This window comes from Modicisalibacter sp. (assembly GCF_055145905.1).
Genome location: NZ_JBSREH010000018.1, coordinates 1 through 55,669, shown reverse-complemented (window position 1 = coordinate 55,669; position 55,669 = coordinate 1). Strand labels below are relative to the sequence as shown.

Here is a 55,669-nt window from a genome sequence, read left to right as displayed (position 1 = left end):
GGCGGCGGGAATCAGCCAGACCATGGTGGCGATCATCCAGCCGGCGACCACGCCCTTGGCGAACATCTCGCCGAGCCCGTTTTCCAGCACATGATGCCCGAGCCCGAGAAAGATCTGGTGCGTCTCGCCGTCGAACAGCGGCATGGTGACGATGGCGTAGGCCGAGATCGCGGTGCCCACCAGATTGCCGATCAGCACCACGCTCCATAGCCGCAGCAGACAAAACAGCTTGGTCGTTCCCGGCTGGCTCATCAGCGGCAGTACGGCGGTGACAGTGTTTTCGGTGAACAGCTGCTGCCGGGCGAGAATCACCACCAGAAAGCCGACCGTGTAGCCCAGCGAGGCCACCAGGTAGGCGATGTCACTGTCCGGCAAGTGGGCGGCGAGCAGCCCCTTGGCCAGCATGGAGAAACTCATCGACAGGCCGGCGGCCAGCGCCGACCAGAACAGCGCCGAGGCGGTGCGGGTCAGCTCCTTCTCGCCATCGGCGCGAATGGTTTCGTGAACGGCGGCGGCCTGAGAGGGCAGATGCCGGTCGTCGAGTTCCTGGGTATTGCCGGGTGGTGTCGTGGATCCTGATGGAGTCACGCGAGCCTCCTTGTCGCGATGAGCGTAACGTCCTGACTCTGGGCGATTGTCCGGCCGGCTGCAAGCCGGCGGGTCGGGCATTTCAGCTATTCTTGAAAACAATGGCAGGCAGAAGAAGGAGGCGACGATGCAGGACGGTGTGCTGGTCATTCTCGTCAATCTGGGCTCGGCCTGGCTGGCCGGCAGCCTGATCGGGCTGGAGCGCAGCTTTCACGGCCGTCCGGCGGGCTTTCGCACGCATGCCCTGGTCTGCGTGGCCTCGGCATTGCTGATGCTGGTGACCACCCACCAGTGGCAGTGGCTGGATGCCAGTCTTCCTGAAGACACCGTTCGGACGGACCCGACCCGTATGGCCCAGGGCATCATGACCGGGATCGGCTTTCTCGGCGCGGGGGTGATCTTCAAGGAGGGGCTCAATGTTCACGGTCTGACCACGGCAGCCTCGATCTGGATGACCTCGGCGCTGGGCATCCTGTTCGGAGTGGGCTTCATGATGCCGGCGGTGCTGGTCACGGTGGGCACGTTGCTGACCCTGTCACTGTTCCGCTGGGTCGAGCAGCATCTGCCGGCCGAGTACTACGCCGACCATGTCCAGAGCTATCCGATCAGCCACGTGCCCGACGAGGCGACGATTCGTCGCCAGATCGGCGACTTCGACTGCACGATCCAGACCATGAGCTACCGACTGAGTGAACACGGTACGCTGTTTCACTACCACATGGTGTTGCAGACCCACGACAAGCGCAATCTCGAGCGTCTGGCGGCCCATCTGCGTCATTCCGAGGAGAAGGTGCTCGAATTCCAGCTGTCGCCCGCCGGGCAGTGAGTCCTTGCGCCGGCCGGGACGAACGTTACAGTAGGCGCCTGCCGACACCTGGAGCCTGCATGTCCCGAGACGTCCCCGTTCCGACCTCCACCGTACGGCTGGCGCTGCTGGTCGCCGCCGTCATGCTGACCCCGCTGGCAATCGACATCTACCTGCCCTCGCTGCCGGTCATGGCCCGTGATCTGGGGCAGCCATCCTCGGCGCTGCAGATCACCATCACGCTGCTGTTGTTCAGCGTGGGCCTCGGGCAGGTTCTGGTCGGCCCCCTGACCGACCGCTTCGGCCGCCGACCCGCGCTGCTGCTGGGCGCGCTGCTCTATGGCCTGGGCGCGCTGCTGGCCATGAGCGCGACCTCACTGGCGCCGTTGTACGTCTCGCGAGTGCTGCAGGGGCTGGGAGCCTGCGCTGCCACCACGGTGGCCTTTGCCGCGGTGCGCGACCTGTACACGCCCGCCGAAGGTGCCCGGCTCTACAGCTATCTGAACGGTTCGTTGTGCCTGATTCCGGCGCTGGCGCCGGTGGTCGGTGGCGTACTGGCCGTGCAGCTCGGCTGGCGCAGCAACTTTGCCTTCATGGCCCTGTTCGCGCTGCTGCTGCTGGTGACGGCGTTCGCGACATTCGGGGAAACCCGCCCGCGAGATGCCGAGGTTCCGCGCCCCCTGTACCGGCTCGCGCGCTATCGTCGCGTGCTCGGCGAGCGGCGCTTCCTGCGCTACGCCGGTACGGCCGGGGTGTGCATGGCGGCGATCCTGATCTATGTCTCGGCGGCCCCGGTGCTGCTGGTCGAGCGCCTGGGGCTGAGCGAGCTGGCCTTCGCTGCCTGCTTCGGTGGCAATGCGCTGGTCAATATCGCGACCTTTTTCCTGGCCCCGCGGGTCATTCATTGCCTGGGGCGGCGGCACACCGTGCGGCTCGGTTTGAGGGTGGTGCTGCTGGCCGGCGGGTTGCAGGGGCTGGCCGCATGGGCTCTGCCGTTGTCGGTGGTGGCGTTCATGGGGCCGGTGGCCATTCTGTCGGTGGGCTTTTCGCTGACCCTCGGGGCGGCCTCCAGCCTGGCGCTGGAAGCGTTTCGTGACCTGGCCGGCACGGCGGCGGCGCTGCTGGGGGCGCTGCAGCTGGGCGGCGGCGCGGTGCTGGCCAGCCTGGTGCTGGCCACATCACTGCCCCTTCAGGTGGCGCTGGCCTTCATGGCGAGCCTGCCGGTAGCCCTGTTGCTGGTGACCGACAGGGGCTCCCGCCCGACGTGAGTGGCTCGAGACTTGCGAGGGGCGCGTGGAGGGGCGATGGTATAGCGGTCAATGGAATGCACAAGGAAGACCAAGCATGGTTCAGCCCGAGGCGCCGCAGGCCCGCTTGATCCTCAACGGCAAGGCGGCGCAGCTTCCCGATGTCCGCGACGCCGTTCAGGCCATGCGCGATCAGGGTCACTCCCTGGACGTGCGTGTGACCTGGGAGGCCGGCGATGCGATTCGCCTGGTCCGCGAGGCGGCCGAGACCGGCGTGTCGAGGCTCATCGCCGGCGGCGGTGACGGTACCGTCAACGAGGTGGTCGCAGGGCTGATGGCATTGGATGTGCCACGGCGCCCGACGCTGGGGATCCTGCCGCTGGGCAGTGCCAATGATTTCGCCAATGGCCTCGGCCTGCCTCTTGATGCGGAGCCGGCGCTGTCGCTCGCCCTGACCGCGAATGGCCATGGAGTCGATGTGGCCCGCCTGGGCGAGGACTGTTTCATCAACATGGCCACCGGCGGCTTCGGGGCGGAGATCACCACGTCGACCCCGGTGGCGCTCAAGCGCCTGCTCGGCGGTGGCGCCTATTCGCTGATGGGCATGCTCAAGGCCTGGCACTATCAGCCTTATCAGGGGCGTCTCGAGTGGGCGGGCGAGTCCCTGGAGACGCCACTGTTCCTGCTGGCGATCGGCAATGGTCGGCAGGCCGGGGGCGGCCAGTGCCTGGCCCCCGGCGCCAAGCTCGACGACGGGCTGCTGGACGTGCTGGTGGTTCGGCATTTCGCCTCGCTGAGCGAGATGCGTCAGCTGCTGCATGAAATCGAGCAGCTGCCTCGCGACGGCGAGTTCGTGCGCACGATCCGCACGCCCGACCTGACCTTCACCAGCCGCGACGCCTTCCCGCTCAACCTGGATGGCGAGCCGCGCCATCTGCGCCGCTTCGAGGTGACGCTCGAATCCCGGGCGGTGAAGCTGGCGATGCCCGACGGCAGCGATCTGCTCGCCGGGGCCGGCTGACGTCGCGACAGGCATTCCCGCAACGGAGAGAATCATGGACAGCTTCATGCAGGCGGCGATCGACGAGGCTCGCCAGGGACTCGCGGAAGGGGGCGTCCCCATCGGCTCGGTGCTGGTGCACGACGACCGCATCATCGGCCGCGGCCACAATCGCCGCCAGCAGCGGGGCAGCGTGGTCCTGCACGGCGAGATGGATGCACTGGAAAATGCCGGTCGTCTACCCGGCGCCGTCTATCGCCGGTCGGTGCTCTACACCACGCTGTCGCCGTGCCCGATGTGCAGTGGGGCCATCCTGCTCTACGGTATCCCGCGGGTGGTGATCGGCGAGAACCGCACCTTCCTCGGCGACGAGACGCATCTGCGGGAGTGTGGCGTCACGCTCGAGGTGCTCGACGATCCGACCTGCCGGGAACTGATGGCGACTTTCATCGCCCGTCATCCGGAAGTCTGGAACGAGGACGTGGGGCGATGAACGCCTTGCGCCGTCAGGGGGTGTTTGCTGCAATAGCGCGAACCTGAATCCCGTCAATGCAAGGAGATCGGAATGCCCAAGACGCCCTGGAGGACCCTGGCCGTCACGGTACTGGCGCTGGGCCTGGTGGCCTGTAACGGTGACGACGACGCCTCGCAAGCGTCGGGGCAGCAGGGCGACGCCACGTCCACCACACAGTCGTCGTCCATGCAGTCGGGTGGCGACAGTGCCACGAGCGACGGCGTATCACGCACGGCGCGTGACGATACGGCCGCGGCCTCGGCAACGACGACCCGGGACGCCCGGGACGGCAAGACGCCGTCGACCGGCAGCAACGCCGAGCCATCGGCCAAGCAGTCCGGCGGCGCAGGGGAAACGGCGACTCCCGCCGCGGGCGATGGCAGCGCGGCCGCCGTCGATACCCCGGCCGCTACCGGGACGGATCAAGTCACGGCGACCAGTGGCTGGGACAACACCCAGAACGAGGTCGATCAGGCGCTCAAGGAAACCGAACGGCGCTTCAAGGAAGCCGAGCGCGAGATCAACCAGCAGTTCGAGCAGGCCCAGCACCAGGACGTCAAGTCTCAGCAGGCGCTCGACGTGCCCGATACGGGCACGGACGGTGGCGCCACGAAGGACGGCAGCGGCGACACGCCCTGACGCCGCCCCTCAGCGCGACGGGGCGCTGGCGCGAAACGCCGCCAGTGCCGTCTCGTCCCCCGCCAGGGCCCGGCTCAGGGCCCAGGCCGAGCCCGGCGCCAGGGTCCAGCCCAGCGCCCCTTGCCCGGCGTTCACCCACAGCCCGTCGACCTCGGTCGGCCCCAGCCGCGGGCGGGATCGACCACGCGCACGTCGTGGCCGTCCTCGTGCAGGGCCAGGGCGGTGCTCAGACCGGTGACACCGGCACCGACGACGCTGATGCGCGATGACGCCATGCTCACGGACTCCAACGACGAACGCCCGGTGGGGCCGGGCGTTCGAGGACTTCAGGCGGTGCCTGCTTCACGTCACGACTGTCACTTCACGACGTCGGCGATGGCCTTGGCGACGTAGGGCAGGTTGTCGTTGACCAGGCCGGCGACGTTGGCGCGACCGGAACGCACCATGTAGATGCTGTACTCGTCGCGCAGGCGATCCACCTGCTCGCCGGACAGGCCGGTGTAGGAGAACATGCCGCGCTGCTCGGCGATGAAGGCGAAGCGCTCGTCCAGGCCGTGAGGCTTGAGGGCCTCGACGAAGTCGCGGCGCAGGCCGTTGATGCGGTTGCGCATCTCGGCGACTTCCTCGCGCCACTGGGCGGCCAGTTCGGCGGATTCGAGGATCTCGATCACCACCGAACCACCATGGGCGGGCGGATTGGAGTAGTTCTCGCGGGCGACGATGGCGAACTGCGAGCGGACGTTTTCCATCTGCTCGCTGTCCCTGGCGATGGCGATCAGGCAGCCGGTGCGCTCGCGGTAGATGCCGAAGTTCTTCGAGCAGGAGCTGGTGATCAGCAGCTCGTCGAGGTTCTCGGCGAACAGGCGCACGCCGTAGGCATCCTCGTCGAGGCCGTCGCCGAAGCCCTGGTAGGCGAAGTCGATCAGCGGCAGCAGCCGGCGCGCCTTGACCACCTCGAGGACCTGCTTCCACTGATCCTGGGTCAGGTCGAAGCCGGACGGGTTGTGGCAGCAGGCGTGCAGCAGTACCACGTCGCCCTCGGGGATCTCCTGGAGGGCGGCGAGCATGCCGTCGAAATCCAGGCGATTGTCGGCATCGACGTAGGGATACTTGTGCAGCTCGACGTCGGCGGCATGGAAGATGCCCAAGTGGTTGGGCCAGGTGGGGTCGGAGACCCAGATGCGCTTGCCGGGCAGCTGGGTCTTGATGAAGTCCGCCGCCAGGCGCAGCGCGCCGGTTCCGCCGGGAGACTGGGTGGCGCTGGCCCGGTTGGCGGCCAGTACCGGCGAGTCCTCGCCCAGCACCAGCGACAGGATGGCCTTGCCGTAGCGCGGGTCGCCGTGGGAGCCGATGTAGCTCTTGGTGGTCTCGTTCTTCAGCAGCCGCGCCTCGGCCTCCTTGACGGAACGCAGGATCGGGGTGTTGCCTTGCTCGTCCCGATACACGCCGACCCCCAGGTCGACCTTCTGCGGATTGGAGTCCTTCTTGAAGGCATCGATCAGCCCGAGGATGGCATCCCCGGGGACCCGCTCAATCTGCTCGAACATTGGACTTTGCTACCTCGTCGGTTCTGGCGGCTAGGATGAAGTCGTTCCTGTGCAGACCCTTGATCGCGTGGGACCACCAGGTCACCGTGACCTTGCCCCACTCGGTCAGCAGCGCCGGATGATGACCGGCCTGTTCTGCCAGTTCACCGATCTGGTTGGTGAACGCCAGGGCCTGCTTGAAGTTGCGAAACGTGAAGACGCGCTCCAGTTGCATGATGCCATCGCGCTCGAGGATCTGCCAGTCGGGGAGCGACGGCTTGAGCTGCTCGATCTCGCTGTCGGTCACCAGGGGGGCATCCCAGCTGCAGGCTTCACAGGCTTGTTCGGAAAGCTGGCTCATCTTCAACTCCGTGGCTTGTTGTCTTCAGGGTAGTCATGGCAGGTGGCGCCTGTCAGGCGCCCGCGGCCTGCCTGGGTTCGAAGGTGGGCGCATACAGCCCCAGTGTCATGGCCTCGCGGACCAGCGCCATGATGTCGCGGCCGGCCAGGTCGTGCAGGGTCTCGAGGCCGTCGATGACGTAGTAGAGCGGCTGCAGGATGTCGATCCGATAGGGGGTGCGCAGGGCGTCGAGCGGGTCGAAGGGATGATGGGCCGGCACGTCGGAGAGCGCGTGGAAGGTCTCCCTGGGCGAGGAGATGATGCCCCCGCCGTAGATGCGCCGTCCCCGGGGCGTGTCGACCAGGCCGAACTCGACGGTCATCCAGTACAGGCGCGCCAGGTAGACGCGTTCCTCCTTGCTCGCGGCCAGCCCCAGCTTGCCGTAGGTCTCGGTGAACTCGGCAAACGCCGGGTTGGTGAGCATCGGGCAGTGGCCGAAGATCTCGTGGAAGATGTCCGGTTCCTGGAGGTAGTCGAGCTCCTCGGGCGTGCGAATGAAGGTGGCCACCGGGAAGCGCCGGTTCGCGAGCAGTTCGAAGAAGGTGTTGAAGGGGATCAGCGCCGGGACCGGTGCGGTGCGCCAGCCGGTCGTCGCCTGCAGCACCCGGTCGACGTCGGCCAGTTGCGGAATGCGCTCCATGGGCAGGGCCAGGCGTTCCAGGCCGTCCAGGTATTCCTGACAGACGCGTCCTTCGATGATCGCCATCTGACGCTCCATCAGGGTCTGCCAGGTGGCGTTCTCGGTATCGCTGTAGTGGATGATGCCGTCGGTATCGGGATGATGGGCCTGATATTTTGTCTGCTTTGCCATCGTGGGCTCCCGGTTGCAGGTTGTCATTGTCGGGGAGAATGACTCCTAGCTTAGGCGGCCCCGATGAGCGGCGGCAGGGGGCGATGCGCGGCGCCGACGCAGGGCGCGCCGGTTCTCTGTCAAGAAAGTGTGACAAGGGATGGCCGCGGGGGGCGGCCGGACGGTAAAAACCCGGATTGCATCGATCGACGGCGAGCCGGGTGTCAGTTTATCGTTACACATGAGTCACGCCGTCGTGACGCGTATTTCCCCATCGTCGCCGTCTTTCGAGGTTCCCGGGTCCATGCGCCTGAAGTTTCACTGCCAGAATCGCATCGGCATCCTGCGCGATGTCGTCTCTCCCTTTGCCGACTATGGCCTCAACGTGGCGCGCGGCGAGGTCGGCGGAGACCAGGGCAACGCCATCTACCTGCTGGTGCCGCAGCTGCTCAACGCGCAGCTGGCCACGCTCAAGCCGGTTCTCGAGGCCCTGCCCGGCGTGTTCAGCGTCAAGCGGGTCAGCCTGATGCCCAGCGAGCGTCGCCATCTGGAACTGGATGCGCTGCTCTCGTCGCTGTCCGATCCGGTGATGTCGATCGACATGGACGGCCGGATCGTCGCCGCCAACCGTGCCGCCGGTCAGATGCTGGGCGTGCGGGTCGACGAGGTGCCGGGGCTGTCGCTCGACCGCTACCTGCACGACCTGGACCTGCCCGAGCTCATCCGGCGCAACAACGCCCGGGTCAACGGCCTGCGGCTCAAGCTCAAGGACGAGGTCTATCTGGCCGACATCGCGCCGCTGCACACCGAGAGCGACGACGTGGCCTCGCTGGCCGGGGCGGTGGTCACCCTGCACCGGGCCGACCGGGTCGGCGAACGCATCTATCACGTCCAGCGCCAGGAACTGCGCGGCTTCGAGGCGATCTTCCAGGCCAGCCCGCGGCTGGCGGCGGTGGTGCGCGAGGCGCGACGCATGGCACCGCTGGATGCACCGCTGCTGATCGAGGGCGAGACCGGCACCGGCAAGGAGCTGCTGGCCCGCGCCTGCCACCTGGCCAGCCCGCGCGGCCAGGCGCCGTTCATGGCGCTCAACTGTGCCGGGCTGCCGGAGTCGATGGCCGAGACCGAACTGTTCGGCTATGCGCCGGGGGCCTTCGAGGGCGCCCGGCCGGAGGGCAAGCTGGGGCTGCTGGAGCTGACCGCCGGCGGCACCATCTTCCTCGACGAGGTGGGCGAGATGAGTCCGCGCCTGCAGGTCAAGCTGCTGCGCTTCCTGCAGGACGGCGGCTTCCGGCGGGTGGGCAGCGACGAGGAAACCTATCTCGACGTGCGGGTGATCTGCGCCACCCAGCAGGAGCTGCCGCGGCTGTGTGCGGCGGGGCAGTTCCGTCAGGATCTCTACCACCGGCTCAACGTGCTGTCGGTGCATATCCCGCCGCTGCGCGACTGTCTCGACGGCATCGCCGAGCTGGCCGAGCACTTCATCGACCGCGCCGCTCGCCAGATCGGCTGTCCGCTGCCGACGCTGTCGGAGGCGGCAGAGGCACGGCTGGCCGAGTATCACTGGCCGGGCAATGTGCGCCAGCTCGAGAACGTGCTCTTCCAGGCCGTGTCGCTCTGCGAGGGGGACGTGCTGCTGCCCGAACATCTGCGCCTGCCCGACGTCGGCGATGCGCCGGGACCGGGCGGCATCGAACTGGATGGTACGCTCGCCGAGATCATCGGCTCGGTGGAGCGCCGGGTGCTGGCCGCCCTCTACGTGGATTACCCGTCGAGCCGTCAGCTGGCCCGGCGTCTGGGCGTGTCGCACACCACCATCGCCAACAAGCTCAAGCGTCACGGCATCGGCGAGGCCTGACGCGCCTTCCTGACCGCCGCTTCCCGCGCTCCTAGCCGGCGGCCGGCGTGATATTGCGCACCACGGCGATCGCCGCCATGCCTTCCCGCAGCCCCAGGGCATGGCAGGCATGGCGGGTCAGCCGGGCCCGCAGGCGCGCCTCGCCGAGCCGCAGGCCGACATCCACCGTGGCGGCGTCGGTCGTCGAGCGGGCGATGCGTTCGATGACCACCTCGAGCCGGTTGAGGTCGCTGGTGGGTGCCGGCGTACCCAGGGCCAGGGTGATGTCCCGCACCGGCACGCGCAGGCGCACGCTGTCGCCGGGGCGTCGGTCGATCGCGGGAACGACGAGCGGCTGACCGTCGGCGAGCCGCAGCCGGGTCAGCCCATAGGCGGTATCGTGGGCCTCGAGACGCGCGGTGAGCAGCGACACGGCATCGAAGCCGCCGAGCGCGTCGCTGAACTCCAGGCGGGTGAGCACCTCGTCGAGAGGGCCCGCGGTCAGTACGCGGCCCTGGTCGAGCAGCACCAGTCGATCGGCGATGCTGACCAGCTCCTCGGGATCGTGGCTCACGTAGATTACCGGGATGTCGATGCGGCGGGTCAGGCGGGCGATGTAGTGCAGCAGTTCCTGCTTGCGCGCCCCGTCCAGCCCGGTCAGCGGCTCGTCCATCAGCAGCAGGCGCGGCTGACTGAGCAGGGCCCGGCCGATGGCCACGCGGCGGGCTTCGCCGCCGGACAGGGTGGCCGGGAAACGCTCCAGCAGCTTGCCGATGCCCAGCAGCGCGACCAGGTCATCGAAGTTCGCGGCGCCACCGGCGGGCATGCCGTAGGTCAGGTTGCCGCGGACCCGGTAGTGCGGAAACAGCCGCGCCTCCTGGAAGACCACGCCGAGACGCCGCCGATGCGGCGGGACGTGGCGGCCGGTTCGGGCGTCGCTGAGGGTCTCGTCGCCCAGGCGGACGACCCCGGCGTCCGGGCGATCGAGACCGGCGATCAGGCGCAGCAGGGTCGTCTTGCCGCTGCCCGAGGGGCCGAACAGGGCGGTGACGCCGCGCCCGGGCGTGGACAGGGCGGCCTCGGTCAGGAAGGCGCCCTGGCGCTTGCGGATGTCGAGGTGCAGGCCGTCATGGTTGGCGTTCGGCATCGTTCGGGGCTCCGAGTCAGCCATCGCGTTCCTGAAGCCGGTGTCGCGCCCGCCGTGCCAGCCACTCCGAGACCAGCAGCGACAGCATGGCGATGGCGATCGACAGGGCGCAGAGCCGGGCGGCCGCGGCTTCCCGGCCGGGGGTCTGGATCAGGGTGTACAGCGCCAGCGGCAGGGTGCGCGTCTGGCCGGGAATGTTGGCGGCGAAGGTGATGGTGGCCCCGAATTCCGAGAGGGCCCGGGCGAAGGCCAGCAGGCTGCCGGTCACCAGTCCCGGAAAGGCCAGCGGCAGGGTGATGGTGAAGAAGACCCGCCAGCGGCCGGCGCCCAAGGTGCTGGCGGCGGCCTCCAGCTTGACGTCCACGGCCTCGAGCGAGAGGCGCACGGCACGCACCAGCAGCGGAAAGGCCATGACGCCGCCGGCGACCGCCGCGCCCTGCCAGGTGAACGGCAGCGTGATGCCGAAGAGGCGATCCAGCCAGTGGCCCAGCCAGCCCTGGCGCCCCAGCGCCAGCAGCAGCAGGTAGCCGACCACCACGGGGGGCAGCACCAGCGGCAGATGCAGCACCCCGTCGAGCAGGGCCTTGCCGCGGAAGTCGTGCCGGGCCATCAGCCAGGCCACGGCCACGCCGGGCGGCAGGATGCCGGCGACGGCGGTGCCGGCGACCTTGAGGCTGATGGCGATGGTCTGCCATTCGGCGGCCGAGAGCATGACCGCGTCAGGGTGTGCCGGCGGCCGCCGGCGAGAAGCCGAATCGCTCGAAGACGGCCATCGCCTCGCGGCCGGTCAGCCAGTCGCGGAACGCCCGTGCGGCGTCGCTGGCGGGCGGGTCGACTAGGGCCAGCGGGTAGGTGATGGGCGTGTGGCCGTCGGCGGGAAACGTGCCTAGCTGATGCACCTTGTCGCTGGCCCGGGCATCGGTCCGGTAGACGATGCCCAGCGGTGCCTCGCCGCGTTCGACCAGCGCCAGCGCGGCTCGCACGTTGTCGGCCCGGGCCAGCCGCGGCTCCAGGGCCTGCCACTCGCCCAGCGACTCGAGTGCCTGCCGGGCATAGATGCCGGCGGGCACGTGGTCGGGGTTGCCCACCGCCAGGCGCTGGTCGTCGTCGAGCAGCGCGCGGATCGGCCGGCCCGCGCCCGGGGTGAAGGCGTCGAGCGACGTCCCGGGAGCGGCCACCAGCACCAGGCGGTTGTTCAGCAGGTCCGTGCGCTCGGCCAGCGTCACGTCCTGGCTCGCCAGCCAGTCCATCCACTGCTCGTTGGCCGAGAAGTACAGCTCCGCCGGGGCGCCGTGGGCAATCTGCCGCGCCGCGGTGGAGGAGGCGGCATACACCGGCACGATATCGACGTCATGGTCGGCCTCGTAGTCGGCGATCGCCGCATCGAGGGCATCGGTCAGCGAGGCGGCGGCGAAGATCGTGACCCGGGGCGCCGCCGCCTGTGCCGGGGAGAGGGTGGCAAGCAGCAGTGCCGCCAGGCCCAGAAGACAGGTGGCGGTACGCGACGACAGACCGGACAGGGGCGTTCCATGCATGAGGGTTCCCGCTATGTTTGCGTGGGTATAGCGGAGACACTATAGCCATGGCGGTGGAGCCATGCCAAGGCGCCGGGACTCTCAGTCGGTCCAGTCGGTCGCCGGCCGGCGACCCAGGCAGTCGAGCAGGGCGCGCGCATCGGGGTTGTCGTCCGGGCTCAGCCGGCGTTCCAGCGCCCGGTAGTGGGCGAGCACCTCGCGGCCCAGCGGCGTCAGGCTGGCACCGCCGCGCTGGTTGCCGCCCGTCTGGGTGTCGATCAGCGGGGCGGTGAAGTGACGGTTCATGGTCTCGATGAGCTGCCAGGCCTTCTTGTAGCTCATGCCCAGCTCGCGGCTGCTCGAGGCGATCGAGCCGTGGCGCTCGATCGCCTCGAGCAGGTCGGCCTTGCCGGGGCCGATGACCACGTCCTTCTCGGCAGCCAGGCGCAGCTGGAAGGTCGGGGTGGCGTGTCGCGTACGCGTCATGGGGCTCGTCCGGATCGAGAAACGCCTCGTTGTACCATGTCGGCGGCGGGGTTGCAGTCGCCTCAGCCGGCATGGGTCACTCCGGGCACGTAATAACGGCGCTCCACCCAGTTGAGGAAGCTGGCCACGCTGGAGGTGAGCGCCAGGTAGATGAACCCGGCCAGCAGGAAGATCTGGAAGAACTCCAGGGTCCGCGAGCCGATGTCGGAGGCCCGTGCGGTGATCTCCACGACGCCGATGGTGTAGGCGATCGAGGTGAACTTGAGCTCGATGATGGCCTCGTTCGACCACTGCGGCAGCACCCGCCGCAGTGCCTGGGGCAGCACGATGTAGCGGATGGCCTGCCACTGGCTCATGCCGCAGGCCCGGGCCGCGACCATCTGGCCGCGCGGCACCGAGAGGACCGAGCCGCGAAAGTACTCGGCCTGGTAGGCGGCGCTGTTGAGCGTGATGGCGATCACCGCGGAGGTGAAGGCGTCGAAGACGATGCCGATCTGGGGCAGGCCCAGGTAGATGAAGAACATCTGTACCAGCATCGGCGTGCCGCGGAACAGCTCCACGTAGGCGGTGCTCAGGGCATACCAGAAACGGTTGCCGTAGACCCGGGCCCAGGCCAGCGCCAGGCCGATGAAGAAGCCCAGCACGATGGCGATGATCCACAGCGACAGGGTGATCGGCACACCCTTGAGCAGTTCCGGAAGCTGCTCGATGCTGAACTGGAGGAAGTCGGTCATGGGCTCACCCGTGCTCGGCAATGACGTTGAGAAAGGCTCTGGTGCGCTCCTGCGCCGGCGTCGAGAACAGCACGTCCGGCGGCCCCTGCTCGATGATGTAGCCGCCTTCCATGAAGATGATCTCGTCGGCGGCCTGGCGCGCGAAGCCCATTTCGTGCGAGACCACCAGCATGGTCATGCCGTCGTCGGCCAGCTGCTGCATGACCTTGACGACCTCGCCGGTGAGCTCCGGGTCGAGCGCCGAGGTGGGTTCGTCGAAGAGCATGAGCATGGGATCCATGGCCAGCGCCCGGGCGATCGAGACCCGCTGCTGCTGGCCGCCGGAGAGTTCCGCCGGGTAGGCGCCGGCCTTGTCGCCCAGCCCCACCCGTTCGAGCTCCTCGTGGGCACGGCGCGTCGCCTCCTCGTGGGACAGGCGCTTCACCTTCAGCTGACAGATGCGCACATTGTCGAGCACCGTCAGGTGCGAGAAGAGGTTGAAGTCCTGGAAGACAAAGCCGATCTGCGCCCGCATCCGGTCGATGTTGGCGTCGGTGATGCGCTGGCCGTCGAGCTCGATGGTGCCCCGGTCCGGCTTGTTGAGGTGGTTGATGCAGCGCAGCAGGGTGCTCTTGCCGGACCCCGAGGGGCCGATCAGCACCTTGGTCGCGCCACGCTCGAGGGTCAGGGAGATGCCCTTGAGCACTTCGTTGTCGCCATAGCGCTTGTGAATATCATCGACACGCAGCACGGGAACATCAGCCATGGAAGAAAATCCTGTCGGTTATTGACGTTTTTCGAAGCCGGGGACGGCGAGTCTGGCTTCCAGCCAGTACAGGCCGCTGTTGCCGGCCTTGTTGACGATGAAATAGAGCAGGGCCACTACCGCGAACACGGTCAGCACATTGCCCTGGGTACTGGTGATGATGTAGTGGGCCTGTCTGGTGAGCTCGACGACCCCGATCACGTAGGCCAGCGAGGTTTCCTTGATCTCCGAGGAGAACTCGTTGGTCCAGGGGCCGATGGCATGGCGGATCGCCTGGGGGAACAGGATCCAGCGAATCGCCTGGGTCAGGGTCATGCCGCTGGCACGTGCTGCGGTCATCTGGCCGGCGGGGATCGACTGGAAGGCGCTGCGGAAGATCTGGGACTGGTAGGCGCCGGAGCGAAAACCCAGGGCCAGGATGGCGGCCGCGAACGACGAGATGTCGAAGATGCCCGCCAGGCCGTAGTAGAAGATGAACAGCATGATGATGATCGGCACGCCGCGAAAGATGCGCTCGTAGACCTTGAGCGGCTATTGCACGAAGCGGGTGCGGGGGCCGTAGAGCTGGATCAGACAGATCGTCAGCCCGATCACGAAGCCCAGCGCCAGAAGCGCGGCCAGGAGTACCAGGGCCACGCCCAGCCCCTTGAGCAGAAAGGGAAAATCCCGGAGAAGAACGTCGTAGATGTCCATGCCGTTGCCTGATCGAATGCGCGAGTGAAGAGCCCGGCCCGGCCGGCCACCCTGTAGGGTTGGCCGGCACGGTCCGCATGCAGGAAGTGGCAGGAATCAGTTGCCCAGGTCGGGCAGGCCGGCGACCGGCTTACGGTAGGTGTCGACGTACTCGGGCATATTGCCGGGCACGGACGGCACTGTCACGCCGGGAATGTAGTTGTGCACGATGGTGGCCCACTCGCCGGACTCGGCCAGGTTGACGATGCCCTGGTTGAGTTTTGCCAGCAGCCCCTGGGGGTCGCCCTTGCTGACCGCCAGGGCCAGGGGGGCACGGATGAAGATCTTGCCGGCGATCTTCACCGGACGGCCTTCGTTGATGTATTCCTGCGCCGAGGTGTCGTCGACATCGACCGCCGAGATCCGCCCGTTGAGCATGTCGGTGATGGCGGTGACATAGCTGTCGTAGCTCTTCAGGTTGACGTCGATGTCGGAGTTGGTGACGTTGTCTTCCATCCACGCCTTCTGGGAGGAGCCGCCCTGGACGCCGACGGTGGCGCCGCAGCACACGGCGGTGAAGACGTTCAGGTCCGAGTCCTTGGGCACCACGATGACGTCATTGGTCTCCCACCAGGGCACGGTGAAGTCGATGACCTTGGCGCGCTGCTCGGTCACCGTCAGGCCGGTGGCGAGAATGTCGATCTTCTCGGCGGACAGGGCGGGAATCAGCGACGGGAAGGGCAGGTCCTTGAACTCGATGTCGAGCCCCTGATCCTCGGCGATCTTCTCCATGGCATCGATGGCGATCCCCTTGTAGTCGCCGCCTTCCACGTAGGCCCAGGGCGGGAAGGAGGCCTCCACGCCGACGGTATAGGTGTCGGCGGCCTGGGAGCTCGCCGCGCCGGCAAGGCCGAGCGCAAGGATCAGGCCGGTCGCTAGTTGTCGTGTCTCGAGTCCTGGGAACGTCATTGCTCTACCTCGTTGTTGTGCGTTGTGTCGGATGGGCACCCTGGTTGCCTAACCGGTCCTGCGTTGCGACCGGGTGATGGCCATCCTTTTCAGCGTAGTCGAGGATCGACGGAATGCGTCTCGGAAGTCGTTGATGATGAAAGGGTTGCGTGCCACGAAGGAACTTGGCAAGCGCACGTCTGGCTCGCGGGCGTGACATCGGAGGGAAGCAAGCGGTCGCGGCAGGAGGCCGCGACCGTGAAGGGGGGCTGGCGTCAGAGCTGGCCCAGCACTGTCTCCGCGCTGCTCTGGTCGACGCCCTTGGAATCGACGCCCAGGTAGGTGACGACGCCGTCGTCGGCAATCAGGGCGAAGCGTTTGCTGCGAATGCCCATGCCGCCGCCGCTGGCGTCCAGCTCCAGTCCCAGTGCCCGGGTGAACTCGGCATTGCCGTCGGCGAGCATGGTGATCCGCTCGGCGTTCTGGTCCTTCTGCCAGGCATCCAGTACGAAGGCATCATTGACCGCCATGCAGGCGATGGTGTCGACGCCCCTGGCGAGGATCTCGTCGGCCTTGATCACGAAGCCGGGCATGTGAGTGTTGGAGCAGCCCGGTGTAAAGGCGCCGGGAACCGCAAACAGCACGACGCGCTTGCCAGCAAAGAGGTCGCCGGTCGAAAGGTCTTCGGGACCGTTGGCGCCGTTGGTCTTGAGGGTGATGTCGGGCAGCTTGTCGCCGATGGAAATGGCCATGCCTAACCTCCACGGTTGAGTGAACGGCCATCCTAGCGCGCGACTGGCAGCCGGGTACAACCCTACAACGAGAGACGATGGACTCCGCGGTGCAAAAACAACGCGACCCCGCCGAGGCGGGGTCGTGATGGGAGCGGCCAGGTCAGAAGGGGTCAGGAGCCATCGGACTTGAGCGTATCGGCATCCAGCTTGGCGATCTGGGTGTTGCTGTCGTCCTCGAGCTTGGCCAGCAACGGCTTCGCCTGTTGCTTGAAGGCCGCCAGAGCCTTGCCGGAGAGGTTCTTGCTCTCGGGCAACTTGACGCGCATGGCGTCGACCGGGCGATTGTTGACCATGATCTCGTAATGCAGGTGAGGGCCGGTGCTGCGCCCGGTGTTGCCTGACAGGGCGATGCGCTGGCCCATCTTCACCCGATCGCCTTCCTTGACCAGTTTCTTGGAAAGGTGCATGTAGCGGGTCTTGTAGCCGTTGTCCTGGCGAATCACCAGATAGTTTCCGGCGCCGCCGCGCTGATAGGCGGCCTTGACCACGCGGCCGTCGGCGGGGGCGCGCACCGGGGTGCCCCGGGGCATGGCGAAGTCGGTGCCGTAGTGGGGCGAGACACGCTTGGTCACCGGGTTGACGCGGCGCAGGTTGAAGGAGGAACTGATCCGGTAATGCCCCTTGAAGGGATAGCGGTTGAAGGCCGGGTCGAGGCTGTGGCCGTCCGGCGTGTAGAAACGGTCGTCCTCATCGTTGCGCACCACGGTCAGGTCGGTGCGCTGGCCTTCGTAGTGAGCGGCGAGAATCCGTGAATCCATCGCCTTGCCGTCGATCATGTCGGACTCGACCAGCACCTGGAAATGATCGCCACGCCGGGTGACGCGACGGAAGTTGATCTTCTTCGCCAGCAGGTTGGTGAGCTCGGCGACGTCACCGCTGGAGAGGCCGGTCGCGGCTGCCGAGCCGGCGAAGCTGCCATTGACGGTGCCGGCGAACAGGCGCTGGGTCGCCTCCGTCGCCTTCTGGATATCGGATACGGCGAAGGTGGCGTCGGGGGCATCACGCTTGATCAGATAGCCGCTGCGCGGGTCCTTCATGACGCGCAGGGCGAGCAGGTGGCCGTCCTGGTCGAGCTGGAAGTCGATGTTGTCACCCACGCGCCAGCGGGTGAGTACCGTCTTGTCGGGCAGGGTGTCGAGCAGGTTCAGGACCTCGCGGTACCCCAGCCCGAAAGTACGTTCGGCCATCACCGCAAAGGTGTCGCCGGGCTGTACGGTATAGGTTTCCCACTGCGGGACGAAGACTTCCTTGGCGGCCAGTTCGTTGGCGAGGTCCACGTCGCCATCGTCCAGCACCAGCGGGTCGGAAGAGAAGACGTCCAGGTCGCTGCCATCCGTCGGCTGGTCGGTGCCGCTGATCTGCAGCGAGGCCAGCACGGCGCCATCGGCCACTTGCAGGGCGTTGGCAGGGGCGGTCGCGGAGCCGGCGACCGCCAGGGCCGGCTCGACCTCCAGCGTTGGCGGCAGCGAGAATGATGTATCCGCGTGAGCCTGATTGATGAAATCGATGTCGACGACGCCCTGTGGCGCGAGTTCGGAGAGGGGGATCTCCTTGCCGATGGCCGCCGAGGCGGTATGGATGGCATTGCTCAGCGGGTGGGCGTCGCTGACCAGTTGGGCTTCGGCGCCGGGGGACGTATCGAGAGGCAGTGCGATGCTGGCCGACGCGACCGTGGGTTCGCTGTCGTCGAGTGCGGCAAGAATCTTGTGCGCGCCCAGCACGGTGACCATCGTGGCAACGGGAAACAGCAGCAACTTGTGCATGCGGGGCAGCGAATTGAGGATCCGCAACATAAACAGGGGCCTGGGTGCATATCGGTGGATATAAAAAACGAATGCACCTTACCCCATGCCATACGGCATGCCTAGCCTGTATAAGCATACAGACTATTAAACCCAGTATTAACGGCTACATGACGTTACTCCATGATTACGTCCTGTGCCTGAACTCGTCCCCGAGTTACTCACTGGCGCATCTTAATGTAGAGCGTCTGCCGGGGACATGAAACCCGCTCAGGCTGTCGGTGAGGCGAAAGTACCGTCGCGGTAGTCGCGCAGGGCCTGGTCGAGTTCTTCCCGGGTGTTCATCACGAAGGGGCCGTAATGGGCGATGGGCTCGCCGTGAGGCCGGCCGCTCAGCAGCAGCGCCTGGCTATCGGTGTCACTCTCCAGGGTCACGGCCTCACCGTCGCCCAGTCGGGCCAGCTGACGCGCCCCGATGGTTTTTCCCGCCACGCTGATCGCCCCCGAGAAGACATAGACCAGCAGCGTGGGGGCGTCGGTCTCGAGCGTGATGCCGGCGCCCGGCGTCAGTGTGAGGTGCGCGACGCCGGCGTCGCCGGCCAGCGTATCGAGCGGGCCCGCAAGCGCCTCATGCCCGGCAGCCTGCCAGGTGCCGCCCAAGGCCGTGAGCACGACGCCGTCGGCGTCGAGACGCGGCATCTCGGCCTGGCGGACATCGCGGTAGGTGGGCGGGCTGAGCTTGTCCCGGGCCGGCAGGTTGATCCACAGCTGGAAGGCGTGCAGGCCGTGGCTATCGGTCAGCGGCATTTCCGAGTGAATAATGCCGCGTCCGGTGTGCATCCACTGGGCGTCGCCGGCGCCGATGGTGCTGCGGTGGCCCAGGTGATCCTCGTGGGTCAGGCCGCCGTGTACCACGTAAGTCAGTGTCTGCAGCCCGCGATGCGGATGAGGCGGAAAGCCGCCGATATAGTCATCCGGCTGGTCTGACCCCAGTTCGTCGAGCATCAGGAAGGGATCGAGCCCGCCACCGAAGTCATGGATGCGCGAGATCTTGACGCCGTCGCCGTCCTGGCTGGGGTGGCTGGCGACGAGGTGGTCGATAGTGCGAGCAGTCATCGGGAACTCCTGAACAGGTCGTTGCTTGACTCCCTTCGATTCTAGGACGATTTTTTCGAAGGTTAAGCGCATAGTTTTGCCGATACCATTCGAGGAAAACGAAATGTCACGCGTCACCCTGGCCCAATGGCAGATGCTGGCGGCGGTCGTCGATCATGGGGGCTTCGCTCGCGCCGCCGAGGTCATTCACAAGAGTCCGTCGACGCTCAATCACGCCGTGCACAAGCTGGAGACCCAGCTGGGAGTGGCGCTGCTCGAACCGGCAGGGCGTCATGTCCGCCTCACCGAGGCCGGCGAGATGTTGCTGCGCCGCGCCCGGCAGCTGATCGAGAGCGCTGCGGCAATCGAGGATGTGGCGGCGAGCCTGGCGACCGGGCTGGAAGCGGAAGTCTCACTGGCTGTCGATCAGGTCTTTCCGCCCGATGCGCTGGCCGAGGCCCTGCAGCAGTTCTCCGGCGAGTACCCCCACGTGCGGGTCCAGCTGCACGAGACGGTCCTCAATGGCGGCGTGGAGATGCTCTACGATCGCCGTGCCGATCTGGTGGTCTCGGGGCTGGCGGCTCAGGGATTCCTGGGCGAAGCGCTGGCGACACTGCGCTTCATCGCCGTGGCGCACCCCGCGCATCCTCTGCACCGGCTCGGGCGCACGCTGGATCTGCGCGATCTCACCCAGTACCGGCAACTGGTGGTGCGTGACTCGGGCCTGCGCCAGTCGATGGACGCCGGCTGGCTTAAGGCCGAACAGCGGTGGACCGTCAGCCATCTGGCCACATCACTGGACATGCTGGAGCGGGGGCTGGGATTCGCCTGGCTGCCGGAGACGCGCATTCGTGAGGCGCTCGAGAGCGGACGTCTTGCCCCGCTGCCACTGGCGGTCGGTGGCGTGCGCGAGGTGCCGGTCCACCTGATTTTCCAGGACCGCGATCGTGCCGGGCCGGCGACGCATGCCATGGCGCGGGCGCTTCATCAGGCGGTCCAGGATGGCTCTCGTTCGAATGAGTCGAATGAACAGGCCCAAATAATGCGCAGCAACGTCGATGAAATCGACTTATCCTCACCGTGAAACCATTCGCCAACGCGAGGAGAAGAGCATGGGTCTATTGATCGACGGTCGCTGGCACGATCAGTGGTACGACACTAAGTCGCATGGTGGCGAGTTCGTGCGCGAATCCGCCAAGTTGCGTGACTGGGTCACCCGTGATGGCAGCCCGGGGCCCGATGGGCAGCCCGGTATCGAGGCGGCCGGTGACCGCTTTCATCTGTATGTCTCGCTGGCCTGTCCGTGGGCCCATCGCGCCCTGATCCTGCGCAAGCTCAAGCAGCTCGAGGGGCTGATCGGCGTGTCTCATACCAGTCCGCTGATGCTCGAGAACGGCTGGACCTACAATACCCACGAAGGCTCGAGCGGCGATCCGCTTAACGGTGTCGAATACCATCATCAGCTGTATACCCTGACCGACCCGCACTATACCGGCCGGGTCACGGTGCCGGCGCTGTGGGACAAGCGGGAGCGGCGCATCGTCAACAACGAGTCCGCCGATCTGGTGCGGATCTTCAACGACGCCTTCGATCATCTCACCAGCAATCGGCTGGATTTCTATCCGTCGGACCTGCGCGACACCATCGATGCCGTCAATGCCGATGTCTACGACCACGTCAACAACGGCGTCTACAAGTCAGGGTTCGCCACCGAGCAGGCTGTCTACGAGAAACACGTCACCGCGCTGTTCGAGGCGCTGGATCGCATGGAAGCCCGTCTCGCCGAGCGGCGCTATCTGGCCGGCGAGTGGCTGACCGAGGCCGATATCCGCCTGTTTACCACGCTGGTGCGCTTCGACGCGGTCTATCATGGCCACTTCAAATGCAACCTGCGGCGCATCGAGGATTACCCGAATCTCTCCAACTATCTGCGCGAGCTCTACCAGTGGCCGGGCATCGCCGAGACGGTAGACCTGGATCATATCAAGCGCCACTACTACTACAGCCACGGCACCATCAATCCCACCCGGATCGTGCCCTGGGGGCCGCTGCTCGAGCTCGACCGGCCCCATGATCGTGAACGGCTGCCGGGGAAGGGCGTTCGCGAAAAGGCGTGACGCCGGTTCAGCAGTGTCTGGCCAGCCAGCGGTCCAGGGCGTTGGCAAACTCGCGACGGTCGGCGTCCGTGTAGCCCTTGGGGCCACCGGTGTGCTCGCCGCTGGCACGCAGGGTTTCCATGCCAAACCATGTCGGACGCATCTGCAGCAGATGCCGGGTGCTGTGTCAGCGATTCCTGGACAGCCAGCGGTCCAGGGCGTTGGCAAACTCGCGACGGTCGGCGTCCGAGTAGCCCTTGGGGCCGCCGGTGTGTTCGCCGCTGGCACGCAGGGTTTCCATGAAGTCACGCATCTGCACGCGCGAGCGGATGTTGTCGGCGGTCAGCGGCTCACCCCGGGAGGTCATCACCGCGGCACCCTTGTCGAGGGCCTCCATGGCCAGCGGCAGATCCGACGTGACCAGCAGGTCACCGGGTTCGAGTCGGCGCACGATCTCGTCGTCGGCAGCGTCCAGGCCGCTGGCCACCGATAGCCCCTTGGCCCAGCGCGATGGCGGTAACGGCAGGGCGTGGTTGGCCACCAGCCAGGCCGGTGTTCGGGTGCGTTCGGCGGCACGGATCACGATGTCGCGCGCGGCACGCGGGCAGGCATCGGCATCGACCCACAGGGTTGGCATGGCAGGCTCCGATCTGGGCCCGTGGTGAAGCGGGCCGGTAAAAAGACATAGGCAATATACCCTCGACGATGGTAGCATGGCGCTTCCTCGCCTGTGTTGACCCCTCCATCCCGGTGATTTGTCCTGCCTGCAAGGCGGACAATGACGTGACTCCAACACCGGGCGCCCAGTCGTGCGCCATAGTGATGCACCGCGCCCGGGAGCCTTGATTGATGGATTGCCGGCGCCGATGAACCGGCCGGCGTGAAGAGGTCGCCACACTGTTCGTGCCGTCGAAGACGGCGGTCGAGCAGGAGCAGGAGTGAGCCGCGGCACTGAATGCTGCGGCAGAGCGACCTGGTGCCGTGTCATATGCCGCCGTCCCGTCATGGCGATGAGAAGGGCAGGGCACCACGACATTTTCTGCCGGCCTCCATGCCGGCCATGCAAGGTGTGATATGACCCTGACTTCCGTTGCCTCGCCGAGTTTCGGCGACCTGGCACTCGTGCCCGCCGTTCTTTCCGCGCTGGAAACCCTGGGCTACGAAACTCCCTCGCCGATTCAGGCGCAGACCATCCCGGCCCTGCTGGAAGGCCGTGACATGCTGGGCCAGGCCCAGACCGGTACCGGCAAGACGGCGGCCTTTGCCCTGCCGTTGCTCTCGCGCCTCGATCTGTCGCGTCGCGAACCGCAGGTGCTGGTGCTGGCGCCGACCCGTGAGCTCGCCCAGCAGGTGGCGGTCTCGTTCGGCAAGTACGGCCAGAACCTCCAGGGCCTGGAGGTCGCCAGCCTGTGTGGCGGCCAGGACTACCGCGAACAGCTCAGCGCCCTCAAGCGTGGCGCCCACGTCGTGGTGGGTACGCCGGGCCGCGTGATCGATCACCTCGATCGCGGCAGCCTCAAGCTCACCGGTCTCAATGCGCTGGTGCTCGACGAGGCCGACGAGATGCTGCGCATGGGCTTCATCGACGACGTCAAGCGCGTGGTGGCCGACACTCCGACCACCGCTCAGCGCGTGTTCTTCTCGGCCACGTTGCCGGCAGAGATCGAACGTATCGTCAACCGCTACTTGGTCGACCCGGTCAAGGTGGCCATCGAATCGCGGGTCACCACCGGCGAGAACATTGAACAGCGTCTGGTGCGCATCGACGGTGCCGGCAAGGTCGAGGCTCTGTCGCGCCTGCTCGAGGTCGAGCCGGTGGATGCCGCCATCGTCTTCGTGCGGACCCGTGCGGCTTGTACCACCGTCGTGGACCAGCTGACGGCGCGTGGCTTCAATGCGGCGGCGCTGTCCGGCGACCTGGACCAGAGCCTGCGCGAACGCACCGTGGCCCGCCTCAAGAAGGGCAAGGTCGATGTGCTGGTGGCCACCGACGTGGCGGCGCGCGGCCTCGACGTGCCGCGGATCACCCATGTGTTCAACTACGATCTGCCGCAGGACAGCGAGGCCTACACCCACCGCATCGGGCGGACCGGGCGTGCCGGGCGTTCCGGGGTGGCGGTGACCTTTGCCGGCTTCCGCGAGACCCGCAAGGTGCGCTGGCTGGAGCAGGCCACCGGTCAGGCGATGACCGAGACCGAGCTTCCCGATGAAGCGACGATCCGTGCCCATCGTGACGAACGCTTCCGCGAACGGGTGCTGGGCACGCTGACCGGCGATACCGGTGAGCAGCGCAGCCTGGTCGAACGGCTGGCCGCGGAAGGTCATGATCCGCTGGAGCTGGCCTGTGCCTTTGCCAGCCTGGCCCGTGCCGACGAGGCGCCGATCGGACGTCTGCCCAAGCCGGGTGCCGCCAAGGGCGCGGGTCGTGACGGTGGTCGCGACGGCAAGCCGCCGCGTCGCCGTGAGCGTACGCCCTCGGAAGGCATGACGCGTTATCGGGTCGCCGTGGGCCATCGCGACGGCATCAAGCCCGGCCAGCTGGTGGGCGCGCTGGCCAACGAGGGCGGTATCGAAGGGGGCCGCATCGGTCGCATCGATATTCGCAACGCCTTCTCCGTGGTCGAGCTGCCCAGCTCCCTGCCGACCTCGATCCTGGCCAAGATGGCCCGGGCACGGGTCGCCGGCCGGCCCCTGGAGATTGCCGAGGACAACGGTGCGCCGGAACGGGCGTCACGCCGCCGTAATGACGACGACGCGCCGGTGCGCCGTCGTTCACGGGCCTGAGGCCGGGCCGCGGTCGACTTGACCGCGGCGCCGCCTGTTTCCCACACTGCCAGCGTCGCATCCGCATTGACCCATTCCGCAACAGGAGGTGACAGATGGCCAAGGGAGATATCCGCTCACGGCGCGGCAAGGTCGCCAACGGCAGCTATGGACGCCGGCGGCCGCAGTCACGCCGCAAGGCACAGCGCTATCGGCAGGTCGGTTACTGACAGCCGAGGCACGGAATGACACGGGGGCGGCCAGATGGCCGCCCCCGTTGTTTTTAAGGGAAGGCGCCTGTCCTGTGGGAGGCGCCTGGAAACGGTTCAGTTACTGGCCAGCAGCGAGGCATCGTAGCGTGACTGGCGTTCGCCGTCGGCCAGCAGCGCGATCTTGCTGGTATCGCCGCCGTTGGCGAGGCTGGCGAAGATCACCCGGTAGGTGAGCACCGCCTGCACATAGGCCCGGGTCTCGTGATAGGGGATGCTCTCGATGAACAGGTCGAAGTCCTCTGGTGCATCGCGCAGCCAGCGGTCGACGCGGCTGGGGCCGGCGTTGTAGGCGGCCACGGCGGCCAGCCGGTTGCCACGGTAGCGATCGAGCATCTCGCGCACATAATGGCTACCCAGACGAATATTGACTGCCGGATCGAACAGCTTCCCGGCAGCGGGAGGCTCGACGTTGGCGCGGGCGCTGACATGACGCGCGGTGGCGGGCATCAGCTGCATCAGGCCGCGTGCGCCGACCGAGGACTGGGCCCGAGGGTTGAAGGCGCTCTCGCGTCGGGCGATCCCCATCAGCAGATAGGGGTCGACGTCGAGGCGCTGCCCCCAGCGCTGGAAGGCGTCGCGGTAGGCCAGCGGGAAGCGCCATGCCAGCGCATCCCACTCGCGGGCGAGGATGGTGGTCTGCACCGCCAGCGCATACCAGCCCTGCTGCATGGCGTAGTCGGCCATGGCGTTGGCCTTGTCGGTATCGGCACGGCGTGAGGCGAAGTACCATTCGCTGCGCGCCAGCCCCGGCTCGCCGATACGCATCAGTGCCTCGACACGCTGGATGACCGGCCAGCCGGCGACCTGCTGACGATAGGCGGCGTTGAACGTCGCCCGGCGCAGGTTCAGGTCATAGGGCTGGCCGATCCGGTCGGCGGCGGCGAAGCCGTAGAAGCTGCGCTGTTCGGCAGCGGCGGCGTAGGCCTTGTGGGCAGTCTGCCGATCGCCGAGTTCTGACAGGGCGCGGCCCAGCCAGTATTGCCAGCGGGCGTCCTGGCGTGGGTCGTCGGGCATGGCGTGTACCCAGTCGATGACTCCCTGCCAGTCACGCTCGGCCAGTGCCCGGCGTACCCGCAGTTCCAGCAGGTCGCTGTCGGCGAGGTCGGGAAGTACCTGGTCGACCCAGCCGCGATTATTGTCCACCTCGCGCACCATCGAATAGAAGGCCAGGTCGCGCTCGATCGCCTGACGCTGCCGGGTGGCGAGGTCGAGGTGCGGCGCGATCTTGCGCCAGGCTTCCAGCGCCGCCTCCGTGTCGGCCCGCGTGAACTGGTGCATGGCGGCGGCGAACAGCGGGCCGCTGGCGCCCTCGTGGCCGATATCGCGCGGTATCCGGGTGATCGCCGCATAGTCCTTGCGCAGCCGCTCCAGTGCGCCCTTGGCGTCGCCCCAGCCGGCGGGCAGCTGGCGCTCCAGATAGCGCATCAGCCCGGTCTCGCCGTTTTCCCAGGCAAGCAGCAGGCGCTGCCAGACCTGAACACCGCCGATCTCGCCACGTGCGCGCAGGGTGTTGAACAGGGTGTCGCACTCGCCGGGCTGAGAGTGGCCGGTCAACCACAAATCTCGGCCGCCCTCGGCCGCCTTTTCGGGGGCCTTGTCGAGCAGCGCAGTGTAGTAGTAGCAGCGGCGAATCACGCCGCGCGGCTCGCCGTCGCTCACCGCCAGCAGCGCGTCGAAGCGTCCGGCCTTGCCGTAAGCGACTTCGGCCACGCCGCGCATCCAGGTCGACAGCGGCGAATCGGCATGCCGGGTGATGAAGGCATTGACGGTCGCCGGTAGCGCGTCGGGCAATTGGCCGCGGAGGCGATGATAGTCGATGTAACCGGCAAGGACGTGATCGTCGATGGCCGTATCGTCGACACGATTCCACTGGTGGGCACGGGCGGCGTCCAGCGCCTCGCGCAGGGCTTGGTCGTCGGCTTCGTCGGCCACAGCCGGCAGGCTGATCAGCAGGGCGCTCAACAGCGCGAGGCCGTGACGGGGGATTCGAAGGGGCATCGCCGGCTCCTCCTCGGGCTTGCCTATCGGTTGCAGTCTGTCTCATCCTCGCCCATAGCGACGGCCTTGAGTAGTGTCGTCGGCTTACGACAGGAGCAATCATGGCCCTTTTCAAGGCCGGCGGCATCGCCGCCACCCTCAGAAAGCGTCGTCGCGCCCTGACGGCTATCGCCCGTGCCATGCGGCTGTTCGTGCCGATGTGCCGTGACGTGGTGAGCGGTCGCTACCGCCCTGTGCCCTGGCCGGCCTTCGGCTGGATGGCGCTGGCGGCAGCCTATCTGGTCTCGCCGCTGGATCTGATTCCCGACGTGCTGCTGGTGGTCGGCCTGGTCGACGACGTGGTGATCGTCGGCTGGCTGCTGACCCGGGTCGATACCGCGCTGGCCGACTACCGGCGCTGGAAGGGCGAGGGGCCGCCCGCGGCGCGCTAAGAGTTTCTTTCATAACCGGTGGACAGGATGGGCTTTCTCGGTGGCAAGGCTTTGCGAGGGCGCTGTAAACCCCTCCCTGGGCGCTACCTTTGCCATCCATGGCAAAGGACCCTCGCTTCGCCTTGCCACCGACGCCCATCATCAACGGGGTTTGGAAATACGTTCTGAACGGCGCCGGATCGGTTCGTTGCGGCCAGCGATCGGGCCATTGGGCCCGGTTTCGACTCAGGTGCTTGAAAACGCTCGAACTAGCCCCATATCGGCGGTGTCACGTTCTACACACCATGAGGGGCTTGAATCCATGACCACCGCCACCCATGAAGAAACGCTCGGCTTCCAGACGGAAGTCAAGCAACTGCTCCATCTGATGATCCACTCCCTGTATTCCAACCGGGAGATATTCCTGCGCGAGCTGATTTCCAACGCGGCCGACGCCACGGACAAGCTGCGCTACGCGGCGTTGAACAACGACGCGCTCTACGAGGGCGACAGTGACCTGCGCATCGAGATCGAGCATGACGCCGACAACAACACGGTGACGGTGCGCGACAACGGCATCGGCATGACCCGCGATGACGTCGTCGCCAATCTCGGCACCATCGCCAAGAGCGGTACCGCCGAGTTCCTCAAGCAGCTCTCCGGCGAGCAGCAGAAGGATGCCAAGCTGATCGGCCAGTTCGGGGTGGGCTTCTATTCCGCCTTCATCGTCGCCGACGAGGTGACCGTGCGCACGCGCCGTGCCGGCAGCGACAGCGGTGTCGAATGGCGCTCGAAGGGCGAGGGCGAGTTCACCGTCGCCGACGTCGACAAGCCCGAGCGTGGCACCGAGATCATCCTGCACCTCAAGGAGGATGCCGGCGAGTTCGCCGACGACTTCCGGCTGCGCAACCTGGTGCGCAAGTACTCGGACCATATCGACGTGCCGGTGCGCATGCCCAAGACCGAGACCGCCAAGGACGACGACGGCAACGAGATCGAGGGCAGCGAGGTCACTACCTGGGAGACCGTCAACGAAGCCCAGGCACTGTGGGTGAGGCCCAAGAGCGAGGTCAGCGACGACGAATACAAGGCGTTCTACAAGCACATCGCCCATGATTTCAGCGATCCGCTGACCTGGAGTCACAACAAGGTCGAGGGCAAGCTCGAGTACACCAGCCTGCTCTACGTGCCGGAGCGCGCGCCGTTCGACCTCTACGAGCGTGACGGCGCCCGCGGCGTGCGCCTGTATGTGCAGCGTGTGTTCATCATGGATGACGCCGAACAGTTCCTGCCGCTCTACCTGCGCTTCATCAAGGGGGTGGTCGACACCAAGGATCTGTCGCTGAACGTCTCCCGCGAGCTGCTGCAGAAGGACCCGCAGGTCGACAAGATGAAGTCGGCGCTGACCAAGCGTGCCCTGGACATGCTCAAGAAGCTGGCCAAGGACAAGGACGCCTACCAGACGTTCTGGAACACCTTCGGCAGCGTGCTCAAGGAAGGCCCGGCGGAAGACTTTGCCAACCGCGACAAGATCAGCGAGCTGCTGCGCTTCTCGACCACGCATACCGACACCGCGGTGCAGGACCAGTCGCTGGCCGACTACGTGTTGCGCATGAAGGAAGGCCAGCAGAAGATCTACTACATCGTCGCCGATGGCTTCAATGCGGCCCGCAACAGCCCGCATCTGGAGATCTTCCGCAAGAAGGGCGTCGAGGTGCTGCTGCTCCACGATCGCATCGACGAGTGGCTGATGAGCCACCTCACCGAATACGACGGCAAGGCCTTCGCCGACGTGGCCAAGGGCGACCTGGACCTCGGCGAGATCGAGGACGAGGAAGAAAAGCAGGCTCAGGAAGAGACCGCCAAGGCCAAGGAGGACCTGGTCAAGCGCGTCAAGGAGGCGCTGGGCGACAGTGTTCAGGAGGTCCGCGTGACCCATCGCTTGACCGACTCACCGGCCTGCGTGGTGCTCTCCGAGCACGAGATGGGCTTCCAGATGCGTCGCATCATGGAGGCCGCCGGCCAGCCGATGCCCGAGGTCAAGCCGATCCTTGAGCTCAATCCCGAGCACTCGCTGGTGAACCGGCTGGAAGGCACCGACGGCGAGGGCTTTGCCGATCTGGCGCACATCCTGCTGGATCAGGCGATCATCGCCGAGGGCGGCCATCTGGATGACCCGGCGGCCTATGTCAAGCGGCTCAACAGCCTGCTGACTGCCTGACGACTGCGCACCGCTGCACCCGAAACCCGCTCGCCGGCCACGGCGAGCGGGTTTGTCGTTTCCGGGCCGTCGATGGTTTTACCTGCCTGGAACCGATGATTACAGTGGATGTAAATGCTCGCCGACCGGGATGACCACCATGAGCCTCGATGACCTGCGTTTCGACAACAGCTGGGCGCGCCTCCCCGAGGCGTTCTACCGCGAGGTGGCGCCCACTGCCTGGCGCGACACGCACGTGCTCGACCTCAGTCCGCTGGGCGCCGCCCAGCTCGATCTCGATCCGGCGTCGGTCGAGCCGGAGCGACTGGCGGCATTGTTGGCCGGTCGTGACCTGCTGCCGGGCATGCGCCCGATCGCCCAGAAGTATACCGGCCACCAGTTCGGCACCTACAATCCGGCGCTCGGCGATGGCCGCGGGCTGTTGCTGGGCGAGGCGATGACCCGGCAGGGGCCGGTCGACCTGCATCTCAAGGGCGCCGGCCAGACGCCTTTCTCGCGTTTCGGCGACGGGCGAGCGGTGCTGCGCTCCTCGATCCGCGAGTACCTGGCCGGCGAGGCCATGCAGGGGCTGGGCATTCCCACCACCACGGCCCTGGCCGTGGCGGTCAACGGTGAGCGGGTGATGCGCGAGCGGGTCGAGCCGGGGGCCACCCTGATGCGCTTGGCGCCCAGCCATGCCCGCTTCGGGCATGTCGAATGGCTCTACCAGCAGGGGGACGTGGAGGGCATGCGCCGGCTTGTGCAGCATGTCATCGAGCGCCATCGTCCGGCACTGGCCGAGGCCGGGAATCCGGCCGAGGCGCTGTTCGCCGATGTCGTCGCGCGCACCGCCGAGATGGTCGCCGGCTGGCAGGCCTATGGCTTTGTGCACGGGGTGATGAACACCGACAACATGTCGCTGCTCGGCCTGACCCTGGACTACGGCCCCTATGCCTTCCAGGAGCGTTTCAGGCCCGGCTGGACGCCCAATCACACCGATGCCGAAGGGCGCTATGCCTATGATCGTCAGCCGGGCGTGGCGCTGTGGAACCTGATGGTGCTGGCCCAGTCGCTGACCCCGCTGGTCGATGCCGATCGGTTGCGTGACCGGCTCGATGCCTTCGAACCGGCGCTGGATTCGGCCTATGCATGCCGAATGCGTGCGCGTCTGGGACTGGCCGAGTGCCGGGATGACGATGCCACCCTGGCGGCGGACTGGCTGGCCCTGCTGGCGCGTCACGAGGCCGATTTCCACTCGGCGTTTCGCGCATTGGGTGCCTACCGGGGGGATGACGACTCGCGTCTCCGGCTGGCGGCGCACCTGGAGGTTCCCGCGGATGATGATGCGCTGGTTGCCTGGCTAGAGGCCTACCGGGCGCGTCTCGAGGGCGAGTCACGGGATGCCGAGGCACGCCAGCGGGCCATGGATGCCGTCAATCCCTGCTACATCCTGCGTCATCGGCCACTTCAGCAGGTCATCGCCGCGGCCGAAGCCGGCGACCCGGGCCCGCTCCGGCGGCTGCGCGAGCGCCTGGCCGCGCCCTTCGTGCCCCACGAGGACGGTGCGGAGGACTGGACGAGTCCGCCGCCACGAAACGCCCCGCCGGTGGTGCTGTCCTGCTCTTCGTGACACGGCCCTCGAACGGGTAGACACGGGGCCGCCCCATCGAGTCCGCGCAGAACACAGGCTGGACGCCTATGCTGAGTGAACGCCATGTCGCTCGACAGGAGTCCGGCCATGCCCGTCGCGTCCCGTACCGTCTTCCATCGTCCTGCCGACGCGCGCGACAGCGGTACGGCTCTGTTGCTGATCGACTTCCAGCACAGGGCGGATGCCTTCGTTCGTTCGCGCCGTCGCAGCAATCCGGATCTCGAGGCGCAAGTCGCCGCGCTGCTGTCCTGCTGGCGCAGTGGTGATGGCCTCGTCGTGCACCTGCACCGCTTTTCCCCGCCGAGTATCTACACTGGCCGACCCTCGTCCCATCTCGAGCAGCCGCTGGCGTGTGCCGACCCGCTGCCGGGCGAGCGCGTCCTGAGCCGGCATGCCGAAAGTGGTTTCGTGGGGACCGGGCTGGAAACCTGGCTGCATCGCCACGGTGTTTCGCGGCTGGTCATTGCCGGCATGGGTACGGCGCGCAGTGTCGGTGCCACGGCATGTCATGCCACCAGCTTGAGCTTCTCCGTGATGGCCGTCGGGGATGCCTGTGCCGATTTTGACCTGATCGATCGACGCGGTCACATCTGGCAGGCCGAGACGGTTCATGACATGGGCGTGGCATTGATGGTCACGGAAGGGGTCGATGAAGTGAGTGTTTCCGAAGTGCTTCGTCGCTGCTGAGGGTGCGTCGACCTGGTTGAGGTGATGGCGTAAATAATGGATGACTTATGCCGATCATAAGTAAAAAGCGAGGTGTAAATTTTCCCGTTTTTCCATATAAATCAATGGCTTGTTTTATATATTGTGCATAATGGCTGCGTTATGAGTGCCATAAACCCATGATTATGATGGATTTTTTTAACAAGGTTGTTGATCTTTTCAGCGTTTGCCAAAAGACTGGAAAAAGTCGCTGCCAAAAAACGCTTTCACCGAGGTCATGCCACGTCGTGGCGAGATAGAGCGGCGACGTTTTTTGGAAGACACGCCAGGAATTCGACAAGGGATCAATCACGATGAACGATCGGCCGGATGGCAAGTGCCACTGTGGTCGCCCTGCGCCTAGCCGCGCGAGTCGAGCAGGCCGGCGTGCTCATTATCGTCAAGGGGAGGGAAGCGCATCATGAAAGTCGGTGCACCCAGGGAAGTCAGGCCGGGAGAGGCGCGAGTCGCGCTGACGCCCGAAAGCGCCCAGCACATTCAGAAGCTCGGCCATGAGTGCCTCATCGAAGCCGGGGCCGGTACAGCCGCCGGCTTCGACGACGCGGCCTATCGCAATGTGGGCGTCGAGGTTGTGGAAGGTGCCGAGGCGCTGTGGCAGGCGTCGGATGTGGTCATCAAGGTGCGTGAACCGACCGAGGAAGAGGCCGGGCGGCTGCGGGACGACCAGACGCTGATCTCGTTCTTCTGGCCGGCCCAGAACGAGGCCATGCTCGAGCGCTGCAAGGACAGCGGCGCCACGGTCGTTGCCATGGACATGGTGCCACGCATCTCGCGGGCCCAGAAAATGGATGCCCTGTCGTCCACCGCCAATATCGCCGGCTACCGGGCGGTGATCGAGGCGGGCAACCAGTTCGGCCGCTTCTTCACCGGCCAGGTGACGGCGGCGGGCAAGGTACCGCCGGCCAAGGTACTGGTGGTCGGTGCCGGGGTGGCGGGGCTCGCCGCCATCGGTACGGCGACCAGTCTGGGGGCGGTGGTGCGGGCCTTCGATGTACGCCCCGAGGTGGCCGAGCAGATCGAATCCATGGGTGCCGAGTTCCTGTTCCTCGACTTCGACGAGAGCCAGGACGGCGCCGAGAGCGGCGGTTACGCCAAGCCTTCCAGCCCCGAGTTCCGCGAAAAGCAGCTGGCGCTGTTTCGCGAACAGGCCGCCGAGGTGGACATCGTCATCACCACCGCGCTGATCCCCGGCAAGCCGGCGCCCAAGCTGTGGCTCGAGGACATGGTGCAGGCGATGAAGCCCGGCTCGGTGATTGTCGATCTGGCGGCCGAGAAGGGCGGCAACTGCGATCTCACCGTGCCCGACGAGCGCATCGTCACCGACAACGGTGTGGTCATCGTCGGCTACACCGACTTCCCCTCGCGGATGGCGACCCAGGCCTCGCTGCTCTATGCCACCAACGTCCGCCACATGCTGACCGACCTGACGCCTGACAAGGACGGGGTGCTCCAGCATGACATGGAGGACGACGTGATCCGCGGCACCACCGTGACCCATCAGGGCGAGATCACCTTCCCGCCGCCGCCGCCCAAGGTCAAGGCCATCGGTGCCACCCAGCCGAAGCCAAAGGTCAAGGAGCCGACGCCGGAGGAGAAGAAGGCCGCCGAGCATGCCGCCTTCCTTGCCCAGACCAAGCGTCAGGTGGCGCTGCTCGTCGCCGGCGGTGTGGTGATGTGGCTGCTGGGACTGGTCGCGCCGGCCTCCTTCATGCAGCACTTCATCGTCTTCGCGCTGTCATGCTTCGTCGGCTTCCAGGTGATCTGGAACGTCAGCCACTCGCTGCATACACCGCTGATGGCCGTCACCAACGCCATCTCCGGCATCATCATCCTGGGGGCGATCCTGCAGATCGGCTCGAGCAGTATCCTGGTCGGCCTGCTGGCCGGTATCTCGGTGCTGATCGCGAGCATCAACATCGTGGGCGGCTTCCTGGTGACACGCCGGATGCTGGCGATGTTCCAGAAATCCTGAGCGGCGGAGAAACGAGATCATGATGGGACAAGAATTCGTGTCTGCCGCGGCGATTGCGGCAAGTGTACTGTTCATCCTCTCGCTGGGAGGGCTGAGCAACCAGGAGAAGGCCAAGCGGGCGGTGTGGTACGGCATCGTCGGCATGGCGATCGGGGTCGTCTTCACGGCCCTGGGGCCGGGCATCGGCGGCTACTGGTGGATGCTGCCGATGATGCTGATCGGGGCGCTGATCGGTGCCTACCTGGCTCGCAAGGTCGAGATGACCGAAATGCCGCAGCTGGTGGCGGCACTGCACAGCTTCGTCGGCCTGGCCGCGGTGTTCGTCGGCTTCAATGCCGACCTCGAGCGGCGCCGGGTGCTGGCCATGCAGCTCGCCGATCAGGGCAGCGACCAGCTTTCCGCCTTCGCCGCCCTGCTGGCCCACAAGACGTCGGCGGAACTGGCCTTCCTGCAGGTGGAAGCCGTGCTGGGCATCTTCATCGGTGCGGTGACCTTCACCGGCTCGGTGGTGGCCTTCGGCAAGCTGGCCGGCAAGATCAATAGCAAGCCGCACAAGCTGCCGGGCGGGCACTGGCTCAACGGCGGGGCGGCGCTGGTTTCACTGCTGCTGGCGATCGTCTACCTCAACGGCGGCGGCTTCTGGACGCTGCTGCTGATCGCGCTGCTGGCCTTCTTCATCGGCTATCACCTGATCATGGGCATCGGCGGCGCCGACATGCCGGTGGTGGTGTCGATGCTCAACAGCTATTCCGGCTGGGCGGCGGCGGCAATCGGCTTCACGCTCTCCAATGACCTGCTGATTGTCACCGGCGCACTGGTGGGCTCCTCCGGTGCCATCCTCTCCTACATCATGTGCAAGGCGATGAACCGCAACTTCGTCAGCGTGATTCTCGGTGGCTTCGGCGCCACCCAGGGGCCGGCCGCGGAAATCGAGGGCGAGATGGTGTCGATCGACGTGGGCGGCGTGGCCAGCGCCCTCAACGACGCCGACAGCGTGATCATCGTGCCGGGCTACGGCATGGCGGTGGCGCAGGCGCAGAACGCGGTCAGTGAGCTGACCCGCAAGCTGCGTGCCGCCGGCAAGGAGGTCCGCTTTGGCATCCACCCGGTTGCCGGACGCCTGCCGGGGCACATGAACGTACTGCTCGCCGAGGCCCGGGTGCCCTACGACATCGTCATGGAGATGGACGAGATCAACGACGATTTCGCCGAGACCGACGTGGTGATCGTCATCGGCTCCAACGACATCGTCAACCCGGCCGCCCAGGAAGACCCCAACAGCCCGATCGCCGGCATGCCGGTGCTGCGGGTCTGGGAGTCCAAGCAGGTCTTCGTCTGCAAGCGTGGCCAGGGCACGGGCTACTCCGGCATCGAGAACCCGCTGTTCTACAAGGAGAACACCCGGATGCTCTATGGCGATGCCCGCTCCAGTATCGACAGCCTCGTGCCGTTGATCGACTAGCACCCCGCTCGCTCGACGCCCCCGCCAGGGGGCGTTTTTCGTTACAATGAGGGCGACTAAACGTGGCAGCTAGGAAGCGAGGATGAGCGACGAGAGCCTCAAGGTGGCGGTACTGGGTGGTGGCAGTTTCGGCACGGCGCTGGCCAGCATCGCCGCCGACAACGGCGCCCGGGTCCGCCAGTGGCTGCGCGATGCCGAGCTGGTATCCACCATCAATCGTGAGCATCGCAATACACGATATCTGCCGGATTTCACCATCAACGCCAATGTGGTGGCCGATACCGACCTGGCCGCCGTGCTCGACGGCGCGGAGCTGGTCTTCGTGGCCATCCCTTCCAAGGCGTTTCCCGAGGTGGTCCGCCAGGCACGCCCCTGGCTGCGTCCCGAGCAGATCCTGGTCAGCACCACCAAGGGCATCCAGGCGGATGGCTTCAAGCTGATGAGCCAGATCCTCGAGGAGGAGACCGGCTTCGCTCACATCGGCGTGCTCTCCGGCCCCAATCTGGCGTCCGAGATTGCCGACAGGCAGCTGACGGCGACGGTAGTGGCCAGCGACGACGCGCTGACGCGGGCTCGGGTGCAGACGGCACTGGGCTGCGACTACTTCCGCGTCTATGCCAGCAACGATCGTTACGGCGTGGAGCTGGGCGGTGCGCTCAAGAACATCTATGCCATCGCCGCCGGCATGGCCGCCGCTCTGGGCATGGGCGAGAACACGCGCAGCATGCTGATGACCCGCGCGCTGGCCGAGATGAGCCGCTTCGCCGTCGCGCTGGGTGCCAACCCCATGACCTTCCTGGGGCTGGCCGGGGTCGGCGATCTGATTGTGACCTGCTCCTCGAAGCTGTCACGCAACTACCGCGTGGGTTTCGCCCTGGGTGAAGGTCGAACCCTGGACGAAGCGGTCGCCGCGCTGGGTCAGGTGGCCGAGGGGGTCAACACCGTCAGTCTGGTGCGTGACAAGGCCCGCGCCGAAGGGATCTACATGCCGCTGTGCGAGGGGCTCTATCAGGTGCTGTTCAACCAGGTGCCGGCGCGCGACATGGCGCGCCTGCTGATGCGTAACGAGCAGAGCAGCGATGTCGAGTTCACGCTGTCCCGGGAGTCGGTCGTGCAGGCCAAGCGCGAACAGCAGGAGGGGCCGTGATGTCGATGCTGTGGATCATGCGCCACGGGCAGGCTGCGCCGGGAAGCCCAGATGCCGCCCGCGAGTTGACCGCCGAGGGGCGTGCCGAAGTGACGCGCATGGCCGACTGGCTGGCCGGCTCGCTGGACGAGCCGCAGCGCCGGAGGGTGCGACTCGTCGCCAGCCCCTACCGGCGTGCCCGGCAGACCGCTGCCATCGTCGCCGAGCGGCTCGGCGTGGCGGTGGAGACGCTCGAGATCATCACGCCCGATGACCCGGTCGAGCCGGTCATCGACTGGCTGCAGCAGGCCGCCGACGAGACGCCGGTGCTGCTGGTCAGCCACATGCCGCTGGTCGGTGCGCTGACCGGTCGCCTGGTGGAGGGCGACCGGCGCAGCTCGCTGCCCATGCCCACCGCGGCCATCGCCGCCCTGGAAGCCGAGGTCTGGGCGGCCGGTTGTGCCGAACTCAAGGCGTTTCGCCATCCGGCCGATTTCGACTAGGTTTGTCCGAAACGCACGGGGCATTGCGCATATCCGGGTAAACGCGAACCGCGACGGTTTCCGGAAGCGTTCAGCCTGCCCTTGTGAGGTGCTTGATCTCCTGATAGGCGGCCAGTCCCAGAGGGCCCAGCTCGCGGCCGAGGCCACTGCGCTTGACGCCGCCCCACGCGGCCTGAGGCGGGGCGATCTGGTCGGTGTTGATCCACACATTGCCGGCTTCCAGGCGACGAGCGACCGCGGTGGCGCGCTCGGCGTCACCGCCGACCACGCTGGCGGCGAGGCCGAAGTCGCTGTCGTTGGCCAGCGCGATCGCCTCGACGTCATCATCCACCGATCGCGTACAGAGCACCGGACCGAAGATCTCCTCGCGCCAGAGCCGGCTGGTGACGGGGACGTCGCGATAGAGCGTCGGCGCGATGAAGTAGCCGTGCCCGGGCAGGTCACGATGGTGAGGATCACGTACCGCCGTGAGGCCTTCCTCCCGGGCGATGGCCAGATATTGCATGACCCGCTCCTGCTGACGATCGCTGACCTGGGGACCGAGCGTTGTCGAGCTCTCAAGCGGGTCGCCGAGCACCAGGGCGTCGATACGGCTCGCCAGGGCGTCGTGAAGCGGTTCGGCGAGCGAGCGATGGACCAGCAGGCGCGAGGTGGCCGAGCACATCTGCCCGGCATTGAAGAACAGGCCGTTCATCACCAGGTCGGCGGCCTGTTCGACATCGGCGTCGTCGAGCACCAGGATCGGGGACTTGCCGCCCAGTTCCAGGGAGAGGTTGCGCGTGCCCGTGGCGGCCGCGCGCATGACGGCCTCGCCGGCGCGGTTGCTGCCGGTGAAGGAGAGCTTGTCGATGCCGGGATGGCGGCTGAGCGGGATGCCCACCCCCTCGGCATCGCCGTTGACCAGGTTGAGCACGCCGGGCGGCAGGGCGATCGCTTCGGCGATCTCGGCGATCGCCTGCTCGGGCAGCGGCACGACCTCGGACGGCTTGAAGACCACCGTGCAGCCGGCGGCCAGTGCCGGGGCGAGTTTCCAGGCGCCGGTCACCAGAGGGAAGTTCCAGGGCGTGATCAGGCCGGCCACACCAACCGGGTCGTAATAGCAGTGCGCCTGGAGGCCGTCGGCCTCGATCGGCACGACCTCGCCCTGGCGGGCATCCAGGCACCGCGCCTGTGTGGCGTAGTAACGGTAACAGGCGACGGCGTCATCGACGTCGATGGCGGCTTCGCCGAGGGGCTTGCCGCCGTTGCGGGCGATGGTTTCCGCGAGACCGGCATGGCGGTCGGCCAGGGCATTGGCCAGGGCGTCGAGATAGGCGGCGCGCTCGCTGCCGGGGCGCTCCCGCCACGCGGGCAGGGCATGGCGTGCCGCAGCAACCGCGGCCTCGACGTCGCGGGTATCGCCGGCGGTGACATGTCCCAGGAGGGTTTCGCGATAGGGATCGATGATCGTCAGGCGCCGAGTGGCCCGGCTGGGCACCCAGCGGCCATCGATGAACTGGTGGCAAAGGTCAGACATCTCGGGCTCCATGACTAGCCGGGCAGCAGGCGCCGGCGACGAGTCGCCGCCGGTCGCGCGCCCGGGAATCGGTGTTCGATGAGGCGCATCACGCCGGTGAGAATCAGCGTCAGGGCGATGTAGATGCCGGCGATCAGCAGTAGCGGCTCGTAGACCAGGAAGGTCTCGTCGCGTACCAGGTTGGCCGCCTTGAGCAGGTCCATCATGGCGATGGTCGAGACCAGCGGCACTGACTTGAGCAACAGGATCGCCTCGCCGGTCAGCGTGGGCAGGCAAAGCTGGAGGGCGCGGGGCAGCCACAGCCGATGGAGAATCTGCCAGTGGCTCAGGCCGAAGGCGCGGCCGGCGGCCAGTTCACCGTCGGGCACGCTGAGCAGGGCGCCGCGGATTACCTCGCCGGTGTAGGCGCCGACGCTGATGGTGAAGGTCAGCGCGCCGTAGAAGAAGGGATCGCGCAGCAGCGGCCAGATCAGACTGTCGCGAACGCCGGGGATTTCTGGCAGCAGGCGGCCCACGCCGTCGTAGAAGAAGAACAGCTGGACCAGCAGGGGGGTACCGCGGATCACCGTGGTGAAGCCGCGCACCAGCATCGCCAGCGGGCGCGGCCCCTGGATCTGCGCCAGGGCCAAAGCGACGGCCAGCGCCAGGCCCAGCGTGCCGGAGACCGCCACCAGCCACAGAGTATTGACGAAGCCCGTCCACAGGTACTGCTGGTAGAAGGGGTCGGAAAGCCAGGAAAAGTCCATCGATGCCCTCCTAGAGGCCCGGCTGGCCGCGGCGTACGTGGCGCTCCGCCCGGGCGAAGAGGGCGTTGGAGCCCAGCGTCATCACCAGATAGAGCGCGCCGGCGGCGGCGTAGAAGACAAAGTAGTCGCGGGTGCTGGCCGCCGCCTGCTGGGCGGTGAAGAACAGCTCCTCGAAGCCCACCACACTGATCAGCGCGGTGTCCTTCACCAGAATCAGCCACAGGTTGGACATCCCCGGCAGGGCATTGGGCAGCATGGCGGGCACCACGATGCGATGAAAGCGCGTCCAGCGGGTGAAGCCGTAGGCATCGGCGGCCTCCAGCTGGCCGCGGGGGATGGCCAGGATGGCGCCCCGGAACACCTCGGTCATGTAGGCGCCCTGGACGAAGGCCAGCACGCCGACCGCACAGACGAAGCCGCCGATCTCGACATGGGTGTCGTCACCCAGGGCGTTCAGCAGGGCATTGAGTGCCTGGGTGCCGGCGTAGTAGAGCAGGATGATCAGCAGCAGTTCGGGGACGGCGCGCACCAGGGTGGAGTAGAGCGTCCCCAGGGCACGCAGTGGCGGCCAGGCGCTGAGTCGAGTGCCGGCGCCCAGCAGCCCCAGGGCGAGGCCGATGGCGTAGGCCAGCAGGGCGATCTCGAGGGTCACCAGGGCGCCGTGCAGGATCGGGGCCGCCCAGTCGAGCAGCCCGGCATTCTGATAGCTAGACATGGTTGCAGCCTTGGTCGATGAAGAGGGGCCCGCCGCCATTCACTGGCGGGCGGGCCGTTCGCCGGGGAGCGCGGCTCCGGCGGCGATCTTCAGTCGCTGCAGATGTCGGTATTGAAATATTTCCGCGAAAGTTCGGCACATTGGCCGTTCTCGAGCACGCTGGCGATGGCGGTGTTGAGCTTCTTGCGCAGGGCGTCGTCTTCCTGGCGCAGGCCGATGCCCACTCCCTCGCCGAAGGCCGGGTCGTGGGGCGCGGTGGCGCGGATCTCGTAGCCCTGTGCCTCGTCGCGCTTGACGAACTCGGTCATGGCGATCTTGTCGGCGAGAATGGCGTCGACGCGGCCGGCCAGCAGGTCGCGGTTGGCCTGCTCCTGGCGGTCGTAGATCTTCAGCTCGACGCCGGTGTCGGCGAGCTTGCGACGTGCGAAGGTGGCGTTGGTGGTCGAGCCCTGCACGCCGAGGATCTTGCCGTCGAGCCCGTCGGGAATCTGCAGGTCACTGTCCTTGGCGGTGACGTAGGCCGCCGGGGTGTAGTAGTACGGGTCGGTGAAGTCGATGACCCGCTTGCGCTTGTCGGTGATCGACAGGGAATTCATGATCATGTCGATCTTGCCGCTGTCGAGTGCCGGGAAGATGCCGCTCCAGCCGGTCGGCGTGATCGCGCAGTCGGCCTGCATCTGATCGCACAAAGCCTGGCCGAGCTCCACCTCGAAGCCGGTCCAGCTGCCGTCGGCGTCCTTGTAGGTGAACGGCGGGTAGGGTTCCGCCGAGATGCCGATCTTGAGCGGCTCGGCGGCCAGGGCCGTGGTGGCGGATAGCGCCAGGGCAGCGATGCCGGCGGTATGGATCAGGCTTCGGGTCAGGATCTTGGTCATCATGGTTTCCCCATCATTGTTGTCGCGGGCCCTCGGGCCCGAAGAAAGGCAATGCCGTCGGGCATTGCGCGAAGTCATGCCGCGCCGGCGACGAACTGCCGGCAGCGCTCGCTGGCGGCGTTCTCGAACACCTCGCGCGAGGTGCCGGTCTCCTCGACGAGCCCCTGGTGGAGGAACACCACCTGATGGGAGACGTCGCGCGCGAAGCGCATCTCGTGGGTGACCAGCAGCATGGTACGGCCCTCGTCGGCGAGCCCGCGGATCACGCCGAGCACCTCGCTGACCAGTTCCGGGTCGAGGGCCGAGGTGGGCTCGTCGAACAGCAGCACGCGCGGCTCCATGGCCAGTGCCCGGGCGATCGCCACGCGCTGCTGCTGGCCGCCGGAAAGATAGGCAGGGTACTGGTCGCGCTTGTCGGCGAGCCCCACCCGTTCCAGGTAGTGCTCGCCGATCGCCACGGCCTCGCGGCGGCGCAGGCCGCGCACGCGTAGCGGGGCCTCGATGACGTTGCCGAGCACGGTGAGGTGGGGCCAGAGGTTGAACTGCTGGAAGACCATGCTGACCCGGGCACGCAGCTGCTGCAGTCGGCGCCGGTCGAGGCCGGCATCGCGTCCCCCGCTGCCGAAGTCCAGGGTTTCGCCGGCGATGGTCAACCGGCCGCCGTCGGGGCGCTCGAGCAGGTTCATGCAGCGCAGCAGGGTGCTCTTGCCGGAACCGCTGGAGCCGATGATCGAGACCACGCTGCCTTCGTTCACGGTCAGCGAGATGTCCTTGAGGACCTCCAGCTCGCCGTAGCGCTTGACCAGATGGCGCGTCTCGACGGCCGGAGCGTTGTTGTCGATGTGATGGGTCATGGGCGATTTCGGGGGTGGAGTGTCGTGCTGGCCATACCCCTCCTGGGTCCGGTGGAAAGATCGCGGCCCCGGGCGCATGGCGCTCGAGGGGCCGCCCGTGTCGTTGTCGTTCAGTCCTGCACGGTCGCTGTCGCCAGGCAGGACGCGGCGCAGTGTTCCAGGCGCCGGCAGGCCTCGCGCAGTCGCTCGGCGTCGACCGTCAGGCTGAGCCGCACAAAGCCGGCGGCCGAGGGGCCGAAGGCCTCGCCCGAGAGCACCGAGACGCCGTGTTCCTCGAGCAGGCGGTCGGCGAAGTCCGCCGCGGACAGGCCGGTGCGGCGGATGTCGACCATCATGAACATGCCGGCTTCGGGGCGCAGCACATCGAGTGCCGCGCTGTCGGCGAGGGCCGAGAAGACGGTATCGCGCCGCGCCCGGTAGGTCTCGCGCATGGCGGCGAGCTCGGCCGGAGGATGGGCCAGCGCCTCGCAGGCGGCATTCTGGATGAAGTCCGGGCTGCCGTAGAGCATGCACAGCGCCAGGTTGGACAGGTGGCCGATCAGCGTCTCGGGGCCGATCACCCAACCCAGCCGCCAGCCGGTCATGGCATGGGACTTCGACAGGCTGCTGATCACCGCGGTGCGCTCGGCCATGCCGGGCAGCGCATCGGGACACTGGTGGGCCGCGTCGAAGATCAGCGAGGCGTAGACCTCGTCGGACAGCAGCCACAGGTCGTGTTCGCGGCACAGCGCGGCCAGGGCCTCCCAATGCTCGCGGCCGAGGATCTGCCCGGTGGGGTTGTGGGGGCTGTTGAGCAGCATCGCCCGGGTACGCGGCGTCACCGCCGCGGCGAACTCGGCCGGGTCCGGCTGGAAGGCGTTCCCGGCACGCAGCGGTACGCGCACCAGGCGGGCGCCGGCGGCCTGCAGGGCCGCCTCGTAGGTGACATACATCGGCTCGGGGACCAGCACCTCATCGCCCGGCTCGAGCACGCACTGGGCCACGGCGTAGAGGCCGCACTGGGCGCCGGCCATCACCGCGACGTTGGCGGCGGTGGTCGTCGCCGCGCCGCCCTGACGGCGGTGGGTGTCGGCGATCAGTTCACGAAGGCGCTGCTTGCCCTGCACGTCGGCATAGTGGGTGGCCCCGCCGCGCAGGCTGGTCACCGCGCTCTCGACGATCGGCTCGGGCGTGGTGAAGTCCGGGTCGCCCACCGAGAGGATGATGACGTCGTCGCCGCGCGCCCGGCGTTCGAGCGCCCGGTAGTGGATGTTCCAGGCGGCGGCGCCGTCGCCGGCGATGCGTTCGGTGAGTCGGGAGTAGTGCATGTCGGCTCCTTGAGGAAAGCGGGCGAATCCGTCAGACGCCCTGCCAGGCGTCGGCATCGATCTCGATCAGCGTGGGCCGGTCGGCATGCCGGGCGGTCGCCAGTGCTTCATGCAGCGCCGCCGGTGTGGTCAGGCGCCGGCCATGGCAGCCGAAGCTCTCGGCCAGGCCGACCAGGTCCGGCGCCGGCAGGTCGACCCCCAGCCGCGTCACGGCACTGGCGTCCATGTAGCGGCGAATCTCGCCGTAGCCGTCATTGTTCCAGACCACCACGATCAGCGGCACGCCGGCGTCACGGGCGGTGGCCAGCTCGCCGAGGGTGAACATCAGCCCGCCGTCGCCGACCAGCGCGACCACCGGACGCTCGGGCACGGCCAGCGCGGCACCCAGCGCCGCGGGCAGGCCGTAGCCGAGGGTGCCGTAGCCGGTGGCGGCATTGAACCAGCGGCGTGGTGCGGGCATGTCGACCACGAAATTGCCGGCGTAGACCGCCCCGGTGGAGTCGCCGACGAGGGTGGCGTCGGGCAGCGCCTCGCGCAGGGTGTCGAGCAGCGCGGTGTAGGGCGCCACGTCCGCCGCATCGCGCAGCGCCAGGGCTGACCTGACGCGGGCGGCACGCTCGGCGCCCCGGCGCGCTGCCGGGACGGGCAGACGGGCGCACAGCTCCCGGGCCACTTCGCCGGCGTCGGCGAGCAGCGCCAGGTCGGGGGCCTGGTTGCGAGCCAGCTGCTGGGCGTCGATGTCGACCCGGATCAGCCGCCCGGTGAGCCGGAAGCCCTCGTCGAAGACCAGATCGTAGTCGGTCTCGCCGAGCTCGGTGCCCAGCGCCAGGATCACGTCGGCGTCGCGGGCCAGCTCGCGGCCCGCCGGCAGGCTGGCGCAGGCGCCGAGATCCAGCGGGTGGGCGAGCCCCAGCACGCCCCTGGCGTTGATGGTGGTCATGGTCGGGGCGTCGAGGCGTTCGACCAGGTCGCGCAGCGGCTCGGCGGCGTCCGCGCAGCCACCGCCGAGCAGCACCAGGGGCCGCTCGGCGGCGGTCAGCCAGTCCGCGGCGCGGGCCAGTGCGGCGTCCGGCGCGGCGGGGGCGAAGACCTCGGTGACGCGGGGCGGGTGGTCGGGGGCAGGCAGGGCCATCACGTCGAGCGGAATCTCGATGTGCACCGGGCCGGGGCGGGCGCCGGCGAAGATCGCGAAGGCGCGCCCCAGCACCTCGGGCAGGGCCTCCGGCGTCTGCAGGGTGTGGCTGAACACGCTGACCCCGGCGAGGGTGGCCCGCTGGTCGGGCAGTTCGTGCAGGCGCCCCTGGCCGCGACCCAGGGTGTTGCGGTGGTTGACGCTGGAGATCACCAGCATGGGCACCGAGTCGGCCAGGGCCTGGGCCATGGCGGTGGCGATGTTGGTCATCCCCGGGCCGCTGATGATGAAGCAGGCCGCGGGTCGGCCGGTGGCGCGGGCGTAGCCGTCGGCCATGAAGCCGGCGCCCTGTTCGTGGCGCGGGGTGACGTGGCGCAGCGGGCTGTCCGGCAGGCCGCGGTAGAGTTCCACGGTATGCACGCCGGGAATGCCGAACACGGTGTCGATGCCGTGGGCCACGAGTCGGTCGATCAGGTACTGGGCACAGGTGGTCATGCGTCGGGGGCCTTGACGGTCAGGGTTTCGCCGAAGGGCGTGCGCGCGAAGAGGCGCTCGACCATCGGCACGAAGTCCTCGAGCGGCCGCGTCGGGTAGTTGGGATCGAAGGCGCGCTGGTCCCACTCGTCGCAGAAGCGCACGGTGCGCGCATAGGCCGGGTGATCGCGATACGCCTCGCGGGCCTGCGGGTCGAGGCCGTAGAAGGCGCGGTAATGATACCCCTGAAACAGCTCGTGGTGGCGGATCATCCACACGTTGAGCGGATCGACGTAGGGCGCGAGGATCGCCGCGGCGATCTCGGCGTGGTTGGCCGGGGCCAGGTCGTCGCCGATGTCATGGAGCAGCGCACAGACCACGGTCTCCTCGTCGGCACCGGCGTCGAGCGCGCGGGTCGCGGTCTGCAGGCTGTGGGTATAACGGTCGACGGGATAGCCGTGGGTATCCCCCTCGAGTCGCCGCAGGTGCTCGAGCACCCGGCGGGCGACATCGTTCTGGTAACGCTGGAAGTGGGCGTCGATGATCGCCCAGTCGGCGTGGGTGCTTTCCGCGAAACGGGTGAAGCGGGCCTGGTTCATGAGATGGCTCCCCGGGTGGTGGCGGTCGGCGTCTCGGCGGTGCCGGCGGTCAGCCGGGCACGCAGGACACGGCGGCGGCTGGCAGTGCTGTCGCGGTCGACGTAGCCTTGGCGAAGGTGACGTACCCCGCCGTCCAGCTGGTAGGCGGTCCGCCCGTGAAGCAGGCGGTAGTTGTCCATGATCAGCATCTCGCCGGGCGCCAGCTTGAGGTGCACGGTCAAGGCATCCGAGGTGATCAGCCGGTAGAAGTGCTGGCGCGCGGCGTAGTAGCGCGCCAGCAGCTCGGGGGCGTGGGCGTCGATGCGTTCGGTGCGGTTGGAGTAGCGCACCCGGGCCAGGCGGCCATGGCTGTCGAGCTCGATCAGCGGGCCTTCGCTCTCCAGATCGGTGGTGGCATCGGTGTAGCGAAAGGTCGGTGACAGCCGGGTCAGGCACTCGAAGTGCTCGGGCGCCTCGTCGCGCAGGCGTCGTGCCGCCATGAAGCCGTCGGCGAGCGTGCTGTCGCCGCCCTCGGCGGCGTTGCTCAGGCAGTGCAGCCAGATGTAGCCGGGGATCGGGTCGCGATAGGGGTTGTCGGTATGCGGCTCGAGCCCGCGCCGGGTCATGGTCAGGTCGTAGGCGTCGGCCACCGACTTGACGTCGGCGATGCCGCCCCAGTTGGTGCGACGCAGCGGACCGATGCGGTCGATCAGCGGCTGCATGCCGTCCTCGGTGAGCGGGACGCCCTCGACCTTGACGAAGCCATGGCGATGCAGGGCCTCGAGCATGGCGAGCAGCGCGCCGTCGTCATCGCAGGCGGCCGCGAAATCGGCCCGGGGCAGCGTCTCGAGCGTCGCATCCCACAGCGTCAGGCCGTCGTCGATGTCGCGGTCGGGCGTCGTCTGCGCGAGCAGGTCGGCGAGCGGAAAGCTGGCGCGATGGCCGTCGCTGAACTGCACCGCGAGGCGGTCGCCGTCGATACGGGCCCGGGTCGCGTGGAGATCCAGCGGCAACCGGGCGGCCTCGATCAGGCGCTGCCCCGTGCGCGGGTCGAGGGTGTCGGCATCCGGCGCCCGTTCGCGCAGCCAGAGGGCGGCAAGCTGCTGTTCGCGGCCCGCCAGGCGCAGGGCCAGCTGTCGGCCGTCATCCTTGAGTTCGATCTCGGCGGCTGGGGACATGGACGATTCTCTCTACGACGATGAAGTGACGACGAGCGCCTCGGGCGCCGCCGCTTTATCTACCCTAGGGGCTTGGGGCACAGCGAATTTGCAATAAATGGCCTTTTGGTTGATTTTTATGGCCATGAGCGAGTCCATGATGCCGGAGTGGCCCTATCCACGTCCCGACCAGCCGCCGGTCCCGCGACCCGGCGAGGCGGTACATACGGTGAGCGTATGGCTGGTGCCCAAGTTTTCCATGCTGACCCTGTTCTGCCTGCTCGAGCCGCTGCGGGTCGCCAACCGTTTCGGCCGCGAGCTGTTCGCCTGGCAGCTGCTCTCGGCGGACGGCGAGGCGGTCGTGGCCAGCAACGGGGTGCGCATCGATGTCGATGCCGCGCTGGGCGAGGCGGAGGTGGGGGAGCTGCTGATGGTGATCTCTTCCTACGAGGCCGAGGCCACGGTGACCGCCGCCGAGCGTGCCGTGCTGCGGCAGGCAGCAGCGCACGGCGCCCGGGTCGGCGGGCTGGATACCGCGCCCTTCATTCTGGCGCGCGCGGGCCTGCTGGAGCAGCAGCGGGTGGCGCTGCACTGGGAGAGCGTGCCGGCGTTTCGCGAGGAGTTTCCGCACATCGCGGTGAGCGAGGCGCGCTTCGAGTTCGCCGACCGGCGGCTGACCGGGTCCGGCGGTGCGGCGGGCATCGACATGATGCTGCAGTGGATCGAGCACGACTACGGGCCGGCCCTGGCCAATGCGGTGGGTCGCCAGCTGGTGCATCAGCGGGTCAGTGAAGAGGAGGCGCGGGATGTTGGAAGCGCGCGGGCCATGGACAACCTGCCCCGGGCGGTGGTGCGCGCGCTGGCCATCATGGAGACCCATCTCGATCAGGCATTGCCGATTCCGGAGATCTGCCGGCTGGTCGGGCAGTCGCAGCGTCAGCTGACCCGGCTGTTCACCGCCGCGTTCGGCGAGACGCCCAAGCAGTGTTACCTGGGCATGCGGCTCGATCAGGCGCGATGCATCCTCGCCGACAGTCGCTGCCGGGTGACCGAGGCGGCGCTGGCCAGCGGCTTCACCCATCTGGCGCATTTTTCCCGCGCCTATCAGGCGCGTTTCGGCGAGCCGCCCAGCCGCACGGCCGAGCGCGGCACCCGTTGAGGCTTGCGAGATACCGGACGGCCGTCGTTAGCGCGGTGACGTGACCGTCGTGAACGCACCTCGTCCAGCGCTGTTCCCGCCGCCATGGAGCGTGGCTGGCCCTTTTTCGCTCGGCGTTAACCCTTCGTTGCATCGACCATGGTCGATGTTGTCATACAGCTGAGTGGCTTCTAGATTTGCAGTTGTATGATGTATGACAAGTCGGCGGATCATCGTGTCACGCCGCCTTCAACGAGTCGGGCAAGAGGGACAATCCGTGAATTTTTCCAGAGACGCAGTCATTCAGGCGGTCGGCGATGGCCTGCTTTCCTTTCCCGTGACGGATTTCGACGAGCAGGGGCATTTCGATCGCGACAGCTACCGTCAGCGGCTGGAATGGTTCGTCAGTCATGAGGTGTCGGCGGTGTTCGTTGCCGGCGGGACCGGGGAATTCTTCAACCTGACGCTCGACGAGTTCCGCGAGATCGTCACCGTCGCCGTGGAGACGGTGGGGGGCAAGCTGCCGGTCATCGCCAGTGCCGGTCTTAGTGTCGGCGTGGGACAGGCCTATGCGAAAGCGGCGGAAGAGGCCGGAGCGGATGGCATCCTGCTGATGCCGCCGTATCTGACCGAGTGTCCGCAGGACGGCCTGGTGGAGTACGCGCGTCGAATCTGCGATTCGACCTCGATCAACGTCATCTACTACAACCGCGGCAATGGTGTGCTCGAGGCCGAAGCGGTTCAGCAGCTGGCCGATGCCTGCCCGAACCTGATCGGGCTGAAGGATGGCAAGGGCGACATGCAGCTGCTCAACAAGATCGTCAAGACGGTCGGCGATCGGCTGGTCTATGTCGGCGGTGTGCCGACCGCCGAGATCTTCGCCGAGGCTTACCTGTCGATCGGGGTGAATACCTATTCGTCGGCGGTGTTCAACTTCGTGCCGGAGCTGGCGGTCACGTTCTATCGGGCGTTGCGCCAGGGCGATTCCGCCACAGTAAAGAGGCTCACCAACGATTTTTTTATTCCTTTCGTCAACCTGCGTGACCGTCGGAAAGGCTATGCGGTCAGTCTGATCAAGGAGGGAGCCACCATCATCGGCAGATCCGCCGGCAGTGTTCGTGCGCCGCTGGTGATGCCGACCCGGGAAGAAAGCAAGCAACTCGAAGATCTGGTGAATATCGCCAGGCAGCAATAACGACAATGTCCATTTCCACAGGAGTCATGACATGCCGATTCACAACAATCTCAAGATGAAGGGCACGCTTTCTCTCGCTGCACTGGGCGGTGCGATGGTTCTGATGGCCTCGCCAGTCCAGGCGGAACAATGGCGCGGCTGGAACATTCATCCGCCGGGCTATCCGAACAGCGTTGCGCTGGAGGACTTTGCCAAGGAAGTCGCCAAGAAGACCGACGGCCGGATCGAGCCCAAGGTCTACAACAATGCGGTGCTCGGCGATCAGCCCGATGCCATCGAGCAGACCCGCAACGGCGCCCTGGACTTCGCCAACTTCAACATGGGGCCGATGGGCCCGATCGTGCCGGCCACCAACGTGCTCTCGCTGCCATTCATCTTCAAGAGCCCGGACGACATGTACCGGATCATGGACGGGGAGATCGGTGATCGCTTCGCGGATGCGCTGGCCGAGAAAAACCTGATCGCGTTGTCCTGGTTCGGCTCCGGGGCCCGCAGCCTCTACAACACCGATCACCCGGTGAAGACGCCCGATGACGTCAAGGGGCTCAAGGTCCGCGTCATGAACAACGACCTGTACGTCCAGATGATCGACGAGCTCGGCGGCAACGCCACGCCCATGCCCTATGGCGACGTCTACCAGGCGCTCAAGACCGGCGTCATCGATGGTGCCGAGAACAACTACCCGTCGTACGAGTCCAGCGGCCACTATGAGGTGGCGAAGTACTACTCGCTGACCGAGCACCTGATCCTGCCCGAGTGTCTGTGCATCGCCAAGTCCAGCTGGGAGGATCTTTCCGCCGAAGACCAGAAGGTCGTACGTGAGGCTGCCGAGAACGCCGCCAAGGAGCAGCGTCAGCTGTGGCAGAAGCGTGTCGAGAAGAGCAAGCAGAAGGTTCTCGATTCCGGCGTGAAGATCAACAAGGTGAACGACAAGTCGGCGTTCCAGGCCAAGATGCAGCCGATCTACGATGAATTCATCAAGCAGAATCCGGATTTGGAATCGCTGGTGACGGACATTCAAGCCGCGCAGAAGTGATCTGTTAGTCCCACGAAGCGCCCCGGGCACAACCTGGCCCGGGGCGTCTTGAGAGGATTGGATATCGTGAGCTCATACTCCGACCAATTGAGTGACCCGAGCGAGGAATCGTCTACGCCACAGTCGGCATTCGACAATTTCCTGGATGGCATCGCCCATCTATGCATCATGGTCTCGGGCGTATTGCTGGTTTTCTTGATCATTACATTCGGCTGGCTGGTTTTCGGCCGCTACGTTCTCAACGACACGCCGACATGGGTGGAGCAGTCCTCACTGTTGATCGTCGTCTATGTCACCTGCCTGGGGGCGGCCGCCGGCGTACGCAAGAATACCCACCTGAGCATCGATTTCGTCCGCGAAGGCCTGCCGGCCGTACCTCGCGACATCATGCGCTATGTCGCCGATCTCTTCGTGATCACCTTCGGCGCCTTCATGGCCTGGCAGGGCGGGATCCTGGTCATGGACAACATCGGCCGCCCGATCCCCATGATCGGTTTGTCCGAAAGCTGGCGTGCGGCACCGCTGGCGATTTGTGGGGCCCTGATGGTGCTTTTTTCCGGCACCAGCATCGTCCAGCGTCTCATGCAGCACGGGAGGAAGTGACATCATGGGCCTGATAATTCTTTTCGGCGTGTTCTTTCTGGGGTTGATCGTCGGTGCACCCGTAGCCTTTGCCGTGGGACTGGCGGCGGTGGTCACCTTCATCCACGAAGGCTTGCCCCTGTTCGTCGGCTTTCAGCGCATTCTTTCCGGGATCTCGGTCTTTTCGCTGCTGGCCATTCCCTTCTTCATCTTCGCCGGGGAGCTGATGCTCCATGGCGGTATCTCCACGCGTCTGGTGCGTCTGGCATCGGCGGCGGTGGGGCGCGTCCGTGGCGGGCTCGGCCTGGTCAACGTCACCTCCTCGATGCTGTTCGGGGGTATCTCCGGCTCGGCGGTTGCCGATACCTCGGCGCTGGGTTCGATCCTGATTCCGGTCATGAAGGAAAAGGGCTATGACGGCGACTATGCGGTCAACGTGACGGTCACCTCGTCGATCGCCGGCGTGGTTATTCCGCCCAGTCACAACATGATCCTCTATGCGGTGGCCGCCGGGGGCGGGATCTCGGTCACCAAGCTGTTCATTGCGGGCATCGTGCCGGGTGTGCTGATGTGTCTGGCTCTGGCGGTGGCCGCCTATGTGGTGGCGGTCAAGCGGGGCTATTCGGGGGAAACGTTTCCGGGTTGGCGGGCGCTGATCATCAGCTTTGCGGCCGCATTGCCGGGCCTGCTGACCGCGGTGATCATCGTTGGCGGCGTACTCTCGGGCATTCTCACCGTGACCGAGTCCGGGGCCTTCGGGGCGATCTACGCGATCGTGATTACCGGCCTGGTCTATCGGGAACTGCGCTGGGAGCCGTTCAAGCAGGCGGTCTATCAGGCGGTGCGCACGACGTCGCTGGTGATGATCCTGGTGGGCTGCGCCTCGGCGTTTTCCTATCTGCTGGCCCTGTACAGCGTGCCGGAGCTGCTCAGCGAAACGCTGCTGAAGATTTCCGACAATCCCTACGTGATCCTGCTGCTGCTCAATCTGCTGCTGCTGGGGCTGGGCATGATCATGGACATGGCAGCGCTGATCCTGATCTGCACGCCGATCTTCCTGCCGGTCGCCGAGCAGTTCGGCATGGACCCCATCCAGTTCGGGATCATCATGATGATCAATCTGGGGCTGGGGCTGTGTACCCCGCCGGTCGGTTCCTGCCTGTTCGTGGGCAGCGTGATCGGCAAGGTCAAGATCGAGCACGCGGTCAAGACGATCTGGCCCTTCTATCTGGCCCTGTTCGCCGTCCTGATGCTGGTGACCTATATCCCGGCGATCTCCCTCACGCTACCCGACATGCTGAGCTGATCCGTAACTCATGACCAGGAATTCGAGTGCCATGAAAATTGCCGCCGTAAACACGCATATCCTCGACTACAAGCTCGATCAGGCCTTCGAGAGCGCCTCGATGCGCTTCGAGCGTCGCCAGCACTGCCTCGTCGAGATCGTCTGCGAGGACGGTACCGTCGGCTGGGGCGAGTGCCTGGGGCCGGCGAAGGCCAACGCCGCGATCGTTGCGACTTACGCGGCCGGCCTGATCGGCCGCAATCCGCTCGAGACCGAGAAGCTGTGGCTCGAGCTCTACAACCGGCTGCGCGACCAGGGCCAGCGCGGGCTGACTGTAACCGCGCTGAGCGGCATCGACGTCGCCCTGTGGGATATCAAGGGCAAGCACTACGGGGCGTCGGTCTCGGAGCTGCTGGGCGGACGCTTCCGGGAGAGTGTGCGTGCCTATGCCACCGGTTCGTTTCGTCGCGATGGCGTCGATCGCGTGCAGGACGTCGCCGAGGAGGTGGCTGGCTATGTCCGGGAAGGCTTCCATGGCGTCAAGATCAAGATCGGCTTCGGGGTCGAGGCAGATATGGCGGTCATCGCCGCCGCCCGCGAGGCGATCGGTCCCGAGTGCCGTCTGATGATCGACGCCAATCACGGCTACGACCTGCTCGAGGCGCTGGAGGTGGGGCGGCGTGCGGCCGAGCTCGGCGTCGACTGGTTCGAGGAGCCGGTGCTGCCCGAGCAGATCGACACCTACCGCGCCGTGCGTCAGGGGCAGCCGATCCCGGTGGCCAGCGGCGAGAACTGGCATGGCCGCTATGCCATGCAGGAGCCGCTGGCCGCCCGGGCGGTGGATATCGTCCAGCCGGATGTCTGCGGCGTCGGCGGGTTTTCCGAGAGCCGGCGTGTCGTCGACATGGCCGCCATGCACGGCGTGCGGCTGGTACCGCACGTCTGGGGTACGGCGGTGGCCATTGCGGCGGGTCTCCAGTTCATGGCGGCATTGCCTCCCAACCCGCCGCGGCGCCGGCCCATCGAGCCGATTCTGGAATTCGATCGTACCCGCAACCCCTTCCGTCAGGCGGTGGTGACCTCGCCCATCGAGCATGTCAAGGGTGTGGTCACGATTCCCGACGGCCCGGGGCTGGGCATCGAGGTCAACCGCGATGCGCTGCGTCAGTATGCGCTGAAGGAGGCCTGACGGTGATCGAGATTCCCGCCAATACCCGGCCCCTGGACGGGTCGCCGCCCAGGCTGAATACGCCGGCCGGGGCGACTGATTGCCATATCCATCTCTATCCGCCGGGATTTGCGCCTCAGCCCGGCGGGCCCGGAATCGCCGAGCTGGGTACCGTCGATGACTATCGGCGGGTTCAGCGCCGTCTGGGACTCGAACGGGTGGTGGTGACCCAGTCCAATGCCTATCAGCGCGACAATGGTGCCCTGCTGGACTCGCTCGACCGGTTGGGCGATTCGGCCCGCGGTGTGGCGGCGGTCTCGCCCGAGACCACGTCGACCCAGCTGGATGACTGGCACGCCAGAGGCGTACGCGGTGCGCGCATCATGAACCTGCCCGGCGGCGCCGTCACCCATGCCGACATGCCCGCCGTCGAGCGGCTTATCCGGCCCTTCGGCTGGCACCTGATGGTGCAGTTCAACGGCCGTCACCTGGAGGCGTACCTGGACGGCCTCGAGCGTCTCGAGGGCGACTACATCATCGATCACATCGGCAAGTTCATGCCACCGGTCCCCGCCGACGACTACCGTGTCGACGCCATCGTTCGGCTGCTGGATCGCGGCAATGCCTGGTTCAAGATCTGCGGCGGCTACGAGGCGAGCGTCACGGGCGGCCCCGATTACGCCGATGTGGGCGCCATTGCCCGCCGGATCATTCGCCACGCACCCGAACGGGTGATCTGGGGCAGCAACTGGCCGCACGTCGGGGTATCCCGTGCCGATTATCCCGATGATGCCGAACAGCTGGATGTGCTGCTGGACTGGGCCGATGCCGAGGCTCGGCAGCGGATCCTGGTCGATAATCCGGCGGCACTGTACGGCTTTGAATGATCTGGCGGCCGGTTGGTGCCGGCCACTTTCCTGACCGAGTTGCAAGGAGGAAACATGCTCGAGCGAATTCTTGTCACGGGAGCCGCCGGCGGCGTCGGCAAGGCCATCCGTCCGCACCTGCATCGCCTGGCAAGGCGGGTAAGGGTGTCCGATATCGTCGAGGTGGAACCCCTCGGCGAGCACGAGGAAGTCGTGACCTGCGATCTGGCCGAGGCATCGGCCGTGCACTCGCTGGTCGACGGCTGCGAGGCGATCATTCATCTGGGCGGGATGTCCGTCGAGAAGCCCTGGACGAGCATCCTGCAGGCCAACATCGTCGGTACGTACAACCTCTACGAGGCGGCCCGTCACGCCGGCCGGCCCCGCATCGTGTTCGCCAGCTCCAATCACGCCATCGGTTTCTACCCGCGCACGCAGACCCTCGACACCGAAGTGCCGCACCGGCCCGACTCGCTGTATGGGGTTTCCAAGTGCTTCGGCGAGGATCTGGCGAGCCTGTATTTCGACAAGTTCGGCGTCGAGACACTGAGCGTGCGCATCGGCTCCTGTTTCCCCGAGCCCGCGGACACGCGGATGATGGCCACCTGGATGAGCGTCGATGATTTTGTGGCCCTGCTGCAGCGCGCCTTCTGGACGCCGAAGCTGGGCAATACGGTGATCTACGGGGTCTCGGACAACAGCGAGACGTGGTGGGACAACCGCAAGTCGAGCTTCCTCGGCTGGCGCCCTCGGGACAGCTCCGAGCCCTGGCGCGCGCAGGTCGAGGCCCGGGACACCGGACTGGACCCGCAGGACCCGACCGTCGTCTATCAGGGCGGCAAGTTCGCCGCGGCGGGGCATCCCGATGATGCCTGAAGAAACCGGGGAGCGAGTCAGGAACGCCGATGAATCCCGGGCGACGGGAAACAGCGGAGGTTCCTGACATGCGATACTGGGGCGTCGGACCTGTGCATTCGGGAAAATCGTTCCGGTCGGGTCGGGCAGAGTCGATGACAGGGGTTGGAATCCGGTACAGGCAATGGAACAAGCAATGAATCAGCTCGGTGTCTCGCGTGTCTCGCAATCGGGCAGCCTTTCGGGGCAGGTCTCGAAGCAGCTGGAGCGGCTAATCGGCGAGGAACGCATCGCCGTCGGCGACAAGCTGCCGCCGGAGAATGCCCTGTGCGAAATGTTCGGGGTCAGCCGCACCGTGGTCCGCGAGGCGATCACCCACCTCAAGTCGTTGGGGCTGGTCGAGACGCGCCGGGGCATCGGTACTCGGGTGCTGCGTGCGGCGCCGCTCGAGGCCTTGCCGGCCAAGCGCATCAGCCTGACTACCGTCGAGGACATCCTGCATATCCTGGAACTGCGCCTGACGCTGGAAACGGAAGCGGCGGCCCTGGCGGCGGCCCGTCATGATACCGACGACCGGCAGCGTCTCGAGGCGACCCACCAGGCGTTTCTGCAGGCATGCCGGCACAATACCCAGGCCCGCGAGGAGGATTTCGCCTTTCATTTCGCGATCGCCCGTGCCACGCACAATCCAGCTTTCGCCACGTTCTATGAGCAGTTCGATCAGGGGGCGATTCCGCGGGCCAAGCTGCTGGATGTCGATCTGGATGTCGAGGCCACACGCCTGTATCTCGAACGGGTCGGCGAGGAACATGCGGAGATCCTCGACGCCATCCTCGCGCGGCGGGTCGAGGCGGCCCGCGAGGCCATGCGCTATCACCTGACGCGGGCCCGCGACAACTATGCGTCCTATCGCCAATGACTTTTCATTCTTCATCGACAAGGGAGAGGTTCATGACCCTGGAAGGCAAGCTACTCATCGGCCAGCAGGCCGTGCGCGGCACCCGCGGCGAGATCCAGGCCGTCAATCCGGCGTCCGACCAGCGCCTGGACCCGGTCTATGCCGGCGGCACCCCGGACGACGTCGCGCGGGCCTGCGAGCTCGCCGACGCGGCGTTCGACGCCTACCGCGAGACGTCGCTCGAGGACCGCGCGGTGTTCCTCGAGACCATCGCCGAGGAGATCGAGGCGCTGGGCGATAGCCTGATCGAGCGCGCCAGCGACGAGTCGGGCCTGCCGATTCCGCGCATCGAGGGCGAGCGCGGCCGCACCTGCGGGCAGCTCAGACTGTTCGCCAATGTCGTGCGCGCCGGCGAGTGGCTCGACGTGCGCGTCGACCCGGCCCTGCCCGAACGAGCGCCGCTGCCGCGGGCCGACCTGCGCCAGCGCCACATCGCCCTGGGCCCGGTGGCAGTGTTCGGCGCCTCCAACTTCCCGCTGGCGTTCTCGGTGGCCGGCGGCGACACCGCCTCGGCGCTGGCCGCCGGCTGCCCGGTGGTAGTCAAGGCACACTCCGCCCACCCGGGTACCAGCGAGCTGGTGGGCCGGGCCATCCAGAAGGCGGTGGCCCGCTGCCACCTGCCCGAGGGCGTGTTCTCGCTGCTCTATGATGCCGACATCGAGGTCGGCCAGGCGCTGGTCGCCGATCCGCGCATCAAGGCGGTGGGCTTCACCGGCTCGCGCCGCGGCGGCCAGGCGCTGGTCGCCACCGCCCAGGCGCGCCCCGAGCCGATCCCGATCTACGCCGAGATGAGCTCGATCAACCCGGTGTTCCCGCTGCCCGCGGCGCTC

General features: G+C 66.8%; 55 protein-coding genes and 2 pseudogenes (1 of these 57 cut by a window edge). 28 read left to right on the top strand and 29 right to left on the bottom strand.

What is annotated here, in order from left to right; translation table 11 throughout:
* On the bottom strand, positions 1–588 hold the 5' portion of the coding sequence (locus ACTCB7_RS06940; protein WP_463006083.1) for a formate/nitrite transporter family protein. The gene continues 231 nt to the left of window position 1, outside the view; the window shows 588 of its 819 coding nt (coding positions 1–588); its start codon is at positions 586–588; its stop codon lies beyond the left edge, outside the window.
* A gap of 127 nt (positions 589–715) precedes the next feature.
* Here ACTCB7_RS06940 and ACTCB7_RS06935 point away from each other — a divergent pair, with 127 nt between their 5' ends.
* From ACTCB7_RS06935 to ACTCB7_RS06915, 5 genes are all read left to right on the top strand, one after another.
* Positions 716–1,414: an MgtC/SapB family protein gene (locus ACTCB7_RS06935; protein ID WP_463006082.1), complete on the top strand. Its 699-nt coding sequence runs from the start codon at positions 716–718 to the stop codon at positions 1,412–1,414.
* Between the two features lie 59 nt (positions 1,415–1,473).
* Positions 1,474–2,661 carry a Bcr/CflA family efflux MFS transporter gene (locus ACTCB7_RS06930; RefSeq protein ID WP_463006081.1) on the top strand — a complete coding sequence of 396 codons (1,188 nt, stop codon included), beginning with the start codon at positions 1,474–1,476 and terminating at the stop codon, positions 2,659–2,661.
* 76 nt (positions 2,662–2,737) lie between these two features.
* Complete coding sequence (gene yegS, locus ACTCB7_RS06925) at positions 2,738–3,661, top strand: lipid kinase YegS (RefSeq protein ID WP_463006080.1); 924 nt, start codon at positions 2,738–2,740, stop codon at positions 3,659–3,661.
* A 34-nt stretch (positions 3,662–3,695) separates the two neighbouring features.
* Positions 3,696–4,133, top strand: a complete 438-nt coding sequence (locus tag ACTCB7_RS06920; RefSeq protein WP_463006079.1) for a nucleoside deaminase — start codon at positions 3,696–3,698, stop codon at positions 4,131–4,133.
* 72 nt (positions 4,134–4,205) lie between these two features.
* The gene (locus tag ACTCB7_RS06915; RefSeq protein ID WP_463006078.1) at positions 4,206–4,793 is read left to right on the top strand and encodes a hypothetical protein; all 588 of its coding nucleotides are present in this window, start codon (positions 4,206–4,208) and stop codon (positions 4,791–4,793) included.
* A gap of 9 nt (positions 4,794–4,802) precedes the next feature.
* Here the strand turns inward: ACTCB7_RS06915 and ACTCB7_RS06910 are convergent, their stop codons facing one another.
* The 5 genes from ACTCB7_RS06910 to phhA all read right to left on the bottom strand — a co-directional run bounded on the left by ACTCB7_RS06910 (position 4,803) and on the right by phhA (position 7,530).
* Positions 4,803–4,928: a hypothetical protein gene (locus tag ACTCB7_RS06910; RefSeq protein WP_463006077.1), complete on the bottom strand. Its 126-nt coding sequence runs from the start codon at positions 4,926–4,928 to the stop codon at positions 4,803–4,805.
* Positions 4,925–5,068 carry an FAD-dependent oxidoreductase gene (locus tag ACTCB7_RS06905; RefSeq protein WP_463006076.1) on the bottom strand — a complete coding sequence of 48 codons (144 nt, stop codon included), beginning with the start codon at positions 5,066–5,068 and terminating at the stop codon, positions 4,925–4,927. Before ACTCB7_RS06905 ends, ACTCB7_RS06910 begins: the two co-directional genes overlap by 4 nt.
* An 81-nt stretch (positions 5,069–5,149) precedes the next feature.
* The gene (locus ACTCB7_RS06900) at positions 5,150–6,340 is read right to left on the bottom strand and encodes an amino acid aminotransferase (protein ID WP_463006075.1); all 1,191 of its coding nucleotides are present in this window, start codon (positions 6,338–6,340) and stop codon (positions 5,150–5,152) included.
* A complete protein-coding gene (locus tag ACTCB7_RS06895; protein ID WP_463006074.1) occupies positions 6,324–6,680 on the bottom strand; it encodes a 4a-hydroxytetrahydrobiopterin dehydratase in 357 nt (118 codons plus the stop codon). Before ACTCB7_RS06895 ends, ACTCB7_RS06900 begins: the two co-directional genes overlap by 17 nt.
* A 52-nt stretch (positions 6,681–6,732) precedes the next feature.
* On the bottom strand, positions 6,733–7,530 hold the full coding sequence (gene phhA, locus ACTCB7_RS06890) for a phenylalanine 4-monooxygenase (RefSeq protein WP_463006073.1): 798 nt from the start codon (positions 7,528–7,530) through the stop codon (positions 6,733–6,735).
* A 283-nt stretch (positions 7,531–7,813) separates the two neighbouring features.
* Here phhA and ACTCB7_RS06885 point away from each other — a divergent pair, with 283 nt between their 5' ends.
* The gene (locus ACTCB7_RS06885) at positions 7,814–9,367 is read left to right on the top strand and encodes a sigma-54-dependent transcriptional regulator (protein WP_463006072.1); all 1,554 of its coding nucleotides are present in this window, start codon (positions 7,814–7,816) and stop codon (positions 9,365–9,367) included.
* Between the two features lie 31 nt (positions 9,368–9,398).
* On the opposite strand, the gene modC is transcribed toward ACTCB7_RS06885, so the two are convergent.
* From modC to ACTCB7_RS06825, 12 genes and pseudogenes are all read right to left on the bottom strand, one after another.
* The gene (gene modC, locus ACTCB7_RS06880; RefSeq protein ID WP_224414422.1) at positions 9,399–10,493 is read right to left on the bottom strand and encodes a molybdenum ABC transporter ATP-binding protein; all 1,095 of its coding nucleotides are present in this window, start codon (positions 10,491–10,493) and stop codon (positions 9,399–9,401) included.
* 16 nt (positions 10,494–10,509) lie between these two features.
* Positions 10,510–11,205 carry a molybdate ABC transporter permease subunit gene (modB, locus tag ACTCB7_RS06875; RefSeq protein ID WP_224414423.1) on the bottom strand — a complete coding sequence of 232 codons (696 nt, stop codon included), beginning with the start codon at positions 11,203–11,205 and terminating at the stop codon, positions 10,510–10,512.
* 7 nt (positions 11,206–11,212) lie between these two features.
* A complete protein-coding gene (gene modA, locus ACTCB7_RS06870; RefSeq protein WP_224414424.1) occupies positions 11,213–12,028 on the bottom strand; it encodes a molybdate ABC transporter substrate-binding protein in 816 nt (271 codons plus the stop codon).
* 81 nt (positions 12,029–12,109) lie between these two features.
* Positions 12,110–12,493, bottom strand: coding sequence for a winged helix-turn-helix domain-containing protein (locus ACTCB7_RS06865; protein ID WP_224414425.1), 384 nt, complete (start codon positions 12,491–12,493; stop codon positions 12,110–12,112).
* A gap of 62 nt (positions 12,494–12,555) precedes the next feature.
* Positions 12,556–13,227 (bottom strand): amino acid ABC transporter permease, encoded by a 672-nt coding sequence (locus ACTCB7_RS06860; RefSeq protein WP_224414426.1) that lies wholly within the window; start codon positions 13,225–13,227, stop codon positions 12,556–12,558.
* 4 nt (positions 13,228–13,231) lie between these two features.
* Positions 13,232–13,972: an amino acid ABC transporter ATP-binding protein gene (locus tag ACTCB7_RS06855; protein ID WP_263479122.1), complete on the bottom strand. Its 741-nt coding sequence runs from the start codon at positions 13,970–13,972 to the stop codon at positions 13,232–13,234.
* A gap of 18 nt (positions 13,973–13,990) precedes the next feature.
* A pseudogene (locus ACTCB7_RS06850) lies at positions 13,991–14,485 on the bottom strand (amino acid ABC transporter permease); the annotation flags it as partial.
* Between the two features lie 18 nt (positions 14,486–14,503).
* A complete protein-coding gene (locus ACTCB7_RS06845; RefSeq protein ID WP_463006071.1) occupies positions 14,504–14,665 on the bottom strand; it encodes a hypothetical protein in 162 nt (53 codons plus the stop codon).
* Positions 14,666–14,761: 96 nt separating this feature from the next.
* A complete protein-coding gene (locus ACTCB7_RS06840) occupies positions 14,762–15,613 on the bottom strand; it encodes a transporter substrate-binding domain-containing protein (RefSeq protein ID WP_463006070.1) in 852 nt (283 codons plus the stop codon).
* Positions 15,614–15,867: 254 nt separating this feature from the next.
* Entirely contained in the window at positions 15,868–16,344 is a 477-nt protein-coding gene (locus tag ACTCB7_RS06835; protein ID WP_463006069.1) for a redoxin family protein, read from the bottom strand.
* Between the two features lie 152 nt (positions 16,345–16,496).
* On the bottom strand, positions 16,497–18,149 hold the full coding sequence (locus ACTCB7_RS06830) for a peptidoglycan DD-metalloendopeptidase family protein (protein ID WP_224414430.1): 1,653 nt from the start codon (positions 18,147–18,149) through the stop codon (positions 16,497–16,499).
* A 249-nt stretch (positions 18,150–18,398) separates the two neighbouring features.
* Positions 18,399–19,244 (bottom strand): pirin family protein, encoded by an 846-nt coding sequence (locus ACTCB7_RS06825; protein ID WP_224414431.1) that lies wholly within the window; start codon positions 19,242–19,244, stop codon positions 18,399–18,401.
* 103 nt (positions 19,245–19,347) lie between these two features.
* On the opposite strand from ACTCB7_RS06825, the gene ACTCB7_RS06820 reads away from it, so the two are divergent.
* Both ACTCB7_RS06820 and ACTCB7_RS06815 read left to right on the top strand, forming a co-directional pair.
* Positions 19,348–20,307 carry a LysR family transcriptional regulator gene (locus ACTCB7_RS06820; RefSeq protein WP_463006068.1) on the top strand — a complete coding sequence of 320 codons (960 nt, stop codon included), beginning with the start codon at positions 19,348–19,350 and terminating at the stop codon, positions 20,305–20,307.
* A 28-nt stretch (positions 20,308–20,335) separates the two neighbouring features.
* Positions 20,336–21,340: a glutathione S-transferase family protein gene (locus tag ACTCB7_RS06815; RefSeq protein WP_463006067.1), complete on the top strand. Its 1,005-nt coding sequence runs from the start codon at positions 20,336–20,338 to the stop codon at positions 21,338–21,340.
* A gap of 7 nt (positions 21,341–21,347) precedes the next feature.
* Here ACTCB7_RS06815 and ACTCB7_RS06810 read toward each other — a convergent pair.
* A pseudogene (locus tag ACTCB7_RS06810) lies at positions 21,348–21,956 on the bottom strand (YaiI/YqxD family protein).
* 437 nt (positions 21,957–22,393) lie between these two features.
* On the opposite strand from ACTCB7_RS06810, the gene ACTCB7_RS06805 reads away from it, so the two are divergent.
* The gene (locus ACTCB7_RS06805; protein WP_463006066.1) at positions 22,394–24,103 is read left to right on the top strand and encodes a DEAD/DEAH box helicase; all 1,710 of its coding nucleotides are present in this window, start codon (positions 22,394–22,396) and stop codon (positions 24,101–24,103) included.
* Between the two features lie 95 nt (positions 24,104–24,198).
* Positions 24,199–24,312, top strand: coding sequence for a 30S ribosomal protein THX (locus tag ACTCB7_RS06800; RefSeq protein ID WP_463006065.1), 114 nt, complete (start codon positions 24,199–24,201; stop codon positions 24,310–24,312).
* 96 nt (positions 24,313–24,408) lie between these two features.
* Here ACTCB7_RS06800 and ACTCB7_RS06795 read toward each other — a convergent pair whose 3' ends face one another.
* A complete protein-coding gene (locus ACTCB7_RS06795) occupies positions 24,409–26,352 on the bottom strand; it encodes a transglycosylase SLT domain-containing protein (RefSeq protein ID WP_463006064.1) in 1,944 nt (647 codons plus the stop codon).
* Positions 26,353–26,453: 101 nt separating this feature from the next.
* Here ACTCB7_RS06795 and ACTCB7_RS06790 point away from each other — a divergent pair, with 101 nt between their 5' ends.
* The 8 genes from ACTCB7_RS06790 to sixA all read left to right on the top strand — a co-directional run bounded on the left by ACTCB7_RS06790 (position 26,454) and on the right by sixA (position 36,402).
* A complete protein-coding gene (locus ACTCB7_RS06790) occupies positions 26,454–26,783 on the top strand; it encodes a YkvA family protein (protein ID WP_463006063.1) in 330 nt (109 codons plus the stop codon).
* A gap of 301 nt (positions 26,784–27,084) precedes the next feature.
* Positions 27,085–28,983, top strand: coding sequence for a molecular chaperone HtpG (htpG, locus tag ACTCB7_RS06785; RefSeq protein WP_463006062.1), 1,899 nt, complete (start codon positions 27,085–27,087; stop codon positions 28,981–28,983).
* Positions 28,984–29,122: 139 nt separating this feature from the next.
* Entirely contained in the window at positions 29,123–30,592 is a 1,470-nt protein-coding gene (locus ACTCB7_RS06780) for a protein adenylyltransferase SelO (RefSeq protein WP_463006061.1), read from the top strand.
* Positions 30,593–30,700: 108 nt separating this feature from the next.
* Entirely contained in the window at positions 30,701–31,300 is a 600-nt protein-coding gene (locus ACTCB7_RS06775; RefSeq protein ID WP_463006060.1) for an isochorismatase family protein, read from the top strand.
* Between the two features lie 439 nt (positions 31,301–31,739).
* Entirely contained in the window at positions 31,740–33,311 is a 1,572-nt protein-coding gene (locus tag ACTCB7_RS06770) for a Re/Si-specific NAD(P)(+) transhydrogenase subunit alpha (protein WP_463006059.1), read from the top strand.
* A gap of 19 nt (positions 33,312–33,330) precedes the next feature.
* Positions 33,331–34,773, top strand: a complete 1,443-nt coding sequence (locus tag ACTCB7_RS06765; RefSeq protein WP_463006058.1) for an NAD(P)(+) transhydrogenase (Re/Si-specific) subunit beta — start codon at positions 33,331–33,333, stop codon at positions 34,771–34,773.
* 82 nt (positions 34,774–34,855) lie between these two features.
* Entirely contained in the window at positions 34,856–35,920 is a 1,065-nt protein-coding gene (locus ACTCB7_RS06760) for an NAD(P)H-dependent glycerol-3-phosphate dehydrogenase (RefSeq protein WP_463006057.1), read from the top strand.
* Positions 35,920–36,402, top strand: coding sequence for a phosphohistidine phosphatase SixA (sixA, locus tag ACTCB7_RS06755; protein WP_463006056.1), 483 nt, complete (start codon positions 35,920–35,922; stop codon positions 36,400–36,402). Before ACTCB7_RS06760 ends, sixA begins: the two co-directional genes overlap by 1 nt.
* 70 nt (positions 36,403–36,472) lie before the next feature.
* Here the strand turns inward: sixA and ACTCB7_RS06750 are convergent, their stop codons facing one another.
* From ACTCB7_RS06750 to tmpA, 9 genes are all read right to left on the bottom strand, one after another.
* Entirely contained in the window at positions 36,473–37,918 is a 1,446-nt protein-coding gene (locus tag ACTCB7_RS06750; RefSeq protein ID WP_463006055.1) for an aldehyde dehydrogenase family protein, read from the bottom strand.
* A 14-nt stretch (positions 37,919–37,932) separates the two neighbouring features.
* Entirely contained in the window at positions 37,933–38,664 is a 732-nt protein-coding gene (locus tag ACTCB7_RS06745; RefSeq protein ID WP_463006054.1) for an ABC transporter permease, read from the bottom strand.
* 10 nt (positions 38,665–38,674) lie between these two features.
* Positions 38,675–39,379, bottom strand: a complete 705-nt coding sequence (locus ACTCB7_RS06740; RefSeq protein ID WP_463006053.1) for an ABC transporter permease — start codon at positions 39,377–39,379, stop codon at positions 38,675–38,677.
* Positions 39,380–39,468: 89 nt separating this feature from the next.
* Positions 39,469–40,257, bottom strand: coding sequence for a transporter substrate-binding domain-containing protein (locus ACTCB7_RS06735; RefSeq protein WP_463006052.1), 789 nt, complete (start codon positions 40,255–40,257; stop codon positions 39,469–39,471).
* Between the two features lie 71 nt (positions 40,258–40,328).
* On the bottom strand, positions 40,329–41,108 hold the full coding sequence (locus ACTCB7_RS06730; protein ID WP_463006051.1) for an ATP-binding cassette domain-containing protein: 780 nt from the start codon (positions 41,106–41,108) through the stop codon (positions 40,329–40,331).
* 110 nt (positions 41,109–41,218) lie between these two features.
* Positions 41,219–42,415 (bottom strand): pyridoxal phosphate-dependent aminotransferase, encoded by a 1,197-nt coding sequence (locus ACTCB7_RS06725; RefSeq protein ID WP_463006050.1) that lies wholly within the window; start codon positions 42,413–42,415, stop codon positions 41,219–41,221.
* A gap of 31 nt (positions 42,416–42,446) precedes the next feature.
* Positions 42,447–44,042, bottom strand: coding sequence for a 5-guanidino-2-oxopentanoate decarboxylase (locus ACTCB7_RS06720; RefSeq protein WP_463006049.1), 1,596 nt, complete (start codon positions 44,040–44,042; stop codon positions 42,447–42,449).
* Entirely contained in the window at positions 44,039–44,620 is a 582-nt protein-coding gene (locus ACTCB7_RS06715) for an HD domain-containing protein (RefSeq protein WP_463006048.1), read from the bottom strand. The genes ACTCB7_RS06720 and ACTCB7_RS06715 overlap by 4 nt, the downstream gene beginning before the upstream one ends.
* Positions 44,617–45,777: a 2-trimethylaminoethylphosphonate dioxygenase gene (tmpA, locus tag ACTCB7_RS06710; RefSeq protein WP_463006047.1), complete on the bottom strand. Its 1,161-nt coding sequence runs from the start codon at positions 45,775–45,777 to the stop codon at positions 44,617–44,619. The genes ACTCB7_RS06715 and tmpA overlap by 4 nt, the downstream gene beginning before the upstream one ends.
* Positions 45,778–45,901: 124 nt before the next feature.
* On the opposite strand from tmpA, the gene ACTCB7_RS06705 reads away from it, so the two are divergent.
* From ACTCB7_RS06705 to ACTCB7_RS06660, 10 genes are all read left to right on the top strand, one after another.
* On the top strand, positions 45,902–46,915 hold the full coding sequence (locus ACTCB7_RS06705) for a GlxA family transcriptional regulator (protein ID WP_463006046.1): 1,014 nt from the start codon (positions 45,902–45,904) through the stop codon (positions 46,913–46,915).
* A gap of 256 nt (positions 46,916–47,171) precedes the next feature.
* Positions 47,172–48,089, top strand: coding sequence for a 5-dehydro-4-deoxyglucarate dehydratase (gene kdgD / locus ACTCB7_RS06700; RefSeq protein WP_463006045.1), 918 nt, complete (start codon positions 47,172–47,174; stop codon positions 48,087–48,089).
* 94 nt (positions 48,090–48,183) lie between these two features.
* Positions 48,184–49,125: a TRAP transporter substrate-binding protein gene (locus ACTCB7_RS06695; protein WP_463006088.1), complete on the top strand. Its 942-nt coding sequence runs from the start codon at positions 48,184–48,186 to the stop codon at positions 49,123–49,125.
* 66 nt (positions 49,126–49,191) lie between these two features.
* Complete coding sequence (locus ACTCB7_RS06690; protein ID WP_463006044.1) at positions 49,192–49,728, top strand: TRAP transporter small permease; 537 nt, start codon at positions 49,192–49,194, stop codon at positions 49,726–49,728.
* A 4-nt stretch (positions 49,729–49,732) separates the two neighbouring features.
* The gene (locus tag ACTCB7_RS06685; RefSeq protein ID WP_463006043.1) at positions 49,733–51,013 is read left to right on the top strand and encodes a TRAP transporter large permease; all 1,281 of its coding nucleotides are present in this window, start codon (positions 49,733–49,735) and stop codon (positions 51,011–51,013) included.
* 31 nt (positions 51,014–51,044) lie between these two features.
* A complete protein-coding gene (locus ACTCB7_RS06680) occupies positions 51,045–52,181 on the top strand; it encodes a mandelate racemase/muconate lactonizing enzyme family protein (RefSeq protein WP_463006042.1) in 1,137 nt (378 codons plus the stop codon).
* Positions 52,182–52,183: 2 nt separating this feature from the next.
* On the top strand, positions 52,184–53,047 hold the full coding sequence (locus ACTCB7_RS06675) for an amidohydrolase family protein (protein WP_463006041.1): 864 nt from the start codon (positions 52,184–52,186) through the stop codon (positions 53,045–53,047).
* A gap of 54 nt (positions 53,048–53,101) precedes the next feature.
* Positions 53,102–53,902 (top strand): NAD-dependent epimerase/dehydratase family protein, encoded by an 801-nt coding sequence (locus ACTCB7_RS06670; protein ID WP_463006040.1) that lies wholly within the window; start codon positions 53,102–53,104, stop codon positions 53,900–53,902.
* A 175-nt stretch (positions 53,903–54,077) separates the two neighbouring features.
* Entirely contained in the window at positions 54,078–54,800 is a 723-nt protein-coding gene (locus ACTCB7_RS06665; RefSeq protein WP_463006039.1) for a FadR/GntR family transcriptional regulator, read from the top strand.
* 32 nt (positions 54,801–54,832) lie between these two features.
* Positions 54,833–55,669 (top strand): aldehyde dehydrogenase family protein (locus ACTCB7_RS06660; RefSeq protein ID WP_463006038.1); only part of this gene is annotated, 837 nt, incomplete at its 3' end.

Excerpts from the sequence above, each read along its gene's own strand:
- ACTCB7_RS06935 (WP_463006082.1), top strand. The coding sequence starts at position 716 with ATGCAGGACGGTGTGCTGGTCATTCTCGTCAATCTGGGCTCGGCCTGG.
- ACTCB7_RS06930 (WP_463006081.1), top strand. The coding sequence starts at position 1,474 with ATGTCCCGAGACGTCCCCGTTCCGACCTCCACCGTACGGCTGGCGCTG.
- yegS (WP_463006080.1), top strand. The coding sequence starts at position 2,738 with ATGGTTCAGCCCGAGGCGCCGCAGGCCCGCTTGATCCTCAACGGCAAG.
- ACTCB7_RS06920 (WP_463006079.1), top strand. The coding sequence starts at position 3,696 with ATGGACAGCTTCATGCAGGCGGCGATCGACGAGGCTCGCCAGGGACTC.
- ACTCB7_RS06915 (WP_463006078.1), top strand. The coding sequence starts at position 4,206 with ATGCCCAAGACGCCCTGGAGGACCCTGGCCGTCACGGTACTGGCGCTG.
- ACTCB7_RS06905 (WP_463006076.1), bottom strand. The coding sequence starts at position 5,068 with ATGGCGTCATCGCGCATCAGCGTCGTCGGTGCCGGTGTCACCGGTCTG.
- ACTCB7_RS06900 (WP_463006075.1), bottom strand. The coding sequence starts at position 6,340 with ATGTTCGAGCAGATTGAGCGGGTCCCCGGGGATGCCATCCTCGGGCTG.
- ACTCB7_RS06895 (WP_463006074.1), bottom strand. The coding sequence starts at position 6,680 with ATGAGCCAGCTTTCCGAACAAGCCTGTGAAGCCTGCAGCTGGGATGCC.
- phhA (WP_463006073.1), bottom strand. The coding sequence starts at position 7,530 with ATGGCAAAGCAGACAAAATATCAGGCCCATCATCCCGATACCGACGGC.
- ACTCB7_RS06885 (WP_463006072.1), top strand. The coding sequence starts at position 7,814 with ATGCGCCTGAAGTTTCACTGCCAGAATCGCATCGGCATCCTGCGCGAT.
- modC (WP_224414422.1), bottom strand. The coding sequence starts at position 10,493 with ATGCCGAACGCCAACCATGACGGCCTGCACCTCGACATCCGCAAGCGC.
- modB (WP_224414423.1), bottom strand. The coding sequence starts at position 11,205 with ATGCTCTCGGCCGCCGAATGGCAGACCATCGCCATCAGCCTCAAGGTC.
- modA (WP_224414424.1), bottom strand. The coding sequence starts at position 12,028 with ATGCATGGAACGCCCCTGTCCGGTCTGTCGTCGCGTACCGCCACCTGT.
- ACTCB7_RS06865 (WP_224414425.1), bottom strand. The coding sequence starts at position 12,493 with ATGACGCGTACGCGACACGCCACCCCGACCTTCCAGCTGCGCCTGGCT.
- ACTCB7_RS06860 (WP_224414426.1), bottom strand. The coding sequence starts at position 13,227 with ATGACCGACTTCCTCCAGTTCAGCATCGAGCAGCTTCCGGAACTGCTC.
- ACTCB7_RS06855 (WP_263479122.1), bottom strand. The coding sequence starts at position 13,972 with ATGGCTGATGTTCCCGTGCTGCGTGTCGATGATATTCACAAGCGCTAT.
- ACTCB7_RS06845 (WP_463006071.1), bottom strand. The coding sequence starts at position 14,665 with ATGGACATCTACGACGTTCTTCTCCGGGATTTTCCCTTTCTGCTCAAG.
- ACTCB7_RS06840 (WP_463006070.1), bottom strand. The coding sequence starts at position 15,613 with ATGACGTTCCCAGGACTCGAGACACGACAACTAGCGACCGGCCTGATC.
- ACTCB7_RS06835 (WP_463006069.1), bottom strand. The coding sequence starts at position 16,344 with ATGGCCATTTCCATCGGCGACAAGCTGCCCGACATCACCCTCAAGACC.
- ACTCB7_RS06830 (WP_224414430.1), bottom strand. The coding sequence starts at position 18,149 with ATGCACAAGTTGCTGCTGTTTCCCGTTGCCACGATGGTCACCGTGCTG.
- ACTCB7_RS06825 (WP_224414431.1), bottom strand. The coding sequence starts at position 19,244 with ATGACTGCTCGCACTATCGACCACCTCGTCGCCAGCCACCCCAGCCAG.
- ACTCB7_RS06820 (WP_463006068.1), top strand. The coding sequence starts at position 19,348 with ATGTCACGCGTCACCCTGGCCCAATGGCAGATGCTGGCGGCGGTCGTC.
- ACTCB7_RS06815 (WP_463006067.1), top strand. The coding sequence starts at position 20,336 with ATGGGTCTATTGATCGACGGTCGCTGGCACGATCAGTGGTACGACACT.
- ACTCB7_RS06805 (WP_463006066.1), top strand. The coding sequence starts at position 22,394 with ATGACCCTGACTTCCGTTGCCTCGCCGAGTTTCGGCGACCTGGCACTC.
- ACTCB7_RS06800 (WP_463006065.1), top strand. The coding sequence starts at position 24,199 with ATGGCCAAGGGAGATATCCGCTCACGGCGCGGCAAGGTCGCCAACGGC.
- ACTCB7_RS06795 (WP_463006064.1), bottom strand. The coding sequence starts at position 26,352 with ATGCCCCTTCGAATCCCCCGTCACGGCCTCGCGCTGTTGAGCGCCCTG.
- ACTCB7_RS06790 (WP_463006063.1), top strand. The coding sequence starts at position 26,454 with ATGGCCCTTTTCAAGGCCGGCGGCATCGCCGCCACCCTCAGAAAGCGT.
- htpG (WP_463006062.1), top strand. The coding sequence starts at position 27,085 with ATGACCACCGCCACCCATGAAGAAACGCTCGGCTTCCAGACGGAAGTC.
- ACTCB7_RS06780 (WP_463006061.1), top strand. The coding sequence starts at position 29,123 with ATGAGCCTCGATGACCTGCGTTTCGACAACAGCTGGGCGCGCCTCCCC.
- ACTCB7_RS06775 (WP_463006060.1), top strand. The coding sequence starts at position 30,701 with ATGCCCGTCGCGTCCCGTACCGTCTTCCATCGTCCTGCCGACGCGCGC.
- ACTCB7_RS06770 (WP_463006059.1), top strand. The coding sequence starts at position 31,740 with ATGAAAGTCGGTGCACCCAGGGAAGTCAGGCCGGGAGAGGCGCGAGTC.
- ACTCB7_RS06765 (WP_463006058.1), top strand. The coding sequence starts at position 33,331 with ATGATGGGACAAGAATTCGTGTCTGCCGCGGCGATTGCGGCAAGTGTA.
- ACTCB7_RS06760 (WP_463006057.1), top strand. The coding sequence starts at position 34,856 with ATGAGCGACGAGAGCCTCAAGGTGGCGGTACTGGGTGGTGGCAGTTTC.
- sixA (WP_463006056.1), top strand. The coding sequence starts at position 35,920 with ATGTCGATGCTGTGGATCATGCGCCACGGGCAGGCTGCGCCGGGAAGC.
- ACTCB7_RS06750 (WP_463006055.1), bottom strand. The coding sequence starts at position 37,918 with ATGTCTGACCTTTGCCACCAGTTCATCGATGGCCGCTGGGTGCCCAGC.
- ACTCB7_RS06745 (WP_463006054.1), bottom strand. The coding sequence starts at position 38,664 with ATGGACTTTTCCTGGCTTTCCGACCCCTTCTACCAGCAGTACCTGTGG.
- ACTCB7_RS06740 (WP_463006053.1), bottom strand. The coding sequence starts at position 39,379 with ATGTCTAGCTATCAGAATGCCGGGCTGCTCGACTGGGCGGCCCCGATC.
- ACTCB7_RS06735 (WP_463006052.1), bottom strand. The coding sequence starts at position 40,257 with ATGATGACCAAGATCCTGACCCGAAGCCTGATCCATACCGCCGGCATC.
- ACTCB7_RS06730 (WP_463006051.1), bottom strand. The coding sequence starts at position 41,108 with ATGACCCATCACATCGACAACAACGCTCCGGCCGTCGAGACGCGCCAT.
- ACTCB7_RS06725 (WP_463006050.1), bottom strand. The coding sequence starts at position 42,415 with ATGCACTACTCCCGACTCACCGAACGCATCGCCGGCGACGGCGCCGCC.
- ACTCB7_RS06720 (WP_463006049.1), bottom strand. The coding sequence starts at position 44,042 with ATGACCACCTGTGCCCAGTACCTGATCGACCGACTCGTGGCCCACGGC.
- ACTCB7_RS06715 (WP_463006048.1), bottom strand. The coding sequence starts at position 44,620 with ATGAACCAGGCCCGCTTCACCCGTTTCGCGGAAAGCACCCACGCCGAC.
- tmpA (WP_463006047.1), bottom strand. The coding sequence starts at position 45,777 with ATGTCCCCAGCCGCCGAGATCGAACTCAAGGATGACGGCCGACAGCTG.
- ACTCB7_RS06705 (WP_463006046.1), top strand. The coding sequence starts at position 45,902 with ATGAGCGAGTCCATGATGCCGGAGTGGCCCTATCCACGTCCCGACCAG.
- ACTCB7_RS06695 (WP_463006088.1), top strand. The coding sequence starts at position 48,184 with ATGGTTCTGATGGCCTCGCCAGTCCAGGCGGAACAATGGCGCGGCTGG.
- ACTCB7_RS06685 (WP_463006043.1), top strand. The coding sequence starts at position 49,733 with ATGGGCCTGATAATTCTTTTCGGCGTGTTCTTTCTGGGGTTGATCGTC.
- ACTCB7_RS06680 (WP_463006042.1), top strand. The coding sequence starts at position 51,045 with ATGAAAATTGCCGCCGTAAACACGCATATCCTCGACTACAAGCTCGAT.
- ACTCB7_RS06670 (WP_463006040.1), top strand. The coding sequence starts at position 53,102 with ATGCTCGAGCGAATTCTTGTCACGGGAGCCGCCGGCGGCGTCGGCAAG.
- ACTCB7_RS06665 (WP_463006039.1), top strand. The coding sequence starts at position 54,078 with ATGAATCAGCTCGGTGTCTCGCGTGTCTCGCAATCGGGCAGCCTTTCG.